Below are 56,418 nucleotides of genomic sequence, written 5' to 3'. Positions count from 1 at the left end.
TTGAAACCCCCCCCCCCCCCCCCCCCCCCCCCCCCCCCCCCCGCCCCCCCCCCCCTCCCCCCCCCCCCCCTCCCCCCCCCCCCCCCCCCCCCCCCCCCCCCCCGCCCGGTCGGTCACCTCATCCCCAGCGGCCCACTTCCACGTTCTCCAGCACACCGACGGCGTCCGGCACCAGGATGGCGGCCGAGTAGTAGGCCGTGACCAGGTACGAGATGATCGCCTGCTCGTCGATGCCCATGAAGCGGACCGACAGGCTCGGCTCGATCTCGTCCGGGATCCCGCTCTGCTGAAGGCCGATGACACCCTGCTCGGCCTCGCCCGTACGCATACAGATGATCGAGGTCGTCCGGGCGTCCGAGACCGGGATCTTGTTGGACGGGAAGATCGGCACCCCGCGCCAGGCGGGCACATGATGGCCCGCCACCTCCACACTGGCCGGAACGAGCCCCCGCTTGTTGCACTCGCGCCCGAACGCGGCGATGGCCCGCGGGTGCGCGAGGAACATCTTCGAACCGCGGCGGCGGGAGAGCAGCTCGTCCATGTCGTCCGGGGTCGGTCCGCCGTCGTGCGGCTGGAGCCGCTGCCCGTAGTCGCAGTTGTTGAGCAGACCGAATGCGCGGTTGTTGATCAGCTCGTGCTCCTGGCGCTCGCGCAGCGCCTCGACCGTCAGCCGCAACTGCTGCTCGGTCTGGTTCATGGGCTGGTTGTAGAGGTCGGCGACCCGGCTGTGCACCTTCAGCACGGTCTGCGCGACGCTCAGTTCGTACTCGCGCGGCGCCGCCTCGTAGTCCACGAACGTATGGGGCACGACGCTCTCGCCGACATGGCCGGCGGACAGATCGATCGCGGCCTCGCCGTACTTGTTGGTGCGCTGGTGCGGTACGGACACCACCGCCGCCAGATGGGCGCGCAGCGACTCCTCCCGCTCGGCGAGGTTGCGTACGTCCCGCCGGCTGAGCACCAGCACGGTGCAGGCGGTCGCCGCGCGTGCGGTGTACTCCCAGGTGGCCTCCCCGTCCACCAGGGCCTGTTCGCCGAAGTACGCCCCGTCGGCGAGCACTTCGAGCACCGCGTCGTCCCCGTAGGGTCCCGAGCCCACCTTCTCGACCCGGCCGTGCGCCAGCAGAAAGACCTCGTCCGCCGCGTCGCCGGAGGCCACCATCACCTGGCCCGCCGCGAACTCCCGCTGCTCGCAGCGGCGCGCCAGCTCCGACAGCACGCCCTCGTCGCCGTACGCGCGCAGCGCGGGCAGTTCGCCGAGCTCGCCGGGGATGACCGCCACCCGGTCCCCCGTCTGCACGAACGTCACGCGTCCGTCGCCGACCGCGTAGCTGAGCCTGCGGTTCACCCGGTACGTTCCGCCCTGGACCTGCACCCAGGGCAGCATGCGCAGCAGCCAGCGTGAGCTGATCTCCTGCATCTGCGGTACCGATTTGGTGGTGGTCGCCAGGTTCCGCGCCGCGGCCGTTCCCAGACTCTGCTGGGTCGGCGGCTGCCCTGCGAGAACCTCGTTACCAACCGACATGAAGTCTCCCCTTCGATCATGTGCTGACCTGCGAGAAGAATGGTTCCATCACGTGGCGTGCATACGCCATTACACATATGAGTGGGACTGGATGACCCGTAACGGGGAATTACACGCGCAAGCTCGTCATGTCCGGACACCGAACCCCGGACTCCGGACATCGAACTCCTGAGCCCACACACCGCACCGCGAGGAGTCGACCATGGCCCCACCCATGTCCGCCGCCCAGTTCCTCAACGCCCTGAAGAGTGAAGGGCTGACCGTCGTCGAGGTCGGCGACTGGCGTACGCACAATCGCGACCGGCAGGGCCCCTGGGGGCCCGTTCACGGCGTGGTGATCCATCACACCGTCACCCGCGGCACGGACGCCACGGTGCGGCTCTGCAGGGACGGCCACGACGCACTGCCGGGGCCGCTGTGCCACGGCGTGATCGCGAAGGACGGCACGGTCCATCTGGTCGGCTACGGGCGCGCCAATCACGCCGGGGCGGGCGACGGCGACGTCCTGAAAGCCGTGATCGCCGAGAAGCGCCCGCCCCAGGACAAGGAGGCCGACACCGACGGGAACCGGCATTTCTACGGCTTCGAGTGCGAGAACCTGGGCGACGGCGAGGACCCGTGGCCCGAGGCCCAGTTGGCCGCGATCGAGAAGGCGGCGGCCGCGGTCTGCCGGCACCACGGCTGGGGCGCCCGGTCGGTGATCGGGCATCTGGAGTGGCAGCCGGGCAAGGTCGATCCCCGCGGCGTCACGATGGACTCCCTGCGGGACCGCGTCCACGACCGGCTGAAGTGACGGGACCCGTGCCACGCCGACGGAGCACGTGCCACGCGACGCGGCCAGTGCCGCGCCGACAGGGCTCGTGCCACGCGACGGGGCTCGTGCAGCGCCGACAGGGCTCCCGCCGCGCCGGGACCGGCGGCGCTCCCCGCGCCGCACGCCGCCCCGGCCGGGACGCCACAATGAAGGGGTGCCCCGCCCCGAGACGCCCGACCTCGCCGCCCTGCGGCCCCGGCTGCCCTCGCCGCTGGAGCCCGCCGACGACGAGCGCTTCGCGCGCCACGGCGTACGGCTGCTGCTCAAGCGCGACGACCTGATCCACCCCGAACTGTCCGGCAACAAGTGGCGCAAACTGGCCCCGAATCTGCGCGCCGCCGCCGCGAGCGGCCGGCGGACGCTGCTGACCTTCGGCGGCGCGTACTCCAACCATCTGCGCGCGACCGCCGCCGCCGGGCGGCTCCTCGGCTTCGCCACCGTCGGTGTCGTACGGGGCGAGGAGCTGGCGGACCGGCCGCTCAATCCGTCGCTCACCCGGTGCGCGGCCGACGGGATGCGGCTGTGCTTCGTGGACCGCGCGGCCTACCGGCGCAAATCGGAGCCCGGGGTGCTGGCCGCGTTCCTCGGCCGGGCGGGGCTGGACCCCGACGCCGTGTACGTCGTACCGGAAGGCGGCAGCAACGCGCTCGCGGCCCGGGGATGCGCCGAGCTGGGCCGGGAGCTGCGCGGAGACCTGCATGGGGATCCGCACGGAGACACGCGCGGCGCGGCCGGGACCGTCGTCGCCGTGGCCTGCGGCACCGGCGGGACGCTCGCGGGGCTCGCCGCCGGGCTCGGCGGCGGCCCGCGGGCCGTGGGATTCCCGGTGCTCAGGGGCGACTTCCTGGAGCGGGAGATACGGCGGCTCCAACAGGCGGCGTTCGGCGGCCCGGTGGGCGACTGGCGGCTCGACGGACGCTTCCACTTCGGCGGCTTCGCCCGTACCACCCCCGCGCTCGACGCGTTCGCCGGGGAGTTCGGGGAGCGGCACGGGCTGCGGGTGGAACGTCTCTATGTCGCCAAAATGCTGTACGGGCTGACCACACTGGCCGAGGAGGGCGCCTTCCCGCCGGGCACGACCGTCGCCGCCGTCATCACGGGCGGCCCGGAGCCGTCCGCACCGCAACCGTCCCCACCAGGTATGTCCGGGCCGGAGCCGTCGCGGCCGGGTCCGTCCGACCGGGAGCCGTCCCCGCCCGAGCCCTCTCAGCCCTCCTCCCGGTAGGCCGCCGCCTCCTCCAGGTCCAGTCTGCGCAGCAGCGTCCGCATCATCTCGTCGTCGATCCGCCGCCGGTCCCGCAGTTCCACGAACACCTCGCGCTCCGCCTCGATCATCTCCCGCGACAGCCGACGGTAGGTCTGGTCCGCCGACTCCCCCGTCACCTCGTTGACCGCCCCGAGCCGCTCCCAGACCGCGTTGCGGCGGCGCGCCAGCACATGCCGGAGCCGTTCGGCCAGCGGCGGCGGCAGCGCGTTGCGTTCATCGGCCAGCAGGACGTCCAGCCGCCGTTCCGCCGCCCCCGACGCCTCGCTCTGCGCCTGCGCCTCGGCGAGGGTCTCGGCCTGCCGGTCGCGGCCGGGGATCTTCAGCAGCCGGATCAGCGGAGGCAGGGTGAGGCCCTGCACCACCAGTGTGCCGATCACGGTCGTGAAGGTCAGGAACAGCACGAGATTGCGCCCGGGGAACGGACGGCCGTCCGCCAGCGCCAGCGGGATGGAGAACGCGATCGCCAGCGACACCACCCCGCGCATCCCGGCCCAGCCGACGATCAGCGGCGCGGTCCAGTTGGTGTCCGGTTCGCGCTCCCTGATCCGCGCGGACAGCGCGCGGGGCAGGAAGGTCGCCGGATAGACCCAGACGAATCTGACCGCCACGACCACCACGAAGACGCCCACCCCGTACAACAGGGCCTCCCCGACCCCGTACTCCCCGAGTCCCTTGAGCACATGGGGCAGCTGGAGTCCGATCAGCGCGAACACCGCCGACTCCAGGATGAACGCGATCATCTTCCACACCGCCGCCTCCTGGAGCCTGGTCTCGAAGTCGACCTGCCAGGAACGGTGTCCGAGATAGAGCGCGACCACCACGACGGCCAGCACCCCGGACGCGCCCAGGTGTTCGGCCAGCGCGTAGGCGAGGAACGGGATGAGCAGCGAGAGGGTGTTCTGCAGCAGTGCCTCGGTCAGATGGGTACGCAGCCAGTGCAGCGGCACCATCAGTACGAGCCCCACCCCGATGCCGCCGAGCGAGGCGAGCGCGAACTCCCCGATCCCGCCGGCCCAGCTCGCGCCCGCGCCGACCGCCGCGGCCAGCGCCACCTTGAACGCGGTGATCGCGGTCGCGTCGTTCACCAGGGACTCGCCCTGGAGGATGGTGGTGATCCGGTTCGGCAGCCCCAGTTTGCGCGCGATGGCCGTGGCCGCGACGGCGTCCGGCGGTGCGACCACCGCGCCCAGCACCAGCGCGGCGGTCAACGGCAGATCGGGCACCAGCAGATACACCAGCCAGCCGACCGCGACCGTCGCGAAGAGGACATAGCCCACCGACAGCAGCGCGACCGGTCTGAAGTTCGCGCGCAGATCGAGATACGAACTGTCCGCCGCGGCCGTGTACAACAGCGGCGGCAGCACCAGTGGCAGCACGATGTGCGGATCCAGTGTGTAGTCCGGTACACCCGGCACGTACGAGGCGCCCAGCCCCGCGGCGACCAACAGCAACGGCGCGGCCACCGGTGTCCTGCGGGCCGCCCCCGCGATAGCCGCGCTGCCTGCCACCAGCGCGATCAGCGGCAATACGTCCATTCCACGTCCTTCGCACCCGTCGTAACCTGGTCATCATGAGTGAGTGCCCCCACATCGCGGAACTGCCGCGCCCCGAACCGGCGCCGCGCGCCGACACCTGCCGCGAGTGCCTCACGTCCGGCAGCAACCCCGTACAGCTGCGGATGTGTCTGGTCTGCGGGGAGATCGGCTGCTGCGACTCCTCGCCATACCAACACGCGACACAACACTTCAAGGACACGGGTCATGCCGTGATGCGGAGTGTCGAGCCCGGGGAGAGCTGGCGGTGGTGCTATGCGGACGGTTCGATCGTCTGACGACTGGGTACGTCAACCCTCCGCCGGTTCTTCGTAATTGGACGCCACAGACCCCTAGCCACTTTCTGTGTTCATATGCTTACCATGAGTGACAGTCGCTGGGTGGGGGTCCCGGCGACACAGCACCATGGATCGCGATAGCGTCGCCACTCCAGACCGGCTACGTACCGACTACGTACCGCAAGGCTCCTGGACATCCCCTGTCCCTGAGCCCAGAAGAGCTTGTGCCACCTTGGAGGTGAGGGTGTCCCAGATCGCAGGCGAGCCCGGGACCCAGGACTTCGTGGAAGTCCGGCTGCCCGCTGCGGGTGCCTACCTGTCCGTGCTGCGTACGGCCACGGCCGGCCTCGCGGCGCGCTTGGACTTCACCCTCGACGAGATCGAGGACCTCCGCATCGCGGTGGACGAGGCCTGCGCGATCCTGCTCCAGCAGGCCGTACCGGGCTCCGTACTCAGCTGCGTTTTCCGGCTCATCGAGGACGCGCTCGAAGTGACCGTGTCGGCGCCCACCACCGACGGGCGCGCGCCGGAGCGCGACACCTTCGCCTGGACAGTGCTCTCCGCGCTGGCCGGCAAGGTCGACTCGACGGTCGCGGAGGACCGTACGGTCACCATCAGCCTCTACAAACAGCGCGGCGCGGGACCCGGGCCGGCGTGAGGAACGGGGACGGTCCGGTGCGTGACGAGGGGCGCATCCCACGGGAGCCGCGGGAAGGGCACGAAGCTCCGTCGGAGCCGGCGCCTGCCCCCGCGGGCATCCCGGAGCAGCAGGCCCGCCCCCATCCGGAGGACGGACTTGACGGCCAGAGGGCCGCGGCGGAGCAGGCGCAGGCAGAGCGGGCGGCCACTATGAGCGAGCAGCACAACGACAAGCACCACGATCCACATGACCGCAGCGGGGCGCGGGCGATGTTCATCGAGCTGCGCAAGCTGCCTGACGGCTCGCCCGAGAAGGCGGACCTCCGCAATCAGCTGGTGCGGATGCATCTGCCGCTGGTCGAGCATCTGGCGAGACGGTTCCGCAACCGCGGCGAGCCGCTCGACGATCTGACGCAGGTCGCCACCATCGGTCTGATCAAGTCCGTGGACCGTTTCGATCCCGAGCGTGGTGTCGAGTTCTCGACCTATGCGACACCGACGGTCGTCGGGGAGATCAAGCGGCATTTCCGGGACAAGGGCTGGGCGGTCCGGGTGCCGCGCCGCCTCCAGGAACTGCGGCTCGCCCTGACGACGGCCACCGCCGAACTCTCCCAGCAGCACGGCCGTTCGCCCACGGTCCATGAGCTGGCGGAGCGGCTCGGCATCTCGGAGGAAGAGGTCCTGGAGGGGCTGGAGTCCGCCAACGCGTACTCCACCCTGTCGCTGGACGTCCCGGACACGGACGACGAGTCGCCCGCGGTCGCGGACACACTGGGCGCGGAGGACGAGGCGCTGGAAGGCGTCGAGTACCGCGAATCGCTCAAGCCGCTGCTGGAGGATCTGCCGCCACGGGAGAAGCGGATTCTTCTGCTGCGGTTCTTCGGCAATATGACGCAGTCGCAGATCGCGCAGGAGGTCGGCATCTCGCAGATGCATGTCTCGCGGCTGCTGGCCCGCACGCTCGCGCAGCTGCGCGAGCGGCTGTTGGTGGAGGAGTAGGAGCCGGCGCCGGGGCCGCGCCGCCGACAGGCGCCGGCGGCTAGCGCGTGGAGTCGCCGGCCGGGCCCCGGATGCCGAGGGCTTCCGTCGTGGTCGGGTTGACCAGCAGGACCAGCCCCGTCACCGCGACCACCGCGAGCGCGATCCCGGCCGGGATCATGCCGCCCGTGGAGGTCAGCAGCGTATAGGCGACGGGCAGCGCCATGATCTGGGTGATCAGCGCGGGCCCCCGGCTCCAGGCGCGCCGCAGCAGCAGCCCGCGCGCGGCGATCAGCGGGATGACACCGAGCACGATCAGGGTGATCCCGCCCATCTCCGCCTGGCTCGGGCTGTCGGGCTTCCCGAGCAACCCCATCACCAGCAGATACACACCGCCGGCGACCAGGGCCAGGGCTTCGAGCCCACAGGCGCCGGCCGCCGCGGTCAGGCGCGGAGGGCGCGGGGAGGATGCGGGGGCGGTCTGCTCACTGCTGCTGCTCACCTCTGCAGGGTAACCACAGGGCCGCCGCGCACCCCCCGGCAGACCCCCACCGGACTCCGGCGTTCCGGTCCGGCGGACCGTGGCGCCCCGCCCCGGGGACCCCGGCGTCCCGGTCCGGCAAATGCGGCGTCCCGGACTCCCGGGGACGACCCTCCGGTGCCCGGCCGGTAATCTGCTCGGCATGCGCGCACTTCTCGTGGTCAATCCGGCAGCAACCACCACCAGTGCCCGCACACGTGACGTACTGATCCACGCGCTCGCCAGTGAGATGAAGCTGGAAGCGGTGACCACGGAATACCGTGGACACGCCCGTGACCTGGGCAGACGGGCCGCCGACTCGGATGACATCGAGCTGGTCGTCGCTCTCGGCGGTGACGGCACCGTCAACGAGGTCGTCAACGGACTGCTGCACAACGGCCCCGATCCCGACCGGCTGCCGCGCCTCGCGGTGGTGCCCGGCGGCTCGACCAATGTCTTCGCCCGCGCGCTCGGGCTGCCCAATGACGCGGTCGAGGCGACCGGCGCGATCCTCGACGCGCTCGCCCTGCGGAGCGAACGTACGGTCGGTCTGGGACTGGCGGCCGGGACGCCGGGTACCGAGGACGAGTCCGTGCCGTCCCGCTGGTTCACCTTCTGCGCCGGCTTCGGTTTCGACGCGGGAGTGATCGGGCGGGTCGAACAGCAGCGGGAGCGCGGGAAACGGTCGACGCACGCGCTCTATGTGCGCCAGGTGGTACGCCAGTTCTTCGAGGAGCCGCACCGGCGGGGCGGGCTGATCACACTGGAACGCCCCGGTGAGGATCCGGTGAAAGATCTTGTCCTCTCCATAATCTGCAACACCGCTCCCTGGACCTACCTGGGCAATCGTCCGGTGTACGCGTCCCCCGCGGCCTCTTTCGATCTCGCGCTCGACGTTCTCGGACTGAGCAGAATGTCGACTCCCGCGGTCGCCAGATATGCGGCCCAATTGCTCACTTCGACCCCCGATCGGGGCCCTCACGGACGCCATGCGGTGTCCCTTCACGACCTCACCGACTTCACCTTGCATTCCAAGGCGCCCCTCCCCTTCCAGATGGACGGCGACCACCTTGGACTGCGCACGAGCGTGACGTTCACAGGCGTACGCCGTGCACTGCGTGTGATTGTGTGAGTGGAAGGGGCCAAAGTCCTTTCACTCGAACGTTTAGGCTGGCATCCACCCCATGGAAGTACGGCTGTGACCTAGTCGACACCGAGGAATCAAAAAAAACTTTCCAGAAGGGGTTGTATCCGCCGCCGAGGTTTGCGAATCTCTACATGGCGCTCGGGACGGCCCGCAACATCGGCCTCCCTGAGAGCCAGAACCCCTCCTCAAACCAAGGACCCCACCAGTTTCTGCTGGCGGTCGGCCCTTCCCTTGTCGAGGGATTCGTGAAAGCGTTCACATTCACAAGCAATCTGCATGTAATACCAAGAGAGGTAGCAGCCATGGACTGGCGTCACAACGCCGTTTGCCGCGAGGAAGACCCCGAGCTGTTCTTCCCCATCGGCAACACCGGTCCTGCGCTGCTGCAGATCGAGGAAGCCAAGGCCGTCTGCCGTCGCTGCCCCGTCATGGAGCAGTGCCTGCAGTGGGCGCTTGAGTCCGGTCAGGACTCGGGTGTCTGGGGTGGCCTCAGCGAGGACGAGCGCCGCGCTATGAAGCGCCGCGCCGCTCGTAACCGGGCGCGTAACGCGACCGCCTGAAGCACCCCCGCCAGCCCTGGCCGGCGGAGCGTACAGCGTGTACGCATCGACCCGCCCCCGAAACGCAGCGCGCAGTACCCCCCGATGCGCATCGCAAAGTGAGCTTCGAGCCGAGCCCCGGACCGTCACCACGGTCCGGGGCTCGCTGCTGTGCCGGGCACGCCGCCCAGCTCTGCCGGACCCCTCTGCCGGGCTCCCGTACGAAAGCTACTTCTGGGGCTCCACCGGAATGTCCAGCAGTACGCGCGTACCGCGCACCGGCGCCGGCACCATGTCGAAGCCGCCGCCCAACTCCCCTTCCACCAGGGTCCGTACGATCTGGAGCCCCAGGTTCCCGGCCCGCCGCGGATCGAACCCCTCGGGCAGCCCGCGCCCGTCGTCCTGCACGGTGATCATGAGCCGGGCGTCCGAGCGGGTCCCCTCCCGGCGCTTGGACCCGGGCGCCTCTCCGCTGCGGACGGCCGAGACATCGACCCGGCCCTCCTCCCCCGGCGCGAAGGCGTGCTCCAGCGCGTTCTGGAGAATCTCGGTCAGCACCATCGAGAGGGGCGTGGCCACTTCGGCGTCGAGCACGCCGAACTTCCCGGTGCGGCGGCAGACGATCTTGCCGGGCGAGATCTCGGCGACCATCGCCAGCACCCGGTCGGCGATCTCGTCGAACTCGACCCGCTCGTCCAGATTCTGAGACAGCGTCTCGTGCACGATGGCGATCGAACCGACGCGCCGTACGGCCTCGTTGAGCGCCTCCCTGCCCTGCGCGGAGTCCATCCGCCTGGACTGGAGCCTGAGGAGCGCGGCGACCGTCTGGAGGTTGTTCTTCACCCGGTGGTGGATCTCCCGGATGGTGGCGTCCTTGGTGATCAACTCGCGCTCGCGGCGCCGCAGTTCCGTCACGTCGCGGAGCAGCACCAGCGAGCCGATCCGGATGCCCTTGGGTTTGAGGGGGATGGCGCGCAGCTGGATGACCCCGCCGCTGCCCTCCACCTCGGTCTCGCGGGGCGCGTAGCCGCTGGCCAGTTTGACCATGGCCTCGTCCACCGGGCCGCGCGCGGGGGCCAGTTCGTCGGTGGTGCGGCCGAGGTGGTGTCCCACCAGGTCGGACGCGAGTCCCAACCGGTGATACGCGGAGAGGGCGTTGGGGCTCGCGTACTGGACGACCCCGTCCGCGTCGAGCCGGATCAGCCCGTCACCGACGCGCGGGGAGGCGTCCATGTCGACCTGCTGGCCGGGGAAGGGGAAGGATCCGGCGGCGATCATCTGGGCCAGGTCGGAGGCGGACTGGAGGTAGGTGAGCTCCAGCCGGCTGGGCGTGCGGACCGTGAGCAGATTGGTGTTGCGCGCGATGACCCCGAGGACCCGGCCGTCGCGCCGTACGGGGATGGACTCGACCCGTACGGGCACCTCCTCACGCCACTCGGGGTCGCCCTCCCTGACGATCCGCCCCTCGTCGAGCGCCGCGTCCAGCAGCGGCCGGCGGCCCCGCGGGACGAGATGGCCGACCATGTCGTCCTGGTAGGAGGTGGGTCCGGTGTTGGGGCGCATCTGGGCGACGGACACATAGCGGGTGCCGTCGCGGGTGGGGACCCAGAGCACGAGATCGGCGAAGGAGAGGTCGGAGAGCAGCTGCCACTCCGAGACCAGCAGATGGAGCCACTCAAGGTCCGACTCACTGAGGGCCGAGTGCTGGCGTACGAGGTCGTTCATGGAGGGCACACAGGCGAGCGTACCCGCGGCGTGAACCGGTACGGGCCGTGGTCTGTACTGGAGGGTATGAAGGGAAATAGGCTCGGTACACGCATGGACAGGCCAGAATGGTCTAGTCCACAATGGTGTATGAGCCTCCGCCCTCCCCGCACAGGAGGGTGGACCGAGGTGCCGGCGCTCTCTGCCCTGACTGCGACGGGACCTCTCCCAACGGCCACGCGGGACCGCACACCCGCCGGCCGTAGCAACTCCGGGCTGCGGTGCCGTACGGGTTGAGGGTCCCGTCGCGGCGCCGCGGCCCGCGGGTACGGACCCGCGAGAGCCCGCGAGACCCATCGGCGGGTACGGATCCCGCCAGACTCATCCGCGGATACGGAGCCCGGCCTTCCGGAGCGCGCGGTCAGCCGGTCTCCGGAGTCTTCGCCATCGTGCGCGGCGCGTCCGGATCGTGGCCCCTGGCGATGGCGATCTCGTGAGCCAGCAGCTGGAGCGGCAGAATCTGCAGGATCGGCTGCAGCTCCTCGGGAACGGCGTCCGCCGGCAGCACGAACCCCGCCGACGCGGCATCGGTCTCCCGCTGGGACCCCACCGCGCACAGGTCGGCGCCCCGGGCCCGCAGCCGCGCGAGCACCGGCTGAAGGGCTTCGCCGCCCTTGCCCTCGGGGACGACCGCGATCACCGGCGAGATGGTGTCGACCATCGCGAGCGGGCCGTGCAGCAGATCCGCGCCGGAGTAGGCGAGCGCGGGGAGGTAGCAGGTCTCCATGAACTTGAGCGCCGACTCCCGCGCCGTCGGATAGCCGTACCCCCGGGAGATGACGACCATCCGCTCGGCGAACCGGTAGCGCGAGGCGAGCGTCCGCACCTCTCCCGTGCGCGCCGGCACCCGTTCCGCGAGATCCGGCAGACCGCCGGCCGCCGCGCCGTCCCCGCCGTCGGACCGCCTCCGCGCGCCCCGCCGTCCGTCCGCCCCCGGGTGCTTCGGCCGCTCAGAGCCGGACGATGACCAGGGCCGTGTCATCGGTGGCCCCGCTGGGTGGCAGCAGGTCGAGCAGGAGCACGTCGGCGAGGGTTTCGGGGGCGGCGCCCCGGTGGCGGGCGAGGGAGCCGGCGAGGCGGGCCAGGCCGCTGTCGATGTCCTCGTCGCGGCGTTCGATCAGACCGTCGGTGTAGAGGATGAGCGTGTCACCCTCGCCGAAGGCGGTGGCGGCCTGGGGGCGGGCGGCATGGACGGGGCGGGCACCGAGCGGGGGGTCGGTGGCCCGGTCCAGGAACTCGACGCCGCCGTCGGTGCGCAGCAGGGCCGGCGGGGGGTGGCCCGCGCTGCTGTAGGCGAGGGTGTGGCTGTCCCAGTCGATGGAGATCTCCACGGCGGTGGTGGACTCGGCGCCGTCGACGGAGCGGGCGTACAGACCGAGGACGTCCAGGGCCTCGGCCGGGCCGCCGGCGACGCGGGAGGCGGCACTGAGCGCGCTGCGCAGCAGGCCCATGACGCCGGCGGCGTGCAGGCCGTGGCCGACGACATCGCCGACGGAGACGCCCATGCGGTCGCCGGGCAGGTCGATGAGGTCGTACCAGTCGCCGCAGACGTTCAGGGAGCCGACGGCGGGCCGGTACCGTACGGCGGCCCGGTGGTGGCCCACGTCCGCGGGGGCGGGCAGCATCGCCTTCTGGAGGGCGAGGGCGACCTCGCGTTCGCGGGCGTGCGCCAGGCGCAGGCGTTCGTTGACCTCCTGCAGTTCGCGGGCGCGGGTGTATAGCTCGGCTTCGAGCACGCGGGTGGTCGAGGTGTCGGGGGCGCTGCGCGCCTTGATGAGCTGGGTGACCTCCTCGACCCGGTGCACCACCAGGGCGACGCGGCCGTCGGCTCCGAACAGCGGGACGTTGACCGGGCTCCAGTAGCGCTCCTCCCACTCGCCGGGCCGCTCCTCGCAGTGGACGTCGTAGCGCTGGAGGGCCATGGCGTCGCGCTCGCCGGTGGCCACCACGCGCCGCAGCGAAGCACCCAGGTTGCGCACGCCGCTGGCGGCGGGGTCGCCCGGGTTGTCGGGGAACACGTCGAACAGATACCGGCCGATCACCTGCTCGCGGCTGCGCCCGGCGGAGAGCAGGTAGGCCTCGTTGGCGTCCGCGTAGACCAGCTCGGGTGTCAGCAGGGCGACCATGCCGGGCAGCACCTGGAACACCGCCGCGTAGTCGATCACGTCGTCCGTCATGCCGTGCCCGCCTTCAGCGCCCATCACCACCAGGCCGCTCATCCACGATAGGAGCACCCGGGCGGGCGTGCCGGACAACCCGGTCGGCGACGGGCGCCCTCTGCTAGAATTGGTCTATACCACAAACGTCTCATTTCCAGATTGGCAGGGTCCAGCGTGGAAGTTGTCATCGTCCCGAACGCCGCGGCAGGTGGCGAGCTGATCGCGGACAGCATCGCGGGCCTGCTGCGCCGCAAGCCGGGCGCTCTGCTCGGCGTGGCCACCGGCTCGACCCCCCTGCCCATCTACCAGGCGCTGACGGCCAAGGTGCGCGCCGGTGAGGTGGACGCCTCACGCGCGCGGATAGCCCAGCTGGACGAGTACGTGGGGCTGCCCGCGGGCCACCCCGAGTCGTACCGCTCCGTGGTCCTGCGCCAGGTCGTCGAGCCGCTGGGGCTGAGCGAGAGCTCCTTCATGGGCCCGGACGGCGCCGCCGAGGACGTCCAGGCGGCGTGCGAGGCGTACGACCGCGCGCTGAGCGAGGCCGGCGGGGTGGATCTCCAGCTGCTCGGCATCGGTACGGACGGGCACATCGGCTTCAACGAGCCCTGCTCCTCGCTCGCCTCGCGTACCCGCATCAAGACGCTGACCCGGCAGACCCGCGAGGACAACGCGCGCTTCTTCGACAGCCCCGAGGAGGTGCCGCACCATGTCATCACGCAGGGCATCGGCACCATCCTGGAGGCCCGCCACCTGGTGCTGCTCGCCACCGGCGAGGGCAAGGCGGAGGCGGTCGCGCAGGCCGTCGAGGGCCCGGTCGCCGCGCTCGTACCGGCCTCCGCGCTCCAGCTCCACCCGCACGCCACGGTCGTCGTGGACGAGGCGGCGGCGTCCCGGCTGAAGCTCGCCGACTACTTCCGCGCCACGTTCGCGTCCAAGCCGGACTGGCAGGGCATCTGAGCCACCGCCCCGCCCGCCCGCACATGACGGTGCCGGGCCGCCCCCGCGAAGGGGCGGCCCGGCACCGTCGTGTCAGAACCGGACCGGGAACCGGTCGCGTACGGTCACTCCCGGCGGCCCGTGATGACCTCCGCCGCGGCCTGTCCGCAGACCCGAGCGGCGCCATGGGTCGCGATGTGCAGCGCGCCCCTGGGCTCCGCCTCGTTCACGCCCATCTCGACCACGATCGTCCCCGGGCGGGCGGCCAGCACGGCGTCCAGCGCGTCGGACATCCAGCGGTGGCGGTGCGCGTCGCGCACGACGGCGACGATCGTACGGTCACCGGCGGCGGCGAGCAGCTCGCCGGCCGACGCGACCGGGTCCTTGCCGGCCGCTCCGGCGCCGCTGTACGAGCCCGTCTCCGTACCGGGAAGCAGCCGCCCCAGCTCGGCCGCGACGCCCCACGGGGTCTCCTCGCCGACGGCGATGTTCGCGACGGGGGTGAACGCGGCGACGTACGGCGCTTCCGTGAGCGGCTCCGCGCCGCCCGTCACCCGCACCGCGCGGCGGGCCGCGACAAGACCGATCCCGGTGTCCGGCGCGGACGCGGTGCCGGGCGCGGTCCCCTCCTGCGAATCCGCGCCCGGCTCCGAAGCCCCCCTGACCCGACGCGTCCAGTCGGCGAGGCCGCGCACTCGCGCGGCCGCGTCGGCCAGTCGCTCCTCGGGCAGTTCGCCGTTGCGTACCGCCGCCACCAGCGCGTCGCGCAGCCGCAGCACGGTGTCCTCGTCCGCCAGGCCGCCGCCGACGCAGATGGCGTCGGCGCCCGCGGCGATCGCGAGGACGGAGCCGCGCTCGATCCCGTACGCCGAGGCGATGGCCCGCATCTCCATGCCGTCGGTGATGATCGGGCCCTGGAAGCCCAGCTCCTCGCGGAGCAGACCGGTGAGGATCCGTCGGCTGAGGGTCGCCGGGCGGTCCGGGTCGAGCGCGGGAAGCAGGATATGCGCGCTCATGACCGATTTGGAACCCGCCGCGATGGCCGCGCGGAAAGGCAGCAGGTCGCGGGCGTTCACTGTGTCGAGATCCACGTCGATACGGGGCATCGCGTGGTGCGAGTCGACGGAGGTGTCGCCGTGTCCGGGGAAGTGCTTGGTGCAGGCGGCGACCCCGGCGCTCTGGAGCCCCTCGACATACGCGGCGGTGTGCCGGGCCACCAGCGGCGTGTCGGCGCCGAAGGACCGTACGCCGATGACGGGGTTGTCCTGGTTGGAGTTCACATCGGCCGAGGGGGCCCAGTTGAGGTTGACCCCGCACGCGGCGAGCCGCCGGCCCAGCTCCCGGGCGACGGCCCGGGTGAGGTCCACGTCGTCGACGGTGCCCAGGGCGTAGTTGCCCGGGAAGGAGGAGCCGTGCCCGACCTCCAGACGGGTGACGTCGCCGCCCTCCTCGTCGATCGCGACGAGGACGTCGTCCCGCTCGGCCCGCAGCCGCTCGGTGAGCGCGGCGAGCTGCTCGGGCGAGGCGATGTTGCGGCCGAAGAGCCCGACGGAGGAGAGGCCCTCGCCGAGGCGGCGCAGCAGCCAGTCAGGGGCGGTGGTGCCCAGGAAGCCGGGCTGGAGCACGGCGAGCGCGTCGCGCGTGAGGGTGTCCGTACTGCTTACAAGTGTGGTCATCGGCGGTTCTAGCCCTTCACTGCGCCGGAGGTGAGGCCGGTGGCCATGTACTTCTGCACCAGCAGGAAGAAGGCCACGACCGGGATGGCGATCAGGGTCGAGGCGGCCATCAGGGCCCCGTAGTCGATACCGCGCGAGGTGGTGAAGTTCATCAGCCACACGTTCAGCGTGTACTTGTCGTTGTCCTGGAGGACGACGTAGGCGAGGAGGTACTCGTTCCACGCCGTGATCAGGGAGAAGATCGCCGCCGCGGCGAGACCGGGGGCGAGCAGTGGGAAGGTCACCCGCCAGAAGGCGCCCATCCGGCTGCAGCCGTCCACCATCGCGGACTCCTCCAGCTCCGGCGGGATGTTGACGATGAAGCCGCGGATCATCCAGGTCGCGAAGGGCAGCGTCGAGACCAGGTAGATGACGATGACGCCCCAGTACTCGTTGAGCCCGCCCAGGTCGTTGAGCTGGATGTAGATGGGGATCAGCATCGCGGTCGGCGGCAGCAGCTGCACGACGAGCAGCACGATCATGAAGAACTTGCGGCCGCGGAAGTGGAAGCGGCCGATGGCGAAGGCGGCGATGGTGGCGAGCAGCATGCCGCCGATGACCGCGACGCCGCAGACGATCAGGCTGGACTGGATGGCCGTGCCGAAGTTCGGCTGGTCGATGGCCCGCTGGAAGTTGTCGAAGGTCAGCGATGACGGCCAGAGGGTCTGGTCGTAGCTGCGGATCTCGTGGTTCGGCCGCAGGGCGCTGATGATCAGCCAGTACACCGGGAAGGCCATGAGGACGAAGACGGCCAGGCCCAGGATGTTGTAGACGAGCCGGTTCTTCTTGCGGTCCTGGCGCAGGACCTGCCGGGCGTCCGGCGCGGTGCCCCGCTCGGTGTCCGGGCGGAGGGCCTGGGAGGTGGAGGCGCTCATTCGACCTCTCCGATCTTGAGCAGCTGACGCAGGTAGTACACGGCGACACCGGAGAGCAGCAGGACCGTGATGAGGGAGATGGCCGCACCCTGGCTGAACGAGTTGGACTCGAAGGCCTTCTCGAACGAGTAGATCCCGAGGACCGAGTACTCCGGCTCCGGCTTGTTGCCGCGGATCAGGAAGATCTGGCCGAAGATATTGAAGTCCCAGAGGACGGACAGCGTGGCCACCATCTGGAACACCGGCTTGATGACCGGCCAGGTGACATAGCGGAAGACCCCGGCCACGCCCGCGCCGTCGAGCGCCGCGGCCTCCTCCAGCTCCCGGGGGACCTGGGTGAGCGCCGCGTAGAGCGTGACGGCGACGAAGGGGATGGCGCCCCAGACGACGACGGCTCCGATGATGAGGAAGCCCTGCTTGGGGTCGAGGAACCAGTTGTGGCCCTGGGCGTCGATCCCGAGGTACTTGGTCAGCACCATGTTCAGGACGCCGTAGTCGGAGTCGGCGAACCAGCGGAAGATGGACGTCGCCACCAGCAGCGGCATCGACCAGGCGGCCACCAGCGCCGCGGTGAGCAGCAGCCGTACCCAGGTGTCCATGCGCTGCATCAGCATGGAGATACCGAGTCCGAGACCCATCGTGGCGACCACACAGGCGACCATGAAGATGAGGGTCCGCCAGACGACGGCCCAGAACTCGCCGTCGCCGAGGATGTTGGTGAACTGCTCGAAGCCCACCCACGGGGCGGCCTCCCCGGTCCACAGCTCACGGCGGCCGACGTCCTGGAAGGACATGAGGATCGTCTTGATGAGCGGCCAGACGAAGACGGCGGCGATCGCGACGAACGCGGGAGCTATCAGGAGATACGGCAGCAGCGCGCCGGCCTTGCGCCGCTTGCGCTGCCCGCCCGCGGGCGGCTGGGAGCCGGATCTCTCGGCGACGCGTGCGACGGCTACCGGAGGGTCGGCTGCTTTCATGTCGGCGGCACTCACTGTGCGGGCCTTCCGTTCGGACCTGGTACCGGAGGACGGGGGGCGGCGGAGCCCTCGCGGGCCTGCCACCCCCCGTAGGCGATCAACAGAGTCGGAGACACATGAGCCGGGGGCTCATGGGCTCGTGGGACTCAGGACTCCTCGTTGATCAGCTGGTTGATCTCCGCGTCGGCCGCCTTCGTGGCGTCGGCCACCGACGTGCCCTTGATGATGTCGAGCAGCATCACCTCAAGGGTTTCCTTCTTCTCGATGGCGGTCCAGCCGGGGGCGATCGGGGTGAACCACGCGTCCGGGACGGCGTTGGCGATCGGCGCGGTCTCCGGCTTCGCCTTCAGCGGCTCCAGCTGCTTGGTGTTGTTCGGCAGGATGTTCTTGGAGGCGAGGACCTCCTGCGACTTGCCGCTGGTGAAGGCCGCGATCCACTCCTCGCCGAGGTCCTGGACCTTGGACTTGGAGATGGTGGCGAGGTCGGAGCCGCCGATGAAGGACGGCAGGGCCTTGCCGTCGGGGCCGGGCATACCGGCCGTGCCGATCTTGTCCTTCAGCTTCGGGTTGCCGTTGGTGGCGGAGTCGACGACGCTGCCGGCCTCCCAGCCGTTGCCGTAGAGAAGCGCGGTCTTCTCGTTGGCCATGACGTTGGCGTGGTCCTGCTCGTCCTTGGTCTTGTCGCCGTGGTTGTACTTCTTCACCAGGTCGACGAAGTGCTGGATGCCCTTCTGGGCCTCCGGGGTGGAGAGGGTGGCCTTCCACTCCTTCGCGCCCTCGTCGTACTCGGCTATCCGACCGCCGTACGCCGCGACGTAGGACATGGCGGCGTACCAGTAACGGCCCGGCAGGTAGAGCGGCGAGAACGCCTTGTCCTTGCCGTACTTGGCGCCGACCTTGTCGAGCGCCGTGGCCAGCTCGGCCTCGGTGGTGGGCAGCTGGTCCGAGCCGGTGCCGGCCTTGAACATGTCCTTGTTGTAAATGGCCACGCGCGCACCGGCGTAGTAAGGCACGCAGTACTGCTTGCCCTCGAAGGCGCAGGTGTCCTTCAGACCCTTGATCCAGGTGTCCGAGTTCTCGTACTTCTTCGGGTCGATCTCGCCGAGCGCACCGTTGAGGATGTACGTCATGGTCTCGGTGTTGCCGAGCTCGACGACGTCGGGGTACTTGTCACCGGCCAGCGCCGCGTCGAGCTTCTTGGCCTTGTCCGCCCACTGCTGGTACTGGACCTTGACCGTCACGTTCGGATACTTCGCCTTGAACTGCGCGTTGACATCCTTGACCAGCTCCGGCCAGGTGCTCTGCGCGTCCGACATGAGCCAGACGGTCAGCGTCTCCTTACGGTCCTTGGGATCCTTGGACGCCGTGCCTTCATCCGAACCACACGCGGCAAGTCCGACCATCATGCCCGCGACGCCGACCGCCGCGATGAGCTTGCGCTTCACGCCACCCTCCTCAGGGATGCTGCAACCCCTGCCCACCGCGAAGACCGCGAAGACTTACGACGAGTACTGCTGGGGCTGGGACCTGGTCTTTAATGGTTTAGACCAGTACGGGGAGCTTGGCCTAGACCTTTAGGGGTGTCAAGGGTGTATAAGAAGGGCAGTCGTGTCCGTTATCGGACCGACACCTGAGGCAGGGCGACGACCCGTGGCCGGACCGTGCCACCATGTGAGCCGCGACAGACGGAGGAGCCGGTGACGGCAGCAGCACAGGAGTCGGGAAGGCAGGCCATGGCCACGGACGGGGGCGGCACGGAGACCGAGGGCGGACCCGTCACCCGCACGGCGCGCGTGCCCAAGTACTACCGGCTGAAGCGCCACTTGCTCGATATGACGGAGACGCTGCCGCCGGGTACGCCGGTGCCTCCGGAGCGTACGCTCGCCGCCGAGTTCGACACCTCACGCACCACCGTGCGCCAGGCGCTCCAGGAGCTGGTGGTCGAGGGCCGGCTCGAACGCATCCAGGGCAAGGGCACGTTCGTCGCCAAGCCCAAGGTCTCGCAGGCGCTCCAGCTCACCTCGTACACCGAGGACATGCGGGCCCAGGGCCTGGAGCCGACCTCGCAGTTGCTGGACATCGGCTACGTCACCGCCGACGACACCCTGGCCGGGCTGCTGGACATCACCACCGGCGGGCGCGTGCTGCGCATCGAACGGCTGCGGCTGGCCAGCGGCGAGCCGATGGCCATCGAGACCACCCACCTTTCGGCCAAACGCTTCCCCGCGCTGCGCCGCTCGCTCGTCAAGTACACATCCCTCTACACGGCGTTGGCGGAGGTGTACGACGTCCATCTCGCCGAGGCCGAGGAGACCATCGAGACCTCGCTGGCCACCCCGCGCGAGGCGGGACTGCTCGGTACGGATGTCGGGCTGCCGATGCTGATGCTCTCGCGGCACTCCCTGGACGCGGCCGGCGAGCCGGTGGAGTGGGTGCGGTCCGTCTACCGGGGCGACCGCTACAAGTTCGTGGCCAGGCTGAAGCGCCCGGCCCACTGACAGCACGGCCCGTCCACCACCGACAGCGCGCGCCGCGCACGGACAGCACGGCCGCGCACGGACAGCACGCGCCGCCCCCGGCACGCGCCGGGGCGGCGCGCCCTCCGGCACCGCCCCTGTCCGCATACCGTTGCCGTAACGAGTTGCTGCCAAGGGGTGACGCTGACCAGCGCCTTCGCTTAGATTTCCTGCTCATTACCACAGGCGATCATCGAGGGACGGAGCCGCGGTGTCAGAAGTTCCGGAGGAGAAACGACCCCCCACGGTCACCCCTGCGCGGGTGATCATCGCCCTCTGTCTCCTGGCGCCCTTCGTGGCGATGCTGTGGGTCGGGTCCTACGCGAAGATCGAGCCGACCTTCATCGGCATCCCCTTCTTCTACTGGTACCAGATGCTCTGGGTCCCGGTCTCGGCGGTGCTCACGATGACGGCCTACCAGCTGTGGAAGCGTGACCAGCGCTCCCGCAAGGGAGGTGCGCCGGCATGAAGGACGGCGTGAACGGCGTGGCACTCGCCGTCTTCATCTTCTTCTTCGTGGCCGTCACGGTCATGGGGTTCCTGGCGGCCCGCTGGCGCAAGGCCGCCAACGAGAACAGCCTCGACGAATGGGGCCTGGGCGGCCGGTCGTTCGGCACCTGGGTCACCTGGTTCCTGCTCGGCGGCGACCTCTATACGGCTTACACGTTCGTGGCCGTACCGGCGGCGATCTACGCGGCGGGCGCGGCCGGCTTCTTCGCCGTGCCGTACACGATCCTCGTCTACCCGCTGATCTTCACCTTCCTGCCCCGGCTCTGGTCGGTGTCGCACAAGCACGGCTACGTCACCACCTCCGACTTCGTACGGGGCCGGTTCGGCTCGAAGGGCCTGTCGCTGGCGGTCGCCGTCACCGGCATCCTCGCCACGATGCCGTACATCGCGCTCCAACTCGTCGGCATCCAGGCCGTGCTGGACGTGATGGGCGTCGGCGGCGGTGAGAACACCCACTGGTTCATCAAGGACCTGCCGCTGCTGATCGCCTTCGGTGTGCTCGCCGCGTACACCTACTCGTCGGGGCTGCGCGCGCCCGCGCTGATCGCCTTCGTCAAGGACACGCTGATCTACATCGTGATCGTCGTGGCGATCATCTACATCCCCATCAAACTGGGCGGGTTCGACGACATCTTCGCCAAGGCGGGCGACGCCTTCGCGCAGACCAACCCGGCGACCGGCCAGCCACGCGGCTCGCTCGCGCCGGGCGAGGCCGGGCAGTGGGGCTACGCCACGCTGGCGCTCGGTTCCGCGCTCGCGCTCTTCATGTATCCGCACTCCATCACGGCGACGCTCTCCAGCCGCAGCCGTGAGGTGATCCGGCGCAACACCACGATCCTGCCGCTGTACTCGCTGATGCTGGGTCTGCTGGCGCTGCTCGGCTTCATGGCGATCGCCGCCGGGATCAAGGTGGACAACGGACAGCTGGCGATCCCGCAGCTCTTCGAGACGATGTTCCCCGACTGGTTCGCGGGGGTGGCCTTCGCGGCCATCGGCATCGGCGCGCTGGTGCCGGCCGCGATCATGTCGATCGCCGCGGCGAACCTCTTCACCCGCAACATCTACAAGGACTTCATCAGGCCGGACGCCACGCCCGCGCAGGAGACCAAGGTCTCGAAGCTGGTCTCCCTGCTGGTGAAGGTGGGCGCGCTGGCCTTCGTCCTGACCATGGACAAGACGGTCGCGATCAACTTCCAGCTGCTGGGCGGGATCTGGATCCTCCAGACGATGCCGGCGCTGGTCGGCGGCCTGTTCACCCGCTGGTTCCACCGCTGGGCGCTGCTCGCGGGCTGGGCGGTCGGCATGATCTACGGCACGGCGGCGGCGTACGGCGTGGCCAGCCCGACCCAGGCGCACTTCGGCGGCTCGTCCAAGGAGATCCCGGGCCTGGGCGAGATCGGCTACATCGGCCTCACCGCGTTCGTGCTCAACCTGGTGGTGACGGTGGTGCTCACCTTCGCCCTGCGCGCGGCCAAGGCGCCGGAGGGCACGGACGAGACGAGCCCCTCCGACTACACGGCGGACGCGGGCGATCCGGGCGTGAAGGCCGAACTCCCCGCGGCGACCTCGGGCGCCCCCGGAGGCCACTGACGGACGGCCGTACGGCGCGACGGGCCGCCGGATCCCTTGGTACGAGGGGGATCCGGCGGCCTTTCGCTGTCCGCCGCGGGCCCGGACGGAATGACGCACGACACAACATCTGGGGGGTGGCACCCGAGCCAGCCCCCACATGTATGCTCGACCTCGCTGTCACGCAGGGGAATCCGGTGCGAATCCGGAACTGTCCCGCAACGGTGTGATGTGGTGTGCTTTGCCATACCCACGAGTCCGAACACCTGCCGACAGTGCGTCCGCTTCGACCGAATCGGACGCCGAGACGTCCGGGCCTCGTGGATGGGCCGGTGGGCGCCGTACGCCGTGCTGCCCGCATCCGGGCCGTACGCCCCGTACCGCGAGAACAAGCCCGCTCCCCTCCCCGACGGCCCAGAGCCGAGCGAGGGAGAGCACCACGTGACCATCGCGCCAGCCGATCCGGCTTCAGGCATCTCCGAGGCCGCCGCGCGGGCGGCCGACGGACCCGGGTCCGCACTGCTGCGGACCCTGACGGACCTGACCGCCGATCTGCCCGACACCGACCCCGGAAGAGTCGCCGCCGCCGCGCTGCGCGGCCGCAACGCCCGGTCGGACGAGGCCGAGCTGCGCGCGCTCGCCACCGAGGCGGCCGCGGGGCTGATCTCGGAGGACCCCGCCTACTCCCGGCTCGCGGCCAGGCTGCTGACCCGCACCATCGCCGACGAGGCCGCGGGCCAGGGCGCCGTGGCGTTCTCCGCGTCCGTCGCCACCGGCCACCGCGAGGGCCTGATCGCGGACCGTACGGCCGGCTTCGTCACGCTGCACGCCGACTTCCTCGACGCGCTCGTCGACCAGGACGCCGACGACCGCTTCGGCTACTTCGGGCTGCGGACCCTCTACAGCCGCTATCTGCTCCGCCACCCGATCACCCGCCAGGTCATCGAGACCCCGCAGCACTTCATGCTGCGCGTCGCCGCGGGACTCGCCGAGGACGACAGCGCCCGCGCGCTCGACGAGGTCGCCGCGCTCTACCGGCTGATGAGCCGGCTGGACTACCTCCCCTCCTCCCCCACCCTCTTCAACTCCGGTACGCGCCACCCCCAGATGTCCTCCTGCTATCTGCTGGACTCCCCGCTGGACGAGCTGGACTCGATCTACGACCGGTACCACCAGGTGGCGCGGCTCTCGAAGCACGCGGGCGGCATCGGGCTCTCGTACTCCCGTATCCGCTCGCGCGGTTCGCTGATCCGGGGCACCAACGGGCACTCCAACGGCATCGTCCCGTTCCTGCGCACCCTCGACTCCTCGGTCGCGGCCGTCAACCAGGGCGGCCGGCGCAAGGGCGCGGCCTGCGTGTACCTGGAGACCTGGCACGCGGACCTGGAGGAGTTCCTGGAGCTGCGCGACAACACCGGCGAGGACGCCCGCCGTACGCACAATCTGAATCTCGCGCACTGGATCCCGGACGAGTTCATGCGCCGGGTCGAGTCGGACGGCGACTGGTCCCTCTTCTCCCCCGCCGACGTGCCGGACCTGGTCGACCTGTGGGGCGACGCGTTCGACACCCGCTACCGCGAGGCGGAGGCCGCGGGACTGGCGCGCAGGACCGTCCCGGCCCGGGAGCTGTACGGCCGGATGATGCGTACCCTCGCCCAGACGGGCAACGGCTGGATGACCTTCAAGGACGCCTCGAACCGTACGGCGAACCAGACCGCCGAGCCCGGCCGCGTCGTCCACTCGTCCAATCTCTGCACGGAGATCCTGGAGGTGACGGACGACGGGGAGACGGCCGTCTGCAACCTCGGCTCCATCAACCTCGGTGCGTTCGTGCTGGAGTCGGGGGACATCGACTGGGAGCGGCTCGACGAGACCGTCCGCACGGCCGTGACCTTCCTCGACCGGGTCGTGGACATCAACTTCTACCCGACCGAGCAGGCCGGTAACTCCAACGCGAGGTGGCGCCCGGTGGGCCTGGGCGCGATGGGCCTCCAGGACGTCTTCTTCAAGAAGCGGCTGCCCTTCGACTCCGCCGAGGCCGCCGCACTCTCCACGAAGATCGCCGAGCGGATCATGCTCGCCGCGTACGAGGCGTCCTGCGCGCTCGCCGAGCGCGACGGCCCGCTCCCCGCCTGGTCCGAGACGCGCACCGCGCGCGGGGTGCTGCACCCCGACCACTACGACGTGGAGCTGAACTGGCCGGAGCGCTGGGAGGCGCTGCGCGCCCGGATCGCCACGACCGGCATGCGGAACTCGCTGCTCCTCGCCATCGCCCCGACGGCGACGATCGCCTCGATCGCGGGCGTGTACGAGTGCATCGAGCCACAGGTCTCCAACCTCTTCAAGCGCGAGACGCTCTCCGGGGAGTTCCTCCAGGTCAACTCGTACCTGGTGGACGAACTGAAGCGGCTCGGCGTCTGGGACGCGCAGACACGCGAGGCGCTGCGCGAGTCCAGCGGCTCGGTGGCGGGCTTCACCTGGATCCCGGCGGAGGTGCGGGAGCTGTTCCGCACGGCGTGGGAGATCCCGCAGCGCGGCCTGATCGACATGGCGGCGGCCCGTACGCCGTTCCTGGACCAGAGCCAGTCGCTGAACCTGTTCCTGGAGACGCCGACCATCGGGAAGCTCAGCTCGATGTACGCGTACGCCTGGAAGAAGGGCCTGAAGACGACGTACTACCTGCGCTCGCGCCCGGCGACGCGCATCGCGCGGGCGGCAGGGGGGTCGTCGGCGGCCCGGCCGGCGCCCGTCCCCGTACCCGCGCAGATGACGCCCGACGAGGACGCCATCGCCTGTTCCCTGGAAAACCCCGAGTCCTGCGAGGCCTGCCAGTAATGACCACTTCGGAGAAGAACCTGCTGGACCCGGGCTTCGAGCTGACGCTCCGGCCCATGCGCTACCCGGACTTCTACGAGCGCTACCGCGACGCGATCAAGAACACCTGGACGGTGGAGGAGGTCGACCTGCACTCCGACGTCGCCGACCTCGCCAAGCTCTCCCCCGGCGAGCAGCACATGATCGGGCGGCTGGTCGCGTTCTTCGCGACGGGCGACTCGATCGTGTCGAACAACCTGGTGCTGACGCTCTACAAGCACATCAACTCCCCCGAGGCGCGGCTCTATCTCTCCCGCCAGCTCTTCGAGGAGGCCGTACACGTCCAGTTCTATCTGACGCTGCTGGACACGTACCTGCCCGATCCGGCGGACCGCGCGGCGGCCTTCGACGCGGTGGAGGAGATCCCGTCGATCCGCGAGAAGGCACAGTTCTGCTTCAAGTGGATGGACTCTGTCGAGACGATCGACCGCCTGGAGTCGAAGGCGGACCGCCGGCGCTTCCTGCTGAATCTGATCTGCTTCGCGGCCTGTATCGAGGGGCTGTTCTTCTACGGCGCGTTCGCGTACGTCTACTGGTTCCGCTCGCGCGGCCTGCTGCACGGCCTGGCCACCGGCACCAACTGGGTGTTCCGTGACGAGACGATGCATATGAACTTCGCGTTCGAGGTCGTGGACACCGTACGCAAGGAGGAGCCGGACCTCTTCGACGACGCCCTTGAGCAGCAGGTCACGGACATGCTGAAGGAAGCGGTCGAGGCGGAGCTTCAGTTCGGCCGCGACCTGTGCGGCGACGGCCTGCCGGGCATGAACACCGAGTCGATGCGCGAGTACCTGGAGTGCGTCGCGGACCAGCGCCTCCAGCGCCTGGGCTTCCCGGCGGTCTACGGCTCCCAGAACCCGTTCTCGTTCATGGAGCTCCAGGGCGTCCAGGAGCTGACGAACTTCTTCGAGCGCCGCCCGTCGGCGTACCAGGTCGCGGTGGAGGGCACGGTCGGCTTCGACGACGACTTCTAGGCCCGCGCGTCCAGGCGCTGGTAGTCCACCTCGGCCCAGACGGTCTTGGTGGTGTACGCGTCACGCACGCTCCACCCCCACCGGTCGGCATACGCGGCGACGAGCAGCAGCCCGCGCCCGTTGGTCACGTCCGGTGGGGGCGGCGGGGTCAGACCCGGGACCCGGGGAAGCCGGTCGGGCCGGGTATCGAGGACCTCGACCCGGACGACGACGGCCGAGAGCGCCAGCCGCACCTCGAAGTCCCGCCCGGGGGTACGGCCATGGGTGACGGCGTTCGCGGCCAGCTCCGCGACGACGGCCACGACCACGGCGCCGGTGGCCGTCGCACGCGGAATCCCCCACTCCTCCAACTGCTGCGCGGCGAGCAACCGCGCGAGCCGCGCGCCGCGATGGCTGGAACTGAGCCTGATCCGAGACGGCGGATACAGGGGCGAAAGCGGCGGAGGAGCGGCGAGCTGGGCGGGGGCGGTCGGCTCCGTCGGGGCGACAAGGGAGGCAATTTCCGACTTCATAGGGTAACCGTCCCGTCACGCGGCTAGCGTGACCAGGGCGGACGGGCGTACCTGTACGGCATGTACGACCAGGTTGCGTTTCTGTACGGGTCACGGGCAGTGACCGGCGCTCCGCCGCGCGTGTTTACACGTGAACCACATTCGCACATCGGCGCATTGGGGTGTGAGGCATGGGAACCAGCCGTCAGAAGAAGCAGCGGGCACAGGACGACGACCGGCCGGGCGTCTGGGTGGCGTACGGAAAGCTGGTCAAGCTCTGGCGTAACAAGTCCGGCCTGACACAGCAGGAACTCGCCGAGGCGGTGGGCTACTCATGCGACCAGCTCGCCTCGATCGAGCAGGGCCGGAGGCCGGCGAAGTCGGCGTTCACGGACGCGGCGGAGGTCAGGCTGAAGGCGGGCGGGACGCTGGCGGTGTTGCAGGACGACGTGGACCTGGCGAAACTTCCGTTGTTCTTCCAGGACTTCGCGCTGATCGAGACGGATGCGGTAAGCAGGTACGACTTCGATCCGCTGCTGATTCCTGGTTTGCTCCAGACCGAGGACTACGCGCGTGCGCTGTTCTCACGACATTGTCCATCGCTCTCCGAGGACACTATCGAGCAGCATCTCGAAGCCAGACTCAGCCGACAGAAGCTCCTGACGCGGACGCCGATGGTGGAGACCTGTTTCATCATCGGCGAGGCGGCCCTGACCAGCGCAGTGGGCGGCCCCGACGTGATGCGGACGCAGCTTCAACACCTCTTGAAACAGGGGCTGATGCGCAACGTCGAGATCCAGATCATGCCCTCGGACAGCGGGTTCCACCCGGGACTCGGCGGACCTATGGTGGTTCTGGAGACCTTGGAGCATCGCAGGGTCGGCTACATCGAGTCCCAGGATGTGGGAGTGGTGATCACCGACGCCGCAAATGTCAGTGCCTTCGAACTGCGCTATGGCAAGCTGCGGACGCAGGCCCTGAATGCAGAGAAGTCTGCACGTCTGATCGAGCGTGTGGCAGGAGAAGCATGAATACTGAGCTGACATGGTTCAAGAGCAGCTACAGCGGTTCCGGCGGCGGTAACTGCGTAGAAGTAGCCATCGCCCCCACCACCGTCCTCATCCGCGACTCAAAAACGGCGCAGGGCCCCATACTCCACATCGCCGCCGCCCCCTGGACCGCCTTCCTCTCCTTCGCGACCACCGAGCCAGGCATGCAGTGAGACCGAAGGTTCCTGGCTTCGAGGAACTCCCCAACTCCGCAGAGAGGTCTCGTAGTCGGGCATCCGCATCTGGCTCAGAGTCTCAGCGTCACACATCCGCGGCCCCTGGACGATGCACGTTCCCTGCTCGGTCACGAGCATGATCGGGACCGTGAAGCTCTTGATCCTTGACCCGACCACCGGACAGGCCAGCGACACGTCGTCGCGATAGCCGGGCGCGGGCGACCAAGAACCGCGGAACCGCGCCTGACCGGGGGTGTGCGAGCGCATAAGGTCTCTCCTCATGGGAACTCTCGTGCGTACGCGCCTGGTCGCGGGTGGTGCGGCGCTGCTGACCGTGGGGGCCGGGCTCGGGATCCGGGGTGTCGGGGGCGGGGGCGGTGACGTCGTCAAGTACGGCGGGGACGCGCTCTACACCGTGCTCGTGTACACGCTGGTCGTGGTGGCCGCGCCGCGAGTGCGGCCCCTCGTCGCCGGGGGTGTCGCGCTCGGGTTCAGCTGGGCCGTCGAGCTGTTTCAGCTCACCGCTCTGCCGGCCGAGCTGGCCGCGCGGAGTGTGTTCGCGCGGCTCGTGCTCGGTTCGACCTTCAACGCCCCTGACCTGCTGTGGTACGCGGTCGGTGCACTGGTCGCGGGGCTCGGGCACGCGGGGCTCGGGCGCGCGGCGTCGGCGCGGCGTCGGCGGGACCCGGGGGCGCCGCTGGCCGTACCGGGGGCACAAGGCGTTCCGGGTGTTCGGCCCGGCGCAGCTGGCGGTCGATCGCCCGGTCCTTGAGGTGCCAGATCAGCGGCGGCAGACCCACCAGAACAAACAGGGCGATAAGGGCGAGAACTGTCAGGAAGGTGTCCATGCCCCCACTGTCGTCGGTTCCCGGCACGGAAAGCAGTGGCAGGACTGTCATCAACCATCGAATTACTGCCACACTGGATCCATGCTGAACAATGTGGCCGTTGTCCTGCTGGACGGAGTCCATCCCTTCGAGCTGGGCGTCCTGTGCGAGGTGTTCGGCCTCGACCGGAGCGACGAGGGTCTCCCCGTGCACGACTTCGCGGTGGTGTCGGCCGAGGGGCCCGTACTGCGGACCCACGCGGGGTTCACGATCGGCTCGATGCAGGGCCTGGACCGGCTCGAAGAGGCCGATCTGATCGCCGTACCGGCCGGTGCCTCGTACGCCCGGCGCGCACACCCGCCCGAGCTGCTCGCCGCGCTGCGCCGCGCCGTGGACCGGGGCTCGCGGGTGCTGAGCGTGTGTTCCGGGGTCTTCGTGCTCGGCGCCGCCGGGCTGCTGGACGGGCGCCGGTGCGCCGGGCACTGGCTGCACGCGGCGGAGCTGGCCCGCGCCTATCCACGCGCCGTCGTCGAGCCGGACGTGCTGTACGTGGACGAGGGGCCGGTGATCACCTCGGCCGGCACCGCCGCCGGGATCGACGCCTGCCTCCATCTCGTACGGAAGGAGCACGGCCCCGAGGTCGCGAACGCGATCGCGCGCCGCATGGTCGTACCGCCGCACCGCGACGGCGGCCAGGCCCAGTTCATCGAGCGCCCGCTGCCCCGCAGCCGCTGCGACACGGTCGGTGACGTCCTCGGCTGGATGGAGCGGCATCTGGACCGCGAGATGACCGTCGAGCAGCTGGCCGAGCGCGCCCATATGTCGCCGCGCACGTTCGCCCGCCGCTTCCAGCAGGAGACGGGGACCACCCCGTACCGCTGGCTGCTGCGCCAACGGGTGCTGCTGGCACAGGAGTTGCTGGAGGCGACGGACGAGACGGTGGACAGCGTCGCAGGCCGGGCCGGGTTCGGGACCGCGGCCGGGCTGCGCCATCACTTCCTGCGGACGCTCGGGACGACCCCGAACGCGTACCGCCGTACGTTCCGGGGCCCCTCGCACGTCGCGTGAGGCCCCGGTTCCGTGCCGTACGTACCGCCGTACCGTACGTACGGACGTCTTCTGCCGGTGTACGGACGATGTCAGATGCCGCAGCTCGGCGCCGACCAGAAGCGGCTCGGCCGGTGGTCGACATGGGTGTGGTCGTTGTGGTCCGGGTAGCCGGGGCCGAGGATCCCGTTGAAGCCGTGGTTACGGGCCGTCTGCGCCAGCGTGCAGAGGGAGTGCGGTCCCGAGCCGAGGTCGGCGGAGTCCCCGTAGAGATGGCGGCTGCCCGCCGCGCCGCCGACCGCGGCGTTGCACGCCTGGGAGCGGAAGCCGCTGGTGACCCGGAGGGGCTGGTCGCCCAGCGCGTGGCGCAGCGCCTCCAGCTTCCACATCGTGCGCAGGGCGTTGGACTTGGCGGTGGCCGCGTCGACCGCGCCGCCCGCCCAGGTGCTGTTGCAGGTGTTCAGCTCGGCGTAGCTGAAGTGGACCGGGGTGCAGTCGTCGTCCTGGAGCGCGTAGAGCTTGCTGAAGGTCGCGGGGCCCGCGATCCCGTCGGCGGCCAGCCCGTACGCGGACTGGAAGCGCTTCACCGCGGCGGTGGTCGCCGGTCCGTACGCACCGTCGATGGCGAGTACGGCGCCGGTCCCCGGATAGCCGGCCACCCGGATCTGGAGCTGGGTGACATCGGCGCCCGAGGCGCCCTGGGAGAGAGTGCGGGACCACGTGTAGCAGCCGTCGGCGTGTGCCGTACCGGCCGTGGCGAGCGCCCCCGCCCAGGCGAAGGACATGGCCATGACAAAACTGAGGAACAGTCGGGCGGTGCGTCTGAGCATCGGATCTCCCTGTGCCGGAGGCTGAGTTGTTCGCGGACATTGTTTCCCAGGAGTTCGCGAAGTGCGACAGGCCGACCGGAGGAAACCCTCGGTCCGTACTCCTGAGTGCCGGATTGTGAGGGTGTGGGTTCCGGAACCACGGGCAGACCAGGTGAAATGCCCTTTCCGGCACGGCAAACTCACCATTTACGGTGATTGCCACCGAGCAATGACCGTTGCAGACTTTCCACGGTCTCCCGGGCACCCGCAAGGACCCATCGCTCACGTCGATCGGCACGTGCCCGGCGAACAGGGGGAGAGTCCAGTGGGATCTCAGCGCATCGATCAGCCGGCCAAGGACATCGCGGCCCACCAGGCACGTTCCGGACCACCCGGCGGCGCTGCCGCGCCACAACCGCCGGTATTGGAAAGCGCCACCCGCGAGATCGCCAAGGCGACCTTGGTGCCCGTGGCGGAGCAAGCCGCCGAGCCCGGCCATGTGCTGGTGAAATCGGGATTCATGCGGCAGCTCGGCCTGCGTGCCGAGGAGGCGGAGACGCTCGGCGGCACCCAGCGCGGCGCGCCTGCCCAAGCCCTGACCCTGGCCGCCCGCTTCGGGCCCGCCGCCGGATCCGCCGTACCCCCGTCGCCGCGGCAGATCGCCGCGCTGCCGGTGTCCGCCTTGCGGTCGCTCGGCGATGCCGTGGTGGAATTACGCGGGCGACGAGCCGGGGAAGCCGGGCCCGATGACGCCGAGCCGGCACGGGACGCGTGGGCGCGGGCGCTCGTCGCGACCCAGACGTTCGCGATCAACACCGCGCAGGGACCGCTGGGCATGCTCAATCTGGAGCGTCTGGAGATGGCCCCGGCCGGTGTCGAACGCGGCGAGCTGATCGCGACGGTCCCGCTGGCGCCCTTGGAAGAGACCGCCGTCGTCCAGAAGGAATGGTCGGTCCGGAGCAAGGAATTCACCTCCATTGTGACCGATTCGCTGGAGCAGTTCAGCGAAACCGGGGTCACCGACAACACCGAATTGGCACAGTCGACCTCCTCGCAGACGCAGCACTCGAATCAGTTCAATGTGACCGGTACGGTCTCGGGCGGTATCCCGGTGATCTCGGGCTCGGCGTCCAGCGGCTTCACCATGCAGGACGCGGGCTCGCAGTCCGCCACCGAAAGCCGCAAACACGCCAAGTCCCTGACCCAGAAGGCGTCCACCCGCTCACAGCAGGAGCACAAGGTCACCATCTCCACGTCGACAGTGACCGGTTCCGAGGTCGCCACCACCCGCACGATGAGGAACCCTCACGACGACCGGTCCATCCGGATCGACTACTTCAGCATGATGCGCAAGTGGCGGGTCCGGCTGTACCGGTACGGACTGCGGCTGACCTACGACATCACGATCCCCGAACCCGGCGCGACGCTGCGCGGGACCTTCCGTGATCTGCACCTGTTGCGGGCCCAGCTCAAACCCTTCGAGTTCCGCGTCAATCGCGAGGACATCACCAAGGGCAGCTACAAGCAGCTGGCCGATCAGTACGACGCCCGGGTACCCGAATATCCCGACGCGGGAAAGACCATCGTCTGCAATGAGCCGATCCCCGGCCTCGGGGAGGGAAACCGAAGCTTCCGGATGCCGGTTCCGGTCCCCGACAACTACGAGATCGAATCGGTCACGATGGCCGGACGCGTCACCGGGCCCTCGGGCAAGGGCTTTGTCATGGGAATCGTCGGATCCACTTTCGACGTGGCCGGTCAACCCGACCAGAACTATCCGCCGTTCTTGTTGATCTCCAGGACCGGCGGGAATTTTCTGGCCGGACAACGCGGCTCCCAGAGCATCACCATGTACTTCGCGGATGTCGTCACGGCCACCCTGGAATTCCGGGCGACGACCAAGGTGACGGCCGACGCGGAGGAACGGTGGCGCTCCGACGTGTGGGACGCGCTGTTCGACGCCGCGCAGACCAGGTACTACGCGCAGCAGCAGGACGTCGCCACCCAGATCGCGGCCCTTGAGGACCAGCTCGCACGCGTCGACACGCTGACTCTGCGGCGCGAGGAGAGCGACGAGATCATGAAATCCGTGATCCGCTTCATCGCCGGCGAGAAGTACCAGTACATGACCGACGACGTCGTGTCCGTGTTCGCCAAGGCCAGTTCGGACGAATCGGGCGGGAGCCAGTCGCGGTACGGCATCGGATTCGTCGCCAACAAACTCACGGACAAGATCAGCGACGTCGAGTACGCGGCCACCGTGCGGCACGAGAACATCGTCCGCTTCATCAACCAGGCCATCGAATGGGAGAACGTCGTCAGCCTGCTGTACTCATACTTCTGGGACACACCGGCAAGCTGGGAGTTCATCCGCCAGATCCAGCATCCCGACGCCACCAGGCAGGCGTTCCTGCGCGCGGGCGCCGCCCGCGTCGTCCTCACCGTCCGCAAGGGGTTCGAGGAGCAGTGGCTGCGGTTCGCCGAAAGCGGGTTCACCGACCCCGATTACGAACCGGGCGCGTACTACCTGAATATCGCCCGGGAGATCGCGGCCTACGACAGCCGCAATTACCCGGGGATTCCGCCCGCCAACCCCGACCGCGCCTCGGTGCGGCTGCAGGAGGCGGCCTACACGTCGTCCACCATGGTCATCGGGCCCAGCGCCGGGCCGGTGACGATCAGGGTCGACTCCAGTGCCCGGTTCCTCGTCGGCGACAACGTCGTCATCGACTCGGTCGACAAACGCAACGCCGCGGGAGCGGTGATCCAGGAGGCGCAGAAGCTGATCGCCGTCCCCGGCCCCACCCAGCTGACGGTCGCGAAACTCACGTACGCCCATGACGGTTCGAGCACGCCCTTCGCGGTGCTGCAACCAGGAGCCAAAGGCGCGATGATCGCCGAATGGGCCGAGTACACCCCGACGTCCGGTACGGACATCGCGGTGAGTTCGGACCTCGGGACCATCGTGTGAAGGCGACGCGGCCATGAACGCCAAGGACAAGTACCGGCACTGGTACGACGCCGGCGCCGGGATGCAGCCGGTGACCGAGAACAACCAGGTCTCGTTCTTCATCACCGGCGAGGAAGCCTTCGAGGACATCGGCGACCGGCTGGAGTACGAGGCGGGCAAGGACGCCGAGGCGTATTTCCTCGGCTGGTCCTACGACCACAAGCTCCCGATGCGGCCGAACCCGCCCACCCCCGGCCTGGCGAACCTGTCGCAGCTGCTGTCGCACTTCGACGCCAAGGGCGGCGTGGTCCGCGCGATGCTGTGGGACAACTCGATCATGACCGGTGGCGCGGGCACCCCCGACGCGGTGAAGTTCATCAATGGCCTGTCGCACGGCAAGGCGATCCTTGACCGCAGGACCCCGCTGGCCGGAGCCCATCACCAGAAGATCCAGGCTTTCGTCACCGGCCCCGACGCCGAGGAGCCCAGGGCATCTCTCGCCTACTGCGGCGGCATGGACCTGTGGGGTGACCGGATCGGCCCGCAGGGCCTGCACGACGTGCACTGCAAGATCTTCGGAGACGGCGCCAACGAACTGATCAAGGTGTTCGTCGAGCGCTGGAACGACCACCAGGACCACGGCTCCGACCTGAAGCCGGCGTATCGGTCGCTGGGGCCGGACAACGGCGGCGACCTGGTCCAGGTCTGCCGCACCTACCCGAGGTTCGAGTCGAGCTATCTGTATTCGTTGCTGCTGAACCGGTTCGCCGCGCCCATCAACCAAGCCCTGGCGACCGGCGGCGGTCCCCGCAGCGGCGACATGACCGTCAACAGGACGACGAGGTTCTACCGCTTCTACGACCCGTCCCAGGGCGTACAGCAGATCGGACGGGCGGTACGCAAGGCGATCACGGAGGCGAAGAAGTTCATCTACCTGGAGGACCAGTACCTGGTCCACAAGTGGGTCGGGCAGGAGCTGGCGAAGAAACTGGCCAACTCCGGCACGGACTTCCGGCTCGTGATCCTGGTACTGCACCCCGACGCGGCGGACATCGAACAGGTCTGGCCGCGCAGACGCGAAGTGCTGGCGCCCCTGCAGGCGGTCGATCCGACCCAGAAGCGCTGGCGCGTCCTCCACCGCCGCCTGGACCGTCCGCATTCCTATGTCCACTCCAAGACCTGGATCTTCGACGACGAGCTGGTGATCACCGGCTCGGCCAACGCCGACCGGCGCGGCTATACCTACAACTCCGAGGCCGACGTGGTTGTCGCCGGGGACCTGACCGGCGCGCGCCGCTCCGCCTTCGGCGCCACCACCGTGGCGCAGGACCTGCGCTGCCGGTTGTTCGCCAAGCACCTCGGCGGACGTCCGGCGGCGTACCTGAACCCCAAGCAGGCGCTGGCGCGCTGGCTGGGTCCGTACAGTCAGACCAATGTCGCGGTCTTCGACCCCAAGGCCAAACGCGGCAATCCCGACAAGTACGTCGAGGCGCTGGAAGCAGCCGGCAAAGAGCTGACGCCGGAGGGGAAAGCGGCCACCGGGGCACTGAATCTCATGGGCCTGTCCGGAGGCGCCGACAACTGGCTGTGGGACTACGTCGAGGACCCGGACTCCAACGTACCGAACCCGTAACCGCCCGACCCGGCGGCCGATACGCCAACTCCCCGTGCTCGCTTACGGGTTGACGCGCGTCAACCGGTCCCCGGCGAGCGGGACGGAAACGGAAGAGCATCGATCCGGATGTGGAGATTCCGCGAGCGGACCAACCGGAATCGCAGCCCACAAGGTCTACCTGTCGAGCTCGCCAACCCCCCTAGTGGCGGCTCGTGATCGAGGAGGTCCGCACCCCCATGAGGCTGCCCCGCATTGGCCGCGCGAACCACACGCACAGCCCGCCCGACGGCACGGAAACCTCGCCCGACGGCACGGAGACCTCGCCCGACAGCGACGACTCCCCTGTCGGCCATCGCAAACGACGCCGCCGGCTCATCGACTACCCCCGGCGCGGCCGGCGCGGCGCGCGGCGCTGGGTGCCCTCCTGGAAGCTCGTCTCCTGCCTCTTCCTGCTCCCCGCCGGGGCACTGACCGGCCTGTTCGTGGCCGTCTATCTGAACGTCGAGATCCCGGACGAACACGACTCCGCGCGCCGGCAGGCCACCGTCTACTACTGGGCGGACGGCAGCCGGATGGTGAGCGTGGGCGATGTGAACCGGCAGGACGTCACCCTCGCGCAGGTGCCCAAGTCCGTCCGGAACGCCGTCATCGCGGCGGAGAACGCCGACTTCTACACCGACCCCGGCGTCTCGGTCACGGGCATCGCCCGCGCCGCCGTGAACATCGTCACGGGCGGGGAGACCCAGGGCGGTTCCACGATCACCCAGCAGTATGTGAAGAACACCTATCTGAGCCAGGACCAGACCCTCACGCGCAAGGTCAAGGAGCTGATCCTCTCCCTGAAGGTCAGCAACCGGAAGCCCAAGTCCGAGATCCTCCAGGGCTATCTGAACACCTCGTGGTTCGGCCGCGACTCGTACGGCGTCCAGGCCGCCGCGTACGCGTACTACGGCGTTCCCGCCAAGGATCTGAACCCCGGTCAGGCCGCGCTGCTCGCCACGCTCCTCAAGGGCGCGGACAGTTTCGACCCGGCCCTCAGCCCCGCGAACCACAAGCGGGCCGTGGACCGGTGGAGCTGGATCCTGGACCGCCAGGTCGAAACCGGCTCGATGAGCGCCGCCGAACGCGCGAAGTACACCTCGTTCCCCGAGCCGAAGCCGCCCGTCAAACCGACGAGCCAGGCGGGACAGATCGGCTATCTCGTCGACATCACCAACAAGTACATCAAGAGCCGCTCGGGGATCACCGACAAGGACCTCGCCGGCGGCGGCTACCGCGTCCACACCACCTTCGAGAAGGACAAGGTGCGCGCGCTGACCAAGGCCGTCGAGAAGGTGCGCGCGGACCGCCTGGATCCGAAGAAGCGCGCGGCGGACCGGCACGTACAGGTCGGCGCGGCCTCCATACGGCCCCGGGACGGGGCGATCGTCGCGGTGTACGGCGGCTCCGACGCCATCGAGCACTTCAGCAACAACGCGGACACCGCGGGCGTGCCCGCGGGCTCGGCGTTCAAGCCCTTCGTGTACGCCGCCGCCCTGGAGGACTCCATCTCCCGGAAGCGGCAGGCCGCGCGGGCCGCCGACCGCGGGAAGACGCGGCCCGTACCGACGGAGGCGCCGGAGCAGTTGCCGTCGTTGGACCTCACCCTGCCGCTGGTGGACTCGGACAACACCCCGTTCGTGCAGACCGGCAAGGCCGTCGGACTGAAGACGGTCAAAGAGCTGGCGGTCGCGTCGGGGCTGCGCGAGGAGAGCATGGCGAAGCTGGAGCCGACATTCTCGATCGGCACCTCGACCCCCAGCGCCGTCCGGCTGGCCAGCGCCTATACGACCTTCCTCAACGAGGGCCGGGCGACCGAGCCGTACTCGGTGACCAGGATCGAGCGCGACGGCGTCGCGGTCGAGGGCTTCGACAGGCCCGGGGCACGGCGCGCGATGGAGCGGCACGTGGCCGCCACTGTCGGCGCGGCGCTCCAGCAGGTGGGCTGGAACGCCCTCGGAGCGCCGCAGGGCCGGAAGATCCTTCTCCCGGTCCTGGCCGGCAAGACCGGTCCCAACGACCGTATGAAGTCGGCGTGGTTCATCGGCGTCACTCAGGAACTGAGCACGTCGGTCACGATGTTCCGGACGAAGCCGGACGTCCCGAACCTGCTTCCCATGCAGGGCGTGGGCGGCCCCGACTCCGAGCGGGGCAGCGCGTTCCCGCCGCTGATCTGGAGCGAGTACCACCACGCGGTGGTTCCCCCGCCGCCGCTCTCGGAGTCGGTGCGCTCGGAGCCACTGCGCTCGGAGCCGGCGTCCCCTCAGGGATTGGGAACGGTCTCGTAGCGCGGGGTGTTCTCCGCCATCTGCCGGAGCGCGTCCTTGCGGTCGCGCTTCGACAGACGGTCGATGTACAGGTACCCGTAGAGGTGGTCCGTCTCGTGCTGGAGGCAGCGGGCGAAGTAGCCCGTGCCGCGCACCCTGACGGGGTTGCCCCGAGCGTCCTGGCCGCGCACCACCGCGTAGTCGGGGCGCGGGAGCGCCGCGTACGCCGTCGGTACGGAGAGGCAGCCCTCGTTGGAGTCGTCGAGATGACGCTCGGCGGGCGGCAGCTCCTCCAGCACCGGGTTGCAGATGGCACCGACGTGCCGTACGCCGTCGTCGTCCGGGCAGTCGTAGACGAAGACCTTCAGGTCCACACCGATCTGGTTGGCGGCCAGGCCCACGCCCTCGGCGGTGTGCTGGCTGGCGAACATGTCGTCGATCAGCGCGGCGAGCTCGTCACCGAACTCCGTGACATCCCGGCACTCCTTGTGGAGCACCGGATTCCCGACGACGGTGATCGGGCGGGACGTGCCGCGCTCGCGGTGCGCCAGCTCGCGCGCCTCGGCGTCCTCCGTGTCCACGACGAACCCGTCCCCCGGCTCCGCCACCGAGGTCCCACTGTCGATCCGCTGGTCCGTCTCCTGCTGCGCCATGTCCGCAGTACGCCTTCCTCGGTACCCGATGCTGCCTGCACGATCCGTGCGATGTGCCCATACAGCCTAAGGGCAGCTCTCGGGGAGTCTCAGCATGTTCGCGGCAGACGGCCCCCGCGGATCCCGCCTGGTGCCCAGCCCGCCCGCCCCGGCGCGATTCGGCTCCCGGGGAGCCTTGAGCGGACCTCCAGGCCCTCAGCAGACCTCTTCGAGATCGCGCCACTCGCGGGTGTCCGGGCTGTCGGCGACCCAGCCGTCCAGCAGGCCCCGTACCAGCGCGGCCGGGGCCGCGATCCCGCACTCGCGCTCGGGGGCCCACAGCTCGCCGGCCGTGCGATGGCCCAGCGGCCCCGGATGGCCCGGCTCGCTGTGGTCGTGCGGGTCGAGATGTTCGCCGTCGCCCTCGGCGCTCGGCATCGTGGACTCCGAGCAGGCCCGGCAGAGGAGCCGTACGGACGACGACCAGTCCTCGGCGGCGAATCCGGCGTCGGCGGCCAGCCGCTCCAGGGCGTCCCGGTCCTCCTCGGTCGCCGCTTCCAGCAGCACCACCCATGTGGGCACGGGCGAGGGGGCCCACAGCTCGATCTCGTCGAAGACCGGGTAGGCGCGGGTGGCGCCGTCCGGGCTCGACGCCGTCGTGCGCTCCCCGTTCGGTACGCCGTCGTGCAGGACGACCTCGCCCCAGCGCCTGCCCGACGACGGCAGCGGGATCGAGAGCACTTCTATTCTGGCCGGATCCAGCCGGCGGCCCCAGACGACCTCGGCCTCGCCCTCCGGCGAGAGCCTGACGGCCGCGCTGCCCAGCTCCATGCCCTCGGGCTCGCCATTGGCCTCGACGGTGTGCGGATTGCCCGGCACCCGCAGTCCGTACGCCTGCCAGGCACGGCGGGCCAGCGGCCAGTCCTGGAGCGCGGTGGCGGCGATCCCGACGTTCCACCAGTCGGGCGCGCCGGTCTCCTTGTCCAGCAGGGCGACGGCGCGCAGCCCGGCGGCGCGCGCCTGCTCCCAGTCGTGCCGGAACTTGTGCAGCAGCGCCAGATTGAACCAGGACTCGGAGAGCCAGGGCTCCAGATCCGCCGCGCGCGTCAGCAGCGCTCCCGCGTCCTCGTACCGGCCGTCACCGATCAGCGTGAACGCGCGGTCGGTGGCCTGCCGCCACGAGGCGGAGGGCCGATGCCGTACCTTCCCGAAGATCCTCACGATTCCCGCCTGCCGGTCGTTCGGGTCAGTGCCCCCGGACACCACAACTTGCTCTTCTTCGCATCCAACCATGCTCGGTCGGACGCCCGCTCATTACCCATGGGTTACCCCGTCGGACCGGGGTCCCGGCCGCCCCCGGGAGAGCACGCGCGCCAGGGATTCCACCACCTCGGGCTGGTAGTCGTACGCCGTCCCGAGCCGGAGCCGCTCCAGCGCGCTGAGCGGTCCGCTCGCAGTGCCACATTCCCCGGCCAGATCGTCATACGCATTGACGGCCCGGACAATCCGGGCGGACATCGGCTGTTCCCGGTACGGATCCGCCTGCCGCTCCACCACCACCGCGACGGCGGCGGGCACTCCGGTCTGGCGGACCACCGCCCCGCCGAGCAGGGCGATCCGCCGCTGTTCCGCGACGGGCAGCAGGGCGGTGGCGCCGTCGGGCACCGGGTCGACGAGGGACAGCTGGCCGATGTCGTGCATCAGGGCGGCGTACTCCAGCACGGTCAGTTCGGGGCCGGAGAGCCCCAGCTCGCGGCCGACGGCCAGGCTCAGCTCCGCGACCCGGCGGGCATGGCCCTGGGGGGTGTATCCGGCGATCTCGGTGGCGCGGGCGAGGGAGGCGATGGTCTGCCGGTATGTCGTGCGCACGGCGGCGTACCGCCGGAAGGACAGCTGGGTCAGCAGCAGCGGCACACAGAACACGGGCAGCGCCCACAGCCCGGCGACGGCGACCCCGAGCGCGATCACCGCTCCGGTGGCGCAGACGGCGGAGCCGATGTGCGGCAGCGCGCGCAACTCGTCGCGGAGCAGGGGCCCGAAGGGGTGGCGGGTACGGGCCCACAGGACGAGCGCGGCCAGTACGGCGTCGCAGAGCGCGGTGAGCCCCAGCAGCAGGAGCAGGAGTATCGCGTAGCCGGGACCGGCGCCGAACCGTTCCCGCAGTTCGGCCGAGTCGTAGAGCGGCTGGAAGCAGAAGGCGGCGAAGCCGACGGTGAGAACGCGTCTCACGATGTGGTCGAGCGCGGGCCCGCGCCCCCGGGCGGCATGCGGTACGGCCCCGGCGAGCGCGGCGATGAGGACGACGGTGACGGTCTGGAGCACGCCGTGGCCGACCGCCTGTCCGGCGTTCTCGCCGAGCAGCGCGTACGCGAGGGCCCCGGCGGCGGCGATCGGCGCGGGCTCCCGCTCGCCGGGCAGCGCCCCCCAGCGCGCCAGCTCGCCGACGGCGATGAGTACGCCGAAGGCCAGCGCGATCCGGGGGTCGGCGAGGCCGTGCCAGAGCGTGGAGCCGAGCCCGGCGGCGGTCAGCAGCGCCGCCGCGCCGTACACCACGACGACGGTGCGGGGGACGGGACGGCGTCGGGCGGCCGGCGCCCCGACCGCGGCCGAGGTCATCTCCCGCCGCCCCCGCCGCTCCGGCCGCTCCCGCCCGTTCTGGCGGTTCCGGCGGTCCCGGCGCTACGGCCGGCGGGGGGCGTCCGGCCGATGTCGCTGGTCCGGGCAGGAGGGACGTTTCCGCGCCCGGCCGTGGCAGGGACCGGCAGGGCGGCCGGGACAGGGGGCGCTACCTCGTCCGCCGTGACCGCCGTCTGCCAGCCGTGCCGGTCCAGCGCCCGTGCCAGCGCCCGCACCATCCGCGGATCGAACTGCGTCCCCGCGCACCGCTCCAGCTCCGCCAGCGCGGTGGGCACCGGCCGCCCCCGCCGGTACGAACGGGTGGAGGTCATCGCGTCGAAGGCGTCGGCCACGGCCACCACCCGGGCGAACTCGGGGATCCGCTTGCCTGCGAGTCCGTACGGATAGCCGGTGCCGTCGAGCCGTTCGTGGTGGTGCAGGATCGCGGACCGCGCCTCGCCCAGGAATCCGATGCCGCGCACCATCTCGTGCCCGTACTCGGGGTGCAGTTCGATCACCCTGCGCTCCTCCGGTGTCAGCGGGCCGTCCTTGCGCAGCACGCGGGTCGGGACGCCGAGTTTGCCGACATCGTGCAGGATCCCGGCGAACCGGAGGACTTCGATCCGTTCCCGCTCCATGCCCAGCTCCTGGGCGATCAGCACGGACGCGTGCCCGACCCGCTCGCTGTGTCCGCGGGTGTACCGGTCCTTGATGTCGACGGCCTGCACGAGCGCCCTGATGGTGGCCTGGTGTGCGGCGCGCTCGCGGTGGTACTGGGCGAAGACCCAGCAGGAGATGTACATCGGCAGCAGGACGAAGAGCGCGGAGAGCGGCCCGAAGGGGCTGCGCCACAGGACGGCCATCATCAGCCCGGCGAGCCCGTGCGCGCCGAGCGGGGCGAGCGAGCGCGGCAGCAGCCCGCGCCAGGCGGTGCGCAGCGGCAGCCGCTCGGCGGTGACCAGGATGCCGCCGTCCAGCGCGGAGAGCACCAGACAGAAGGCGAGGGCCGCGGCTCCGGCGGGCAGCAGCACATACGGGAAGTCGGGCGTCTTCAGCCCGTACCCCCCGCCGCCGAGCGCGACGGGACCGCCGAAGAACACCTGCGCCCAGGCCGCGGCCCAGGTGGCGACGGTGAGCTGGGCCGCGCGCCAGATCCGGCGCGGGCCCCTCGGGCGCCGCTCGATCCGGCCGAGCAGCGCGCCGGGTACGGCGACCAGCGCGGCGGCGGCGGGCGGGAGCAGGAGCGCCGCGGCGAGCAGGACGGGAAAGAACGATCCGGCGACGACCGGTGCGGAACCGTTCACCGCGCGTCCCCGCGGGCGGCACAGGGCGGGCAGCTCACAGAAGGCGTACACCGCCGCCAGCAGCGCGATCGCCCTCCAGGGCATGTCCGGACGCAGCGCGGGACGGACACAGAGGGCCGCGCAGAGCGCGGTACCCAGGATGTAGACGCGCGCCGCCACCGGAATGGCCCTCACGGCGTATTCCCCCCTTCTCGGCCCGGCCCAAACAGAGGGTCAGGCTAGCGAGTTGGGGGGCGATCATCCGGTGTTTACCGCCGATTAGCACCTTCGGGTGACAGCGGTGATATACGCGGACATACGGTGGGTACGCGCGCGCGGGACGGACGCGGACACGCGTGAAGGCGCACCGCGCCCTGCGCGATACGCCCTCTCGTCGATCTGCCCGCTCTGTCCTCGGCCTGTTCCTTGGTCTGTTCCTTGGTCTGTTCCTTGGCTTGATTTGCGGGCTGTTCCTCGGCTTATTCCTTGGCGAGGCCCGGGAGATCCGCTCCGGCCGTGGACACGTCGTGCTCCGGCACGGCCTGCCCCGACCTGATCAGATCGATCCGCCCCATCACCTTGGACCGCAGATCGGCCGGTACGTCGTCCTGCCCGCAGCACCGCTTGACCAGCTTCTTCACGGCCTGCTCAAGCCCGTACTTCTCCAGACACGGGGAGCACTCCTCGAAGTGCACCTCGAACTTGGTGCAGTCGCTGTCGGGCATCTCGCGGTCGAGGAACTCGTAGAGATGATCGAGGACCTCGGCGCAATCCGTCTCATGCGGCTCTCCGCAGCTCATGAGTCCGAACCTTTCCGATCGTCCAACGACTCTCCGACACCCGCCGGGACGAGCCCACGGTCACGGGCGTAGTCCTCCAGCATGCCGCGCAGTTGGCGGCGGCCCCGGTGCAGTCGTGACATGACCGTACCGATGGGGGTTCCCATGATGTCCGCGATCTCCTTGTACGCAAAGCCCTCTACGTCGGCGAGATACACGGCGATGCGGAACTCTTCGGGAATCGCCTGCAGCGCGGCCTTCACGTCGGAGTCCGGGAGATGGTCGAGCGCCTGCGACTCCGCGGAGCGCAGACCGGTCGACATGTGCGACTCCGCGCGCGCCAGCTGCCAGTCCTCGATCTCCTCGGCGGCACTGCGCTGGGGCTCGCGCTGCTTCTTGCGGTACGAGTTGATGAATGTGTTCGTGAGGATGCGGTACATCCACGCCTTGAGGTTGGTTCCCTCACGGAACTGGTGGAAGGAGCCGTACGCCTTGGCATAGGTCTCCTGCACCAGATCCTCGGCATCGGCCGGATTGCGCGTCATCCGCAGGGCGGCCGAGTACATCTGGTCCAGGTAGCCCAGAGCGTCCCTCTCGAAACGGGCATTGCGCTCGGCGGTGGTCTCTTCGATGTGGCCGTCGTCGGTCGCTCCGTCGGTCCCAGTGACCGGACCCACCTCCTCCAACGATGTGGCGGGACCGAATGCGGACCCACTCGAATCGGAGAATAGTCGACCTTGATGCGACGGGGCCTGCCGGTCCGTCCCACCGGCCGCCCGAACGGAAGCGGTCTTGGCCGCGGAAAGCACCGTCCACTCCAGGTCAGTGGCGTCTGAGCGGCGCGGGCAGATGGTCGAACCCATACGACGGACTCCCTTTCGTGCTCTGTCTACCGATGCACTTGACAACAGCGACCTCGCGCCGTGCATTCCCCGGAGGTTTCAACGGGCCGCGGCCGGGACGGCGAGCCAGGCGGCGACGCCCTCGGTGATGATGCCGAGCGCCTCGTCCCGGGAGAGGGGCGCCTTCTTGGGCACGGCGAATCCATGGTCGCCGTACGGCACCTCCAGCAGCTCGTACGCGCCCCCCGGGGCGCCCCCGGGCAGCTCGGCGTACTCGTCGGGCCTGCCGAAGGGGTCGTTCCCGCCCTGGACGACGAGGGTGGGCACGCCCGCTTCCAGCAGCTCGGCGGCGCGGGACTTCTCCGGCCTGCCGGGCGGGTGCAGCGGGAAGCTCAGGGCCAGTACGGCCTGTGCGCCCAGCTCGCGCGCCGTGCGGCAGGCCACGCGCGCCCCGGCGCTGCGCCCGCCCGCGACGACCGGCACGCCCGGCTCCTCCAGCGCGGGCCAGAGCGCGCGCCAGCCGGCGTCGAGGGTCTTCGGCGCGGGGGCCAGCTTCTTGCCCGCCACCCGCCAGGGCTGCTCCACCAGGGCGACGGTGATCCCGAGCGGGGGCAGCGCGGCGGCCAGGGCCCGGAGATCGCGCGCCTCGATCCCGCCGCCCGCCCCATGTCCGAGGGCGAGGACGCGGCGGGGCCGCTGCGCGGGATGCCAGGTGATGCGGGCGTCCCCCGCGGGGGTCTCGACGGTCCGCTGGTCCGGCTCGGCTGCCGTGTCGCTTGTCACACGGCCATCCTCCGTCACATGGCCACCCGGGCGCGCGGAGACCGGCGCGACCGCCGCCCCGGAGCCCGTCCCGTCATCGCGCCATCGCGCCATCGCGTGATCCCGGGACCCGTGGGCCCGTGATCCGTCAGAAGAGCGTGCTCTCCTCCGGCGCGGGCAGCTCCTCCAGCAGCTCGGGACCGTTGTTGCGCACGTTGCTGACGGCCGTCGTGACCGGGTACGCCCGCATCAGCCCGGCCGGCGGCGGGGCGAGCAGCTCCCGCAGCTCCTCGGGGTCCGTACGGGCCGGATCGAGCCAGGCGTCCCAGCGGTCGGGCGTCAGCATCAGCGGCATCCGGGGATGGATCTCCGCCAGCGATCCGGGGCCTTCGGCCGGGGCCACCGCCAGCGGGGTCGTCTCCGCCTCGGTGGTGATCACCGAGCAGGTCACCCACCAGGCCGACGGATGGTCGTCCGGCAGCGTGCGGTCCCGCCAGAACTCGTACAGTCCGGCCATCGCCATGACCGAGCCGTCGGCCGGGGTGACGAAGTACGGCTGCTTGCGGGGCCGCTTCTTCTTCCCCTGCTCCTCCAGCTGCCGCTCGTCGGATCCGGTGACCCACTCGTAGTAGCCGTCGGCCGGGAGGATGCAGCGCCGCGAGACGAAGGGCCGCCGGAACGACGGCTTCTCGTGGACGGTCTCGGCACGCGCGTTGATCATCCGCGCCCCGCCCTCGGGCGTCTTGGCCCAGGACGGTACGAGCCCCCACTTGAGTCTCCGCAGCTGACGGACAGGACCGGGGTCCGCCGCCTCCTTCACGGGGCGTTCCAGAACCGCGTAGACCTCTTTGGTCGGCGCCACGTTCCAGTCGGGGGCGAGGGTCTCCTCGGGCTCCCACTTCTCGATGCCGAAGACTCCCTGAAGGTCCTCGGGCCGACGGCTCGCCGCGTACCTGCCGCACATCCTCAACCGCTCCTCTGGCCTGCGATGGCGCCAGGTTACGCCGAACAGGTGGGGCTTCGGGGGCGCCTCGGCCGACCTGCGGCTCCGGGGACGACTCACAGCCTTCCGGCGGAACCGGTGTGAGGCGCGGCGGCGTTTTCCTCCGTAGAACACGTCGGTGCCACACTGCGACGACACCGCCCCGCCGCCGCACCGCGCACCTCCGCGCACCCCCGCGTACGACGCCACCGAGCCAGAGGAGCCGCCCGAGCAATGGCCAGCATCGACTCCGCCTCCATCGCCGATCTGTGGGATCGCGTCTTCGGCACCCAACCCGCCCCGGCGGAGTGGCTGGTGGTCGTGACGGCGGTCGTCGCGCTCGCCGCCGTCGCGCCGCGTCCGCTCTGGCGGCTCTCCCGTAACGCGATAACCATCGCGCACGAGGGCGGCCACGGGCTGATAGCCCTGGTCACCGGACGCCGGCTCGACGGCATCCGGCTGCATTCGGACACCTCGGGCCTGACCGTCAGCCGGGGCAGGCCGACCGGCCCCGGCATGATCCTCACCGCGGCCGCGGGCTACACCGCCCCGCCGCTGCTCGGTCTCGGCGGCGCCTGGCTGCTCTCCGCGCACCACATCACCCTGCTGCTGTGGCTGGCGACGGCCCTTCTGCTCGCCATGCTGGTGATGATCCGCAACGCGTACGGCGCGCTCACGGTGATCGTCACCGGGGCGGCCTTCCTGCTCATCTCCTGGCTGACCGAACCGGACGTCCAGGCGGCGTTCGCGTACACCGCGGTCTGGTTTCTGCTCCTCGGGGGCGTACGCCCCGCGTTCGAGCTCCAGTCGAAGCGCCGGCACGGCGGCGCCGGGGACTCGGACGCGGACCAGCTGGGCAGGCTGACGCACACGGCGCCGGCGATGTGGCTGTTCCTCTTCCACGCCGTCTCGCTCTGTTCCCTGATCGGCGGCGGGCGCTGGCTGTTGGGCCTCTGAGAGCGACAATTCGGCCTCTCATCGTCCAGCCCTCTTATCACCCTCTGATTACGCCCTGGTTTCTCCGTATTTGATCAGGATCGAGGTCCCTCAAGAACCACTAAAGTATTGGCCATGACCGAAAGCTCCGTGCAGCCCGCCCTCTGGCCCGCCCCCTACGCAAACGGGGCCGTCGAAGCGACGGTTACCGTGCCCGGATCCAAATCGGTCACCAACCGCGGTCTGGTCCTCGCCGCGCTGGCCGCCGAGCCCGGCTGGCTGCGCCGTCCGCTGCGCTCCCGCGACACCCTCCTGATGGCCGACGCGCTGCGGGCCATGGGCGTCGGCATCGAGGAGACCGTGTCGTCGTCCAGCTCCGCCGCCGCTGCCGTGCCGGGTCCCGGCGGCGAGGCGTGGCGCGTGATCCCCTCGGGGCTGCACGGCCCGGCGACCGTCGATGTCGGCAACGCCGGTACGGTCATGCGCTTCCTGCCGCCCGTCGCGACGCTCGCCGACGGCGCCGTCCGCTTCGACGGCGACCCCCGCTCCTACCAGCGCCCGCTGCACAGTGTCATCAACGCCCTGCGCGCGCTGGGCGCCCGTATCGACGACGACGGACGCGGCTCGCTCCCGCTGACCGTGCACGGCGGGGGCGCCCTGGAGGGCGGCGGGGTGGAGATCGACGCCTCCGCGTCCTCCCAGTTCGTCTCGGCGCTGCTGCTCTCGGGGGCGCGCTTCAACCAGGGCGTGGAGGTACGGCACGTGGGCTCCGTACTGCCCTCGCTGCCGCACATCAGGATGACGGTCGACATGCTGCGCGGGGTCGGCGCCCAGGTCGACGAGCCCGAGACCGGCGGTGAGCCGAATGTCTGGCGGGTCTCGGCGGGCGCGCTGCTCGGCCGCGATCTGACCGTGGAGCCCGATCTCTCCAACGCCCAGCCGTTCCTGGCCGCCGCACTGGTCACCGGCGGCCGGGTGACCGTCCCCGACTGGCCCGAGCGAACCACTCAGCCGGGTGACGCGCTGCGCGAGATCTTCACCGGGATGGGCGGTTCCTGCGAATTCGCCGAGACGGCAGAGGGCACCAGCCTCACCTTCACGGGCACCGGCCGGATCCATGGAGTCGATCTCGATCTGAGCGAGGTCGGGGAGCTGACCCCCGGCATCGCGGCGGTCGCCGCGCTCGCCGACTCGCCCTCCACCCTGCGGGGCGTGGCCCATCTGCGGCTCCACGAGACGGACCGGCTGGCCGCGCTCACCAAGGAGATCAACGAGCTGGGCGGGGACGTCACGGAGACCGCGGACGGGCTGCACATCCGCCCGCGCCCGCTGCACGGCGGGGTGTTCCACACGTACGACGACCACCGCATGGCCACGGCGGGTTCGATCATCGGCCTCGCCGTCCGCGGCGTGGAGATCGAGAACGTCGCGACGACCGCCAAGACCCTGCCGGACTTCCCTCGGATGTGGACGGACATGCTCGCGGGAGCGGGAGCCTGACGCGATGCGCCGCTACGGCAAGAACCCCGACGAGGACGACATCCGCCACCGCCCCAACCCCAAGGGCAACCGGCCGCGTACGAACATCCGGCCCAAGCACGAGGACGCGTCGGAGGGCATGGTCCTGACCGTCGACCGGGGCCGGCTGACCTGTCTCGTCGAGGACCGTGTCGTCCTGGCGATGAAGGCGCGCGAACTGGGCCGCAAGGCCGCCGTGGTGGGCGACCAGGTTTTCCTGGTGGGCGATCTCTCGGGCAGGAAGGACACGCTGGCGCGCATCGTACGGATCGAGAAGCGCCGCTCGGTGCTCCGGCGGACGGCGGACGACGACGATCCGTACGAGCGGGTGGTCGTCGCCAACGCCGACCAGCTGGCCGTGGTCACCGCGCTCGCCGACCCCGAGCCGCGCCCCCGGCTGATCGACCGCTGTCTGGTCGCGGCGTACGACGGAGGGCTCGAACCGCTGCTCGTGCTGACGAAGTCCGATCTGGCGCCACCGGACGAACTCCTGGAGACCTACCGGGCGCTGGGCATCCGTCATGTCGTCACACGACGCGACGAACTGATGAGCGGCCACGCGGCGGACCTCGTACGCGAATATCTCGACGGCCGGGTCACCGCCTTCGTGGGCCACTCGGGCGTCGGCAAGACGACGCTGGTCAACGCGCTGGTCCCGGACGACCGTCACCGGATCACCGGAGACGTCAACGCGGTCACCGGACGCGGCCGGCACACCACCACCTCGGCGCTGGCGCTGCCGCTGGCGAAGGGGGACGGCTGGGTGATCGACACCCCCGGCATCCGGTCCTTCGGACTCCACCATGTCGATCCGTCCCGGGTCATCCTCGCCTTCCCCGATCTGGTGCCGGGTACGGAGGGCTGCCCGCGCGCGTGCAGCCACGACGAACCGGACTGCGCGCTGGACGCCTGGGTGGCCGAGGGCCACGCCGATCCGGCCCGGCTCTACTCGCTCCGTCGTCTGCTCGCCACGCGGGAGCGGCGCGAAGGTGACTGACGCGCACCCGTTTGCCGCCCGTCGGCCCCGGTAAGGGGCATAATCACGCCAGACACCAGGCGGTACCGGGCGGTCACCGACGCGGGGAGGCTCTTACACCATGGCGTGGCTGCTGGTTGTGGTCGCCGGGATTCTGGAGACCGGCTTTGCCGTCTGTCTGAAGCTCTCCCACGGATTCACCAGGCTCTGGCCGACCATCGCGTTCGCGGTCTTCGCGCTCGGCAGCTTCGGTCTGCTGACGCTCTCGCTGAAGAAGCTCGACGTCGGGCCCGCGTACGCGGTGTGGACGGGCATCGGCGCGGCGGGCACCGCGATCTACGGGATGGTCTTCCTCGGCGATGTGGTGTCCGTACTGAAGCTTGTCTCGATCTCACTGGTGGTCATCGGGGTCATCGGGCTCCAGCTCTCGGGCTCGGCGCACTGAGCGGTGCGCGCGGGGGGACGCGGAGCGGCGCGGTGACGGCCGTACGGACCAGCGGGCCGACGGACTCGGCGCCGGGCGCGATGAGATGGGCGAGCGCGAGGCGGACGGCCAGCTCACAGCGGTAGAGCAACTCGTCGCGGTCGTACGCGCGTTGCCCGTGACCACGCTGATCCGGATCGCGCCGGCCCGGATCACCCCGGCTCTGATCACGCCCGCCCGAATCACGCCCGCCCGGATCACCCCGACCCGGATCGCGCCCGCCCGGTTCACCCCGACCCGGATCACCCCGACCCGGATTCCGCTGGTCCTGGCGCAGCGCCGCCGCCGATCTGTCCCGTACCAGCGCCACCAGATCGGCGGTCCCCGGCGGCCCGGCGTCCGCGCGGCGCTGTGCCGGAACGGCGGGCGCGGCGGTCGTCTCCCGTACGGCCGGCGGAGCGGGGAACCACTCCCCCCAGCAGCCGGTGAGCAGCGCGCGCAGCAGCGGTCTGGCGCGCGCCTCCCCGACCGTCCACTCGGCGACGGCCACCAGCCGGTCCGCGGCGGCGGCCCGCTCGCCCAACAGCCGCTCCACACCACGCAGATAGCGATCGGTCTCATGCCGCGTCAGCGCGCGGGCGAGACCGTCCTTGCCGCCGAACTCGTTGTAGAGGGTCTGCCGGGAGACCCCGGCGCCCGCCGCCACGTCGACCATTCTGATCGCGGACCAGGGCAGCTCGGTGAGCGCCGCGAGAGCGGAGCGGAGCAGGGCTTCACGCGCTGTAGGCATCGTCGCCTCCGGGGCCGTGCGGCTCTGTGCACAGAGTTGACGGGCCGTCGCTCACTGTCAAGGCTGTCCGCGGCCTTCTCGCCGACCGGACCGCGTGGCCCGGCGTCCCGCACGATGGATACTGTGACGACCATGCCCGATTACCACGATGACCTGCGTCTCGCCCATGTACTCGCGGACGCCGCCGACGCCGTGACGATGGACCGGTTCAAGGCTCTGGACCTCAAGGTCGAGACCAAGCCGGACATGACTCCGGTGAGTGAGGCCGACAAGGCGGCCGAGGAGCTGATCCGTGGCAGTCTCCAGCGGGCGAGGCCGCGTGACGCGATCCTGGGCGAGGAGTACGGCGTCGAGGGCACGGGCCCGCGCCGCTGGGTCATCGACCCCATCGACGGCACCAAGAACTATGTCCGCGGGGTGCCCGTCTGGGCCACGCTGATCTCCCTGATGGTGGCGGCCGAGGGCGGTTACGAACCGGTCGTCGGTGTGGTGTCCGCGCCCGCGCTCGCCCGGCGCTGGTGGGCGGCGAAGGGCGGCGGCGCGTATACGGGCCGGAGCCTCTCCTCCGCGACGCGGCTGCGGGTCTCGGACGTCTCCCGCGTCCAGGACGCGTCGTTCGCGTATTCCTCACTGACCGGCTGGGAGGAGCAGGGGCGGCTGGACGGCTTCCTCGACCTGACCCGGGCGTGCTGGCGCACCCGCGGGTACGGCGACTTCTGGCCGTACATGATGGTCGCCGAGGGCTCGGTGGACATCTGCGCGGAGCCCGAGCTGTCCCTCTGGGACATGGCGGCGCCGGCGATCGTCGTCCAGGAGGCGGGCGGCCACTTCACCGGTCTCGACGGCCGCCCGGGACCCCACAGCGGCAACGCGGCGGCGTCGAACGGAATCCTCCACGAAGAACTTCTGGGCTATCTCAACCAGCGCTATTGATTTTTTCGCGCGCCCCGGGCTCCGCGTCGGGCGCCCCCTTGTTCACTCCGCGCAACAGTGCCACTCTAAGAGTTCCCCCACTTGTGAACTTGTGAATCGTTTCTCCAGGGTCTCCCCGATCCGCTCGGCCCCCAGGAGACCTGGGAAAACGGTTCGCCGAGGAGGTGACTCCATCCATGCTCGTCCGTGACGCCATGAGTTCGGTGGTCCTGACCATCGGGCCCACGCATACGCTTCGCCAGGCGGCCCGGCTGATGTCGGCACGCCGCGTCGGCGCCGCAGTCGTCCTCGATCCCGACCACTGCGGCATCGGCATCCTCACCGAGCGTGACATCCTCAACTCGCTCGGTGCGGGCGAGAGTCCCGATTCCGAGACCGCCTGCACCCACACCACGACGTCCGTCGTCTTCGCCTCACCCGCCTGGACGCTGGAGGAGGCGGCGGCCGCCATGTCCAGCGGCGGGTTCCGCCATCTGATCGTGCTCGACGAGCACGAACCGGTCGGCATCGTCTCCGTACGCGACATCATCCGCTGCTGGGCTCCGGCCCGGCGGGACGCGGCGGTACTGGCCGGGGCCTGAGGTCCCGGGACGGCGTCAGGGGCCGGATCCCGTGGGACCCGGCCCCTGACGTCTCGGCGCGAGAGGCTGTCAGCCGCGAAGGGCCTGGACCGCGGCCTCCAGCCGCTTGCCGAAGTCACCGTCCGCCTGGCGGAAGTTGTTCACCGCGCGCTCGGCGATGTCGTCGCGCGAGACCTTGGAGATGAACCCGGCGAGGTTGTCGATCAGCCGGCCCTTCTCGTCCTCGGACAGCAGCCGGTACAGATTGCCCGCCTGCACGAAGTCGTTGTCCTCGGCGTGGCTCGGGGCCTCGTGGTTGCCGGTGCCGCCGGTGACCGGGACGGACTGCCACAGCGGCTTGTCCGTCTGGAAGGGGCCGCCGAAGCTGTTCGGCTCGTAGTTCTTGGCGCCCTTGTGGCGGCCGTCGTACAGGAAACCGTCACGGCTGTTCGTCCGCGCCTCGGTGGCGTGCGGACGGTTCACCGGCAGGTGGTCGGCGTTGATGCCGACGCGGTAGCGGTGGGCGTCGCCGTACGCGAACAGCCGGCCCTGGAGCATCTTGTCCGGGGAGGGACCGATGCCCGGCACGAAGTGGGCCGGCGAGAAGATGGACTGCTCGACCTCCGCGAAGATGTTCTCCGGGTTGCGGTTGAGCTCCAGCTTGCCGATCTCGATCGGCGGGTAGTCCGCGTGCGGCCAGACCTTGGTCAGGTCGAACGGATTGAAGCGGTACGTGGCCGCCTCGGCCGCCGGCATGACCTGGATCTGCACCGTCCAGGACGGGAAGTCACCGCGCTCGATGGCCTCGCGCAGGTCGCGCTGGTGGCTGTCCGCGTCCTGGCCCGCGAGCACCGCGGCCTCTTCCGAGGTGAGGTTCTTGATGCCCTGGTCGGTCTTGAAGTGGTACTTGACCCAGAAGACCTCGCCGGCCTCGTTGTTCCACTGGTACGTGTGCGACCCGTACCCGTTCATGTGGCGGAGCGTGGCCGGGATACCGCGGTCGCTGAACAGCCAGGTCACCTGGTGGGTGGACTCGGGCGACAGACCCCAGAAGTCCCAGACGTTGTCCGCCTCCTGCGAGCCGGTGTACGGGTCGCGCTTCTGGGTGTGGATGAAGTCGGGGAACTTGATGGCGTCCTTGATGAAGAACACCGGGGTGTTGTTGCCGACGAGGTCGTAGTTGCCCTCTTCGGTGTAGAACTTGAGCGCGAAGCCGCGCGGGTCGCGCACCGCGTCCGCCGAGCCCAGGTTGCCCGCGACGGTGGAGAAGCGCAGGAACGTCTCCGTCTGCTTGCCGACCTCGGAGAGGAACTTCGCCCGCGTCCACTGCGAGACATCGCGGGTCAGTGTGAACGTGCCGTACGCGCCGGCGCCGCGCGCGTGGACGATGCGCTCCGGGATGCGCTCACGGTTGAAGTGCGCGAGCTTCTCCAGCAGAGCCTGGTCCTGGACCAGAACGGGACCACCGACGCCCGCGGTCTCGCTGTTCTGGTTGTCGGCGACCGGAGCCCCGGCCTCCGTGGTGAGCGGTCCCTGCGTCACGTGCGCCTCCTGCGTCATTACTGCTTCGTCCTGTCCCTTGGCGGGTGCCGATTCCGATCCTACGATGGACTTTGTCTAAGTCAAGCAGTCATCCAAAGTCACACACGTTCGGGACCTGGGTCCCTTCACTGTTAGGCTGGTCCCATGAGTGACCTGTTGGAACGACTTCGCGAACGCGGCTGGCGCATGACGGCCCAGCGGCGCGTTGTGGCCGAGGTCCTCGACGGGGACCATGTGCATCTGACCGCCGACGAGGTGCACGCGCGCGCCGTCGCCAGACTTCCGGAGATCTCGCGGGCCACCGTCTACAACACCTTGGGTGAGATGGTGACGCTCGGTGAAGTGATCGAGGTGTCCACGGACCGCCGGGCCAAGCGGTACGACCCGAACGCGCACCGGCCGCACCACCACCTGGTCTGCGCGCAGTGCGGCGCCATACGCGATGTCCATCCGTCGGGCGATCCGCTGGCCGATCTGCCGGACGGGGAGCGCTTCGGGTTCACGATCTCTGCTGTCGAAGTGACGTACCGAGGCACCTGCCCGAACTGCGCGTCCGCGTAACCCCCGGACGTCCTTCATTACGTCACGCTTCACGAAGGGCCCGGCGGCTCACCGCCGCCGGGCCCTTCGCCGTATCGCTCGCCGCCGTACCGCTCGCCGTGGCCGAGCCGAAGGCGCCAACGCCGGAGGCCCGGATCTCTTTCGAGATCCGGGCCTCCGGTTTCAGTAGCGGGGACAGGATTTGAACCTGCGACCTCTGGGTTATGAGCCCAGCGAGCTACCGAGCTGCTCCACCCCGCGTCGATGAACGCAACATTACGTCACGCCACCGACCAGAGCAAATCCCTTACCGCGCGCCCCGCGTACTCACGCGGTGAGCTCCTGGTGGAGCGCCTCGCGCAGCCGGGCCGCGCGCTCCGCGACCTCGGCGGGGCCCAGTTCGACGGCGCGCGCGCACCACCGCTGGCCCTCGGTCAGCTCGCCCCGGCGCGCGGCGAGCAGCGCCAGGCGCAGGGCGGCCCGGCCGTGCCCGGCCTGCGCGGCCCTGGTCCACCACAGCGCGGCCTCCCGCTCGCCGCCCTCGCGGGCGAGCAGCAGCCCGAGGTTGAAGGCGCCGTTGCGGCTGCCCGCCTCCGCCGCCTCCCGGTACCAGCGGGCCGCGTCGGCGATGTCCCCGCGGCCGGCCGCGAGCATGCCGACCCGCACCTGGGCGCGCCGGTGTCCCTGCTCGGCCGCGCGCTCGTACCACTGCTCGCACTCGGTCTTCACGCCGTGCGGCTCGCCGAGCGCGGGAGCCGCGGGCGGCGGCCGGCGCGAGTCGAGGACCGTGGCCAGCCGGAAGGCCGCCTCGGCGCTGCCGCCGCCCGCGGCGCAGCGCAGATGGCGCTCGGCCGACCGCTCGTCGCCGTCCCTGAGGCAGGCGATACCGACCTGGAGGGCCGCTTCCGTATGGCCGGCCGCCGCCGCGCGCTCGTACCAGCGCAGAGCCGCGCCGTCGTCGTCGCGGCCCGCGTGGAGGATGCCGAGGTTGAACGCGGCGTCCACGCTGCCCGCCTCGGCCGCCTTGGAGAACCAGGGCTCGGCGCCCGTCGGGTCGTCGGCCTGGAGCAGCAGGACGGCAAGGGCGTTGGCGGCCTCGCGATGGCCCGCGTAGGCGGCGCGGCGGTACCACTGCTCGGCCTGGGCGGTACGGTCCTGGGCGGCGCAGAGCAGCCCCAGGTTGTACGCGCCGTTGACATCGCCCGCGTCCATGGCGGCGCGGTACCAGCGCTCGGCGGTCTGCTGCTCGCCGCGCGCGGCGTGCAGCGCGCCGAGGGCGTTGGCCGCGTTCCCGTCGCCCTCCTGCGCGGCGCGCAGCCACCAGATGGCGGCGCTCTCCTCGTCGCCGGCGTCGCGCAGCAGGAAGCCGAGGGCGCAGGCGGCGCGCGCCTCGCCGTCCTTGGCGGAGGTCAGATACCAGCGGCCGGCCTCCTTCAGCTCACCCCGCTTCTCCAGGATCGCGCCGAGGTACAGCGCGGCCCGGCGGTGGCCGCGGGCGGCGGCCTGCCGGTACCACTGCGCGGCCTCGGTGATGAGCGACGGCCCGTCGACGGCTCCTCCGCCGGTGCCGCTCTCCTCGCGCGACCCCGCGCCAATGCCGGGGCGGCGGCGGCCGCCCGAGGTCGGGGGGCCCGTACCGCTGCGGTAGACGGCGTCGGCGCCCGGGTGCGCCGTCTCGCTCGCCCGTACCTCCAGGGCGCGGGCGAGCCGGTACGCCGCCTCGCGGTGGCCCTGCTCGGCGGCGGCGCGCAGCCAGCGCTCGGCCCCGACGTCGCTGCGGTGCTCCAGCAGATCGGCGAGGGCGTACGCGCCCAGCGCGTGGCCCTGCTCGGCGGACTGGCGCAGCCAGTACTCGGCGGCGGGCTCGTCGCCCAGCTCGCGGAAGTGCCGTCCCAGCGCGTGGGCCGCGGCGGCGGATCCGGCGACGGCGGCGACCCGCCACCAGCCGGCCGCCTCGTCGACATAGCCGCGCTGGTGGAGCAGGACACCCAGGTTGTTGGCGGCGGCGCGTTCGCCCTCGGCGGTCGCGGCACGCAGGTAGGGCTCGGCGGCGTCCAGATCGCCGCGGCGCAGCAGCATGGCGCCGAGGACGCTCATCGACGCGGTGTCACCCGCGTCGGCGGCGCGCCGGTGGCGCTGCTCGGTCTCGGCGTCGGCGGCGGACTCGGCGGATCCCGCCGCGCCGCTCTCGGCCCGGGCGTCATCCTCTACCTGTCGCTGCACATACCGCCCTGTCTCCAACAGAGTTGTCCTATCCCCCATATTTTCCATCGTCGCACCACCGACCACCCGCGTACAGCCGGTATACGGCGGCCGGTGGTCACTTCAGCGTTTTGTCGACATGCCCACAGAGAGACAAGTCAAACACGCTCACGGTCAACTCGCGGGACCTGAGACACAGTTGGCACTCGTGGCGCGGCGCGCATGGCGAGGGCCCGGATCCTTGTAAGGATCCGGGCCCTCGACTTCGCGTAGCGGGGACAGGATTTGAACCTGCGACCTCTGGGTTATGAGCCCAGCGAGCTACCGAGCTGCTCCACCCCGCGTCGTTGTGTCCCAACCGTACCACGGGGTGGAGTGCCTCCTGCTCAGCCGCTGTTGTCACCGCCGTTCCCGGTGTCGCCGCTGTCTCCGCCGTTTCCGCTGGTCGAGCCGGATCCGGTCTCGGCGCCGGCGGCCCGCTGCAGAGCCTCCTGGAGCCGCTCCTGGGCCTTGCCGTACGCCGTCCAGTCCTGCTTCGCCAGCGCCGCCTCACCGTCCTCGTACGCCTTCTGGGCGTCCGCGATGGCCTGTTGCAGCGCCTTGTCGCCGGTGGCCGGCGGCTTGGTGGGCTCGCCCGGTGGCGGCGGGGTCGTGGACGGCGGTGAAGTCTCCGCCCCGAACACCGCGTTGAGCGCCTCGGGG

50 protein-coding genes, 2 tRNA genes, 1 pseudogene and 1 riboswitch (1 of these 54 running past the window's edge) are annotated in these 56,418 nt (G+C 70.3%); of the genes and pseudogenes, 27 read left to right on the top strand and 26 right to left on the bottom strand.

From position 1 onward, the window contains the following. Window positions 1-118 precede the first annotated feature (118 nt). Window positions 119-1,525 (bottom strand): family 2B encapsulin nanocompartment shell protein, encoded by a 1,407-nt coding sequence (locus ACZ7LS_RS08165; protein WP_382524914.1) that lies wholly within the window; start codon window positions 1,523-1,525, stop codon window positions 119-121. A gap of 202 nt (window positions 1,526-1,727) precedes the next feature. Between ACZ7LS_RS08165 and ACZ7LS_RS08160 the strand changes: the two genes are divergently transcribed. Beyond that, a complete protein-coding gene (locus ACZ7LS_RS08160) occupies window positions 1,728-2,318 on the top strand; it encodes an N-acetylmuramoyl-L-alanine amidase (protein WP_382524916.1) in 591 nt (196 codons plus the stop codon). Between the two features lie 175 nt (window positions 2,319-2,493). Further along, a complete protein-coding gene (locus tag ACZ7LS_RS08155; protein WP_385135349.1) occupies window positions 2,494-3,564 on the top strand; it encodes a 1-aminocyclopropane-1-carboxylate deaminase/D-cysteine desulfhydrase in 1,071 nt (356 codons plus the stop codon). Here the strand turns inward: ACZ7LS_RS08155 and ACZ7LS_RS08150 are convergent. Next, complete coding sequence (locus tag ACZ7LS_RS08150) at window positions 3,546-5,141, bottom strand: Na+/H+ antiporter (protein WP_382878016.1); 1,596 nt, start codon at window positions 5,139-5,141, stop codon at window positions 3,546-3,548. The two genes, ACZ7LS_RS08155 and ACZ7LS_RS08150, sit on opposite strands and share 19 nt — an antisense overlap. 35 nt (window positions 5,142-5,176) lie before the next feature. On the opposite strand from ACZ7LS_RS08150, the gene ACZ7LS_RS08145 reads away from it, so the two are divergent. From ACZ7LS_RS08145 to ACZ7LS_RS08135, 3 genes are all read left to right on the top strand, one after another. Beyond that, on the top strand, window positions 5,177-5,437 hold the full coding sequence (locus ACZ7LS_RS08145; RefSeq protein ID WP_382524922.1) for a UBP-type zinc finger domain-containing protein: 261 nt from the start codon (window positions 5,177-5,179) through the stop codon (window positions 5,435-5,437). Between the two features lie 244 nt (window positions 5,438-5,681). Further along, entirely contained in the window at window positions 5,682-6,095 is a 414-nt protein-coding gene (locus ACZ7LS_RS08140) for an ATP-binding protein (protein WP_030352798.1), read from the top strand. Then, the gene (locus ACZ7LS_RS08135; protein ID WP_382878019.1) at window positions 5,984-7,075 is read left to right on the top strand and encodes an RNA polymerase sigma factor SigF; all 1,092 of its coding nucleotides are present in this window, start codon (window positions 5,984-5,986) and stop codon (window positions 7,073-7,075) included. The genes ACZ7LS_RS08140 and ACZ7LS_RS08135 overlap by 112 nt, the downstream gene beginning before the upstream one ends. A 40-nt stretch (window positions 7,076-7,115) precedes the next feature. On the opposite strand, the gene ACZ7LS_RS08130 is transcribed toward ACZ7LS_RS08135, so the two are convergent. After that, window positions 7,116-7,556 (bottom strand): hypothetical protein, encoded by a 441-nt coding sequence (locus ACZ7LS_RS08130; protein WP_382524924.1) that lies wholly within the window; start codon window positions 7,554-7,556, stop codon window positions 7,116-7,118. A gap of 181 nt (window positions 7,557-7,737) precedes the next feature. On the opposite strand from ACZ7LS_RS08130, the gene ACZ7LS_RS08125 reads away from it, so the two are divergent. Continuing rightward, window positions 7,738-8,706, top strand: a complete 969-nt coding sequence (locus tag ACZ7LS_RS08125; protein WP_385135347.1) for a diacylglycerol/lipid kinase family protein — start codon at window positions 7,738-7,740, stop codon at window positions 8,704-8,706. Between the two features lie 317 nt (window positions 8,707-9,023). Then, window positions 9,024-9,281, top strand: a complete 258-nt coding sequence (locus tag ACZ7LS_RS08120) for a WhiB family transcriptional regulator (protein ID WP_004937597.1) — start codon at window positions 9,024-9,026, stop codon at window positions 9,279-9,281. A gap of 207 nt (window positions 9,282-9,488) precedes the next feature. Here ACZ7LS_RS08120 and ACZ7LS_RS08115 read toward each other — a convergent pair whose 3' ends face one another. The 3 genes and pseudogenes from ACZ7LS_RS08115 to ACZ7LS_RS08105 form a co-directional block, all read right to left on the bottom strand. Then, window positions 9,489-10,985: a sensor histidine kinase gene (locus ACZ7LS_RS08115; RefSeq protein ID WP_382525077.1), complete on the bottom strand. Its 1,497-nt coding sequence runs from the start codon at window positions 10,983-10,985 to the stop codon at window positions 9,489-9,491. 400 nt (window positions 10,986-11,385) lie between these two features. Further along, window positions 11,386-11,919: pseudogene (locus ACZ7LS_RS08110) on the bottom strand (SIS domain-containing protein); the annotation flags it as partial. A gap of 55 nt (window positions 11,920-11,974) precedes the next feature. Continuing rightward, window positions 11,975-13,201 (bottom strand): PP2C family protein-serine/threonine phosphatase, encoded by a 1,227-nt coding sequence (locus ACZ7LS_RS08105; protein WP_382970325.1) that lies wholly within the window; start codon window positions 13,199-13,201, stop codon window positions 11,975-11,977. 156 nt (window positions 13,202-13,357) lie between these two features. On the opposite strand from ACZ7LS_RS08105, the gene nagB reads away from it, so the two are divergent. Further along, on the top strand, window positions 13,358-14,140 hold the full coding sequence (gene nagB / locus ACZ7LS_RS08100) for a glucosamine-6-phosphate deaminase (RefSeq protein WP_382524929.1): 783 nt from the start codon (window positions 13,358-13,360) through the stop codon (window positions 14,138-14,140). Window positions 14,141-14,244: 104 nt separating this feature from the next. Here the strand turns inward: nagB and ACZ7LS_RS08095 are convergent, their stop codons facing one another. The 4 genes from ACZ7LS_RS08095 to ACZ7LS_RS08080 form a co-directional block, all read right to left on the bottom strand. Next, a complete protein-coding gene (locus ACZ7LS_RS08095; RefSeq protein ID WP_382876954.1) occupies window positions 14,245-15,795 on the bottom strand; it encodes a glycoside hydrolase family 3 protein in 1,551 nt (516 codons plus the stop codon). A gap of 8 nt (window positions 15,796-15,803) precedes the next feature. Further along, window positions 15,804-16,709 carry a carbohydrate ABC transporter permease gene (locus ACZ7LS_RS08090; RefSeq protein ID WP_382524933.1) on the bottom strand — a complete coding sequence of 302 codons (906 nt, stop codon included), beginning with the start codon at window positions 16,707-16,709 and terminating at the stop codon, window positions 15,804-15,806. Then, a complete protein-coding gene (locus tag ACZ7LS_RS08085; RefSeq protein WP_382524935.1) occupies window positions 16,706-17,701 on the bottom strand; it encodes a carbohydrate ABC transporter permease in 996 nt (331 codons plus the stop codon). Before ACZ7LS_RS08085 ends, ACZ7LS_RS08090 begins: the two co-directional genes overlap by 4 nt. 131 nt (window positions 17,702-17,832) lie before the next feature. After that, window positions 17,833-19,131 (bottom strand): sugar ABC transporter substrate-binding protein, encoded by a 1,299-nt coding sequence (locus ACZ7LS_RS08080; RefSeq protein ID WP_382524937.1) that lies wholly within the window; start codon window positions 19,129-19,131, stop codon window positions 17,833-17,835. A gap of 288 nt (window positions 19,132-19,419) precedes the next feature. On the opposite strand from ACZ7LS_RS08080, the gene ACZ7LS_RS08075 reads away from it, so the two are divergent. The 5 genes from ACZ7LS_RS08075 (at window position 19,420) to ACZ7LS_RS08055 (ending at window position 26,129) form a co-directional block, all read left to right on the top strand. Next, window positions 19,420-20,184: a GntR family transcriptional regulator gene (locus ACZ7LS_RS08075; protein ID WP_382525079.1), complete on the top strand. Its 765-nt coding sequence runs from the start codon at window positions 19,420-19,422 to the stop codon at window positions 20,182-20,184. A gap of 229 nt (window positions 20,185-20,413) precedes the next feature. After that, a complete protein-coding gene (locus tag ACZ7LS_RS08070; protein WP_385135345.1) occupies window positions 20,414-20,671 on the top strand; it encodes a DUF3311 domain-containing protein in 258 nt (85 codons plus the stop codon). Next, window positions 20,668-22,302 carry a monocarboxylate uptake permease MctP gene (gene mctP, locus ACZ7LS_RS08065; RefSeq protein ID WP_382524939.1) on the top strand — a complete coding sequence of 545 codons (1,635 nt, stop codon included), beginning with the start codon at window positions 20,668-20,670 and terminating at the stop codon, window positions 22,300-22,302. The genes ACZ7LS_RS08070 and mctP overlap by 4 nt, the downstream gene beginning before the upstream one ends. A 139-nt stretch (window positions 22,303-22,441) precedes the next feature. Then, a riboswitch (cobalamin riboswitch) is annotated at window positions 22,442-22,569 on the top strand. A gap of 153 nt (window positions 22,570-22,722) precedes the next feature. Continuing rightward, a complete protein-coding gene (locus ACZ7LS_RS08060) occupies window positions 22,723-25,116 on the top strand; it encodes a ribonucleoside-diphosphate reductase subunit alpha (RefSeq protein WP_385135343.1) in 2,394 nt (797 codons plus the stop codon). Further along, the gene (locus ACZ7LS_RS08055) at window positions 25,116-26,129 is read left to right on the top strand and encodes a ribonucleotide-diphosphate reductase subunit beta (RefSeq protein ID WP_385135341.1); all 1,014 of its coding nucleotides are present in this window, start codon (window positions 25,116-25,118) and stop codon (window positions 26,127-26,129) included. Before ACZ7LS_RS08060 ends, ACZ7LS_RS08055 begins: the two co-directional genes overlap by 1 nt. Here ACZ7LS_RS08055 and ACZ7LS_RS08050 read toward each other — a convergent pair. Beyond that, the gene (locus ACZ7LS_RS08050; protein WP_129770410.1) at window positions 26,126-26,641 is read right to left on the bottom strand and encodes an ATP-binding protein; all 516 of its coding nucleotides are present in this window, start codon (window positions 26,639-26,641) and stop codon (window positions 26,126-26,128) included. The two genes, ACZ7LS_RS08055 and ACZ7LS_RS08050, sit on opposite strands and share 4 nt — an antisense overlap. A 170-nt stretch (window positions 26,642-26,811) precedes the next feature. Between ACZ7LS_RS08050 and ACZ7LS_RS08045 the strand changes: the two genes are divergently transcribed. The 4 genes from ACZ7LS_RS08045 (at window position 26,812) to ACZ7LS_RS08030 (ending at window position 29,740) form a co-directional block, all read left to right on the top strand. After that, entirely contained in the window at window positions 26,812-27,651 is an 840-nt protein-coding gene (locus ACZ7LS_RS08045) for a helix-turn-helix domain-containing protein (RefSeq protein ID WP_385135339.1), read from the top strand. Continuing rightward, window positions 27,648-27,842 (top strand): DUF397 domain-containing protein, encoded by a 195-nt coding sequence (locus ACZ7LS_RS08040; RefSeq protein WP_385135337.1) that lies wholly within the window; start codon window positions 27,648-27,650, stop codon window positions 27,840-27,842. The genes ACZ7LS_RS08045 and ACZ7LS_RS08040 overlap by 4 nt, the downstream gene beginning before the upstream one ends. Before the next feature lie 283 nt (window positions 27,843-28,125). Beyond that, complete coding sequence (locus ACZ7LS_RS08035; RefSeq protein WP_385135335.1) at window positions 28,126-28,617, top strand: ribosomal maturation YjgA family protein; 492 nt, start codon at window positions 28,126-28,128, stop codon at window positions 28,615-28,617. A gap of 157 nt (window positions 28,618-28,774) precedes the next feature. Beyond that, window positions 28,775-29,740, top strand: a complete 966-nt coding sequence (locus ACZ7LS_RS08030; RefSeq protein WP_382524953.1) for a GlxA family transcriptional regulator — start codon at window positions 28,775-28,777, stop codon at window positions 29,738-29,740. A 71-nt stretch (window positions 29,741-29,811) separates the two neighbouring features. On the opposite strand, the gene ACZ7LS_RS08025 is transcribed toward ACZ7LS_RS08030, so the two are convergent. Continuing rightward, the gene (locus tag ACZ7LS_RS08025; RefSeq protein ID WP_385135333.1) at window positions 29,812-30,549 is read right to left on the bottom strand and encodes a D-Ala-D-Ala carboxypeptidase family metallohydrolase; all 738 of its coding nucleotides are present in this window, start codon (window positions 30,547-30,549) and stop codon (window positions 29,812-29,814) included. Window positions 30,550-30,853: 304 nt separating this feature from the next. Here ACZ7LS_RS08025 and ACZ7LS_RS08020 point away from each other — a divergent pair, with 304 nt between their 5' ends. The 3 genes from ACZ7LS_RS08020 (at window position 30,854) to ACZ7LS_RS08010 (ending at window position 37,420) form a co-directional block, all read left to right on the top strand. Then, the gene (locus ACZ7LS_RS08020) at window positions 30,854-33,499 is read left to right on the top strand and encodes a hypothetical protein (protein WP_385321131.1); all 2,646 of its coding nucleotides are present in this window, start codon (window positions 30,854-30,856) and stop codon (window positions 33,497-33,499) included. Window positions 33,500-33,512: 13 nt separating this feature from the next. Further along, a complete protein-coding gene (locus ACZ7LS_RS08015; RefSeq protein ID WP_382675439.1) occupies window positions 33,513-35,111 on the top strand; it encodes a phospholipase D family protein in 1,599 nt (532 codons plus the stop codon). 218 nt (window positions 35,112-35,329) lie between these two features. Beyond that, a complete protein-coding gene (locus tag ACZ7LS_RS08010) occupies window positions 35,330-37,420 on the top strand; it encodes a transglycosylase domain-containing protein (protein WP_385135329.1) in 2,091 nt (696 codons plus the stop codon). Here ACZ7LS_RS08010 and def read toward each other — a convergent pair. The 8 genes from def to ACZ7LS_RS07970 all read right to left on the bottom strand — a co-directional run bounded on the left by def (window position 37,396) and on the right by ACZ7LS_RS07970 (window position 45,277). Then, complete coding sequence (gene def, locus ACZ7LS_RS08005; RefSeq protein ID WP_382524961.1) at window positions 37,396-38,052, bottom strand: peptide deformylase; 657 nt, start codon at window positions 38,050-38,052, stop codon at window positions 37,396-37,398. The genes ACZ7LS_RS08010 and def overlap by 25 nt on opposite strands. 195 nt (window positions 38,053-38,247) lie before the next feature. After that, window positions 38,248-39,252: a tetratricopeptide repeat protein gene (locus ACZ7LS_RS08000; protein ID WP_129770420.1), complete on the bottom strand. Its 1,005-nt coding sequence runs from the start codon at window positions 39,250-39,252 to the stop codon at window positions 38,248-38,250. Between the two features lie 93 nt (window positions 39,253-39,345). Beyond that, window positions 39,346-40,647, bottom strand: a complete 1,302-nt coding sequence (locus ACZ7LS_RS07995; protein WP_385135327.1) for an HD-GYP domain-containing protein — start codon at window positions 40,645-40,647, stop codon at window positions 39,346-39,348. Then, complete coding sequence (locus tag ACZ7LS_RS07990) at window positions 40,644-42,125, bottom strand: HD-GYP domain-containing protein (protein WP_382675430.1); 1,482 nt, start codon at window positions 42,123-42,125, stop codon at window positions 40,644-40,646. Before ACZ7LS_RS07990 ends, ACZ7LS_RS07995 begins: the two co-directional genes overlap by 4 nt. Window positions 42,126-42,409: 284 nt before the next feature. Continuing rightward, the gene (gene rsrA, locus ACZ7LS_RS07985; RefSeq protein WP_382524966.1) at window positions 42,410-42,730 is read right to left on the bottom strand and encodes a mycothiol system anti-sigma-R factor; all 321 of its coding nucleotides are present in this window, start codon (window positions 42,728-42,730) and stop codon (window positions 42,410-42,412) included. Beyond that, the gene (locus tag ACZ7LS_RS07980) at window positions 42,727-43,386 is read right to left on the bottom strand and encodes a sigma-70 family RNA polymerase sigma factor (protein WP_193564036.1); all 660 of its coding nucleotides are present in this window, start codon (window positions 43,384-43,386) and stop codon (window positions 42,727-42,729) included. Before ACZ7LS_RS07980 ends, rsrA begins: the two co-directional genes overlap by 4 nt. Window positions 43,387-43,650: 264 nt before the next feature. Further along, window positions 43,651-44,334 carry an alpha/beta hydrolase family protein gene (locus ACZ7LS_RS07975; protein WP_385135325.1) on the bottom strand — a complete coding sequence of 228 codons (684 nt, stop codon included), beginning with the start codon at window positions 44,332-44,334 and terminating at the stop codon, window positions 43,651-43,653. 127 nt (window positions 44,335-44,461) lie between these two features. Continuing rightward, a complete protein-coding gene (locus tag ACZ7LS_RS07970) occupies window positions 44,462-45,277 on the bottom strand; it encodes an SOS response-associated peptidase (RefSeq protein WP_385135324.1) in 816 nt (271 codons plus the stop codon). A gap of 252 nt (window positions 45,278-45,529) precedes the next feature. Here ACZ7LS_RS07970 and ACZ7LS_RS07965 point away from each other — a divergent pair, with 252 nt between their 5' ends. The 4 genes from ACZ7LS_RS07965 (at window position 45,530) to ACZ7LS_RS07950 (ending at window position 49,170) form a co-directional block, all read left to right on the top strand. Next, complete coding sequence (locus ACZ7LS_RS07965) at window positions 45,530-46,252, top strand: M50 family metallopeptidase (RefSeq protein ID WP_382675424.1); 723 nt, start codon at window positions 45,530-45,532, stop codon at window positions 46,250-46,252. A 114-nt stretch (window positions 46,253-46,366) separates the two neighbouring features. Beyond that, entirely contained in the window at window positions 46,367-47,731 is a 1,365-nt protein-coding gene (aroA, locus tag ACZ7LS_RS07960; protein WP_385135321.1) for a 3-phosphoshikimate 1-carboxyvinyltransferase, read from the top strand. Window positions 47,732-47,735: 4 nt separating this feature from the next. Beyond that, complete coding sequence (rsgA, locus tag ACZ7LS_RS07955; protein WP_382524975.1) at window positions 47,736-48,746, top strand: ribosome small subunit-dependent GTPase A; 1,011 nt, start codon at window positions 47,736-47,738, stop codon at window positions 48,744-48,746. A gap of 100 nt (window positions 48,747-48,846) precedes the next feature. After that, window positions 48,847-49,170 carry a DMT family transporter gene (locus tag ACZ7LS_RS07950; protein ID WP_382524977.1) on the top strand — a complete coding sequence of 108 codons (324 nt, stop codon included), beginning with the start codon at window positions 48,847-48,849 and terminating at the stop codon, window positions 49,168-49,170. On the opposite strand, the gene ACZ7LS_RS07945 is transcribed toward ACZ7LS_RS07950, so the two are convergent. Beyond that, on the bottom strand, window positions 49,136-49,939 hold the full coding sequence (locus ACZ7LS_RS07945) for a TetR/AcrR family transcriptional regulator (RefSeq protein ID WP_385135319.1): 804 nt from the start codon (window positions 49,937-49,939) through the stop codon (window positions 49,136-49,138). The two genes, ACZ7LS_RS07950 and ACZ7LS_RS07945, sit on opposite strands and share 35 nt — an antisense overlap. A gap of 132 nt (window positions 49,940-50,071) precedes the next feature. On the opposite strand from ACZ7LS_RS07945, the gene hisN reads away from it, so the two are divergent. Beyond that, window positions 50,072-50,872, top strand: coding sequence for a histidinol-phosphatase (hisN, locus tag ACZ7LS_RS07940; protein WP_382675417.1), 801 nt, complete (start codon window positions 50,072-50,074; stop codon window positions 50,870-50,872). A 176-nt stretch (window positions 50,873-51,048) separates the two neighbouring features. Continuing rightward, complete coding sequence (locus ACZ7LS_RS07935; protein WP_129770432.1) at window positions 51,049-51,453, top strand: CBS domain-containing protein; 405 nt, start codon at window positions 51,049-51,051, stop codon at window positions 51,451-51,453. Between the two features lie 69 nt (window positions 51,454-51,522). Here ACZ7LS_RS07935 and ACZ7LS_RS07930 read toward each other — a convergent pair whose 3' ends face one another. Then, window positions 51,523-52,974: a catalase gene (locus ACZ7LS_RS07930; protein WP_382524983.1), complete on the bottom strand. Its 1,452-nt coding sequence runs from the start codon at window positions 52,972-52,974 to the stop codon at window positions 51,523-51,525. A gap of 144 nt (window positions 52,975-53,118) precedes the next feature. Here ACZ7LS_RS07930 and ACZ7LS_RS07925 point away from each other — a divergent pair, with 144 nt between their 5' ends. Further along, window positions 53,119-53,535 (top strand): Fur family transcriptional regulator, encoded by a 417-nt coding sequence (locus ACZ7LS_RS07925; protein WP_382524985.1) that lies wholly within the window; start codon window positions 53,119-53,121, stop codon window positions 53,533-53,535. Window positions 53,536-53,701: 166 nt separating this feature from the next. On the opposite strand, the gene ACZ7LS_RS07920 is transcribed toward ACZ7LS_RS07925, so the two are convergent. The 4 genes from ACZ7LS_RS07920 to ACZ7LS_RS07905 form a co-directional block, all read right to left on the bottom strand. Next, window positions 53,702-53,775, bottom strand: a tRNA-Met gene (locus ACZ7LS_RS07920). Between the two features lie 66 nt (window positions 53,776-53,841). Next, complete coding sequence (locus ACZ7LS_RS07915; RefSeq protein ID WP_382674436.1) at window positions 53,842-55,785, bottom strand: tetratricopeptide repeat protein; 1,944 nt, start codon at window positions 55,783-55,785, stop codon at window positions 53,842-53,844. A gap of 201 nt (window positions 55,786-55,986) precedes the next feature. Continuing rightward, window positions 55,987-56,060: transfer RNA gene (locus ACZ7LS_RS07910), tRNA-Met, on the bottom strand. Between the two features lie 42 nt (window positions 56,061-56,102). Continuing rightward, window positions 56,103-56,418 carry the final stretch of a UPF0182 family membrane protein gene (locus ACZ7LS_RS07905; protein ID WP_385135588.1) on the bottom strand. The gene runs 2,615 nt beyond the window's last position, so the window shows 316 of its 2,931 coding nt (coding positions 2,616-2,931); its start codon lies off the right edge, out of view — the gene reads right to left on this strand; its stop codon occupies window positions 56,103-56,105.

It is taken from the genome of Streptomyces sp. NPDC039430 (assembly GCF_055639435.1).
Note: the sequence above shows the minus strand (reverse complement) of the source record. Positions and strands in the feature narration are given on the sequence as shown.

Coding starts and splice junctions, on each gene's coding strand:
- ACZ7LS_RS08010 (WP_385135329.1), top strand. CDS start 35,330: ATGAGGCTGCCCCGCATTGGCCGCGCGAACCACACGCACAGCCCGCCC.
- ACZ7LS_RS08160 (WP_382524916.1), top strand. CDS start 1,728: ATGGCCCCACCCATGTCCGCCGCCCAGTTCCTCAACGCCCTGAAGAGT.
- rsgA (WP_382524975.1), top strand. CDS start 47,736: ATGCGCCGCTACGGCAAGAACCCCGACGAGGACGACATCCGCCACCGC.
- ACZ7LS_RS08040 (WP_385135337.1), top strand. CDS start 27,648: ATGAATACTGAGCTGACATGGTTCAAGAGCAGCTACAGCGGTTCCGGC.
- ACZ7LS_RS07945 (WP_385135319.1), bottom strand. CDS start 49,939: ATGCCTACAGCGCGTGAAGCCCTGCTCCGCTCCGCTCTCGCGGCGCTC.
- ACZ7LS_RS08045 (WP_385135339.1), top strand. CDS start 26,812: ATGGGAACCAGCCGTCAGAAGAAGCAGCGGGCACAGGACGACGACCGG.
- ACZ7LS_RS08090 (WP_382524933.1), bottom strand. CDS start 16,709: ATGAGCGCCTCCACCTCCCAGGCCCTCCGCCCGGACACCGAGCGGGGC.
- ACZ7LS_RS08095 (WP_382876954.1), bottom strand. CDS start 15,795: ATGACCACACTTGTAAGCAGTACGGACACCCTCACGCGCGACGCGCTC.
- ACZ7LS_RS08015 (WP_382675439.1), top strand. CDS start 33,513: ATGAACGCCAAGGACAAGTACCGGCACTGGTACGACGCCGGCGCCGGG.
- ACZ7LS_RS08105 (WP_382970325.1), bottom strand. CDS start 13,201: ATGACGGACGACGTGATCGACTACGCGGCGGTGTTCCAGGTGCTGCCC.
- rsrA (WP_382524966.1), bottom strand. CDS start 42,730: ATGAGCTGCGGAGAGCCGCATGAGACGGATTGCGCCGAGGTCCTCGAT.
- ACZ7LS_RS07995 (WP_385135327.1), bottom strand. CDS start 40,647: ATGACCTCGGCCGCGGTCGGGGCGCCGGCCGCCCGACGCCGTCCCGTC.
- ACZ7LS_RS08115 (WP_382525077.1), bottom strand. CDS start 10,985: ATGAACGACCTCGTACGCCAGCACTCGGCCCTCAGTGAGTCGGACCTT.
- ACZ7LS_RS07950 (WP_382524977.1), top strand. CDS start 48,847: ATGGCGTGGCTGCTGGTTGTGGTCGCCGGGATTCTGGAGACCGGCTTT.
- hisN (WP_382675417.1), top strand. CDS start 50,072: ATGCCCGATTACCACGATGACCTGCGTCTCGCCCATGTACTCGCGGAC.
- ACZ7LS_RS08120 (WP_004937597.1), top strand. CDS start 9,024: ATGGACTGGCGTCACAACGCCGTTTGCCGCGAGGAAGACCCCGAGCTG.
- ACZ7LS_RS08165 (WP_382524914.1), bottom strand. CDS start 1,525: ATGTCGGTTGGTAACGAGGTTCTCGCAGGGCAGCCGCCGACCCAGCAG.
- ACZ7LS_RS08035 (WP_385135335.1), top strand. CDS start 28,126: ATGGGAACTCTCGTGCGTACGCGCCTGGTCGCGGGTGGTGCGGCGCTG.
- ACZ7LS_RS08125 (WP_385135347.1), top strand. CDS start 7,738: ATGCGCGCACTTCTCGTGGTCAATCCGGCAGCAACCACCACCAGTGCC.
- def (WP_382524961.1), bottom strand. CDS start 38,052: ATGGCGCAGCAGGAGACGGACCAGCGGATCGACAGTGGGACCTCGGTG.
- ACZ7LS_RS08075 (WP_382525079.1), top strand. CDS start 19,420: ATGGCCACGGACGGGGGCGGCACGGAGACCGAGGGCGGACCCGTCACC.
- ACZ7LS_RS08055 (WP_385135341.1), top strand. CDS start 25,116: ATGACCACTTCGGAGAAGAACCTGCTGGACCCGGGCTTCGAGCTGACG.
- ACZ7LS_RS07970 (WP_385135324.1), bottom strand. CDS start 45,277: ATGTGCGGCAGGTACGCGGCGAGCCGTCGGCCCGAGGACCTTCAGGGA.
- aroA (WP_385135321.1), top strand. CDS start 46,367: ATGACCGAAAGCTCCGTGCAGCCCGCCCTCTGGCCCGCCCCCTACGCA.
- ACZ7LS_RS08030 (WP_382524953.1), top strand. CDS start 28,775: ATGCTGAACAATGTGGCCGTTGTCCTGCTGGACGGAGTCCATCCCTTC.
- ACZ7LS_RS08150 (WP_382878016.1), bottom strand. CDS start 5,141: ATGGACGTATTGCCGCTGATCGCGCTGGTGGCAGGCAGCGCGGCTATC.
- mctP (WP_382524939.1), top strand. CDS start 20,668: ATGAAGGACGGCGTGAACGGCGTGGCACTCGCCGTCTTCATCTTCTTC.
- ACZ7LS_RS07925 (WP_382524985.1), top strand. CDS start 53,119: ATGAGTGACCTGTTGGAACGACTTCGCGAACGCGGCTGGCGCATGACG.
- ACZ7LS_RS07935 (WP_129770432.1), top strand. CDS start 51,049: ATGCTCGTCCGTGACGCCATGAGTTCGGTGGTCCTGACCATCGGGCCC.
- ACZ7LS_RS07965 (WP_382675424.1), top strand. CDS start 45,530: ATGGCCAGCATCGACTCCGCCTCCATCGCCGATCTGTGGGATCGCGTC.
- ACZ7LS_RS08050 (WP_129770410.1), bottom strand. CDS start 26,641: ATGAAGTCGGAAATTGCCTCCCTTGTCGCCCCGACGGAGCCGACCGCC.
- ACZ7LS_RS08025 (WP_385135333.1), bottom strand. CDS start 30,549: ATGCTCAGACGCACCGCCCGACTGTTCCTCAGTTTTGTCATGGCCATG.
- ACZ7LS_RS07915 (WP_382674436.1), bottom strand. CDS start 55,785: ATGGAAAATATGGGGGATAGGACAACTCTGTTGGAGACAGGGCGGTAT.
- ACZ7LS_RS08145 (WP_382524922.1), top strand. CDS start 5,177: ATGAGTGAGTGCCCCCACATCGCGGAACTGCCGCGCCCCGAACCGGCG.